43 protein-coding genes and 2 pseudogenes (1 of these 45 only partly in view) are annotated in these 57,671 nt (G+C 34.8%); 27 read left to right on the top strand and 18 right to left on the bottom strand.

What is annotated here, in order from left to right; all coding sequences use genetic code 11:
* Window positions 1-1,983, bottom strand: the 5' portion of a protein-coding gene (pflB, locus tag FNW17_RS07115) for a formate C-acetyltransferase (protein ID WP_143390946.1). 252 nt of this gene lie to the left of the window's left edge; only the first 1,983 of its 2,235 coding nucleotides appear in the window; it begins with the start codon at window positions 1,981-1,983; its stop codon lies beyond the left edge, outside the window.
* A 497-nt stretch (window positions 1,984-2,480) separates the two neighbouring features.
* Window positions 2,481-3,521, bottom strand: coding sequence for a GMP reductase (locus FNW17_RS07110; RefSeq protein ID WP_144071269.1), 1,041 nt, complete (start codon window positions 3,519-3,521; stop codon window positions 2,481-2,483).
* Window positions 3,522-3,818: 297 nt separating this feature from the next.
* Here FNW17_RS07110 and FNW17_RS07105 point away from each other — a divergent pair, with 297 nt between their 5' ends.
* The 5 genes from FNW17_RS07105 (at window position 3,819) to FNW17_RS07085 (ending at window position 8,270) form a co-directional block, all read left to right on the top strand.
* On the top strand, window positions 3,819-4,361 hold the full coding sequence (locus FNW17_RS07105) for a hypothetical protein (protein WP_144071268.1): 543 nt from the start codon (window positions 3,819-3,821) through the stop codon (window positions 4,359-4,361).
* Between the two features lie 118 nt (window positions 4,362-4,479).
* Window positions 4,480-5,265: a hypothetical protein gene (locus FNW17_RS07100; RefSeq protein ID WP_144071267.1), complete on the top strand. Its 786-nt coding sequence runs from the start codon at window positions 4,480-4,482 to the stop codon at window positions 5,263-5,265.
* A 15-nt stretch (window positions 5,266-5,280) separates the two neighbouring features.
* Entirely contained in the window at window positions 5,281-5,826 is a 546-nt protein-coding gene (locus FNW17_RS07095; protein ID WP_144071266.1) for a DUF6252 family protein, read from the top strand.
* A gap of 26 nt (window positions 5,827-5,852) precedes the next feature.
* On the top strand, window positions 5,853-6,287 hold the full coding sequence (locus tag FNW17_RS07090; RefSeq protein WP_144071265.1) for a hypothetical protein: 435 nt from the start codon (window positions 5,853-5,855) through the stop codon (window positions 6,285-6,287).
* Window positions 6,288-6,308: 21 nt separating this feature from the next.
* Window positions 6,309-8,270, top strand: a complete 1,962-nt coding sequence (locus FNW17_RS07085; protein ID WP_144071264.1) for a T9SS type A sorting domain-containing protein — start codon at window positions 6,309-6,311, stop codon at window positions 8,268-8,270.
* A gap of 150 nt (window positions 8,271-8,420) precedes the next feature.
* On the opposite strand, the gene glyA is transcribed toward FNW17_RS07085, so the two are convergent.
* A complete protein-coding gene (gene glyA / locus FNW17_RS07080; protein WP_144071263.1) occupies window positions 8,421-9,695 on the bottom strand; it encodes a serine hydroxymethyltransferase in 1,275 nt (424 codons plus the stop codon).
* A gap of 108 nt (window positions 9,696-9,803) precedes the next feature.
* Between glyA and fahA the strand changes: the two genes are divergently transcribed.
* From fahA to argH, 11 genes are all read left to right on the top strand, one after another.
* The gene (gene fahA, locus FNW17_RS07075) at window positions 9,804-11,087 is read left to right on the top strand and encodes a fumarylacetoacetase (protein WP_143390943.1); all 1,284 of its coding nucleotides are present in this window, start codon (window positions 9,804-9,806) and stop codon (window positions 11,085-11,087) included.
* A 463-nt stretch (window positions 11,088-11,550) separates the two neighbouring features.
* Window positions 11,551-12,180, top strand: coding sequence for a GNAT family N-acetyltransferase (locus FNW17_RS07070; RefSeq protein WP_143390942.1), 630 nt, complete (start codon window positions 11,551-11,553; stop codon window positions 12,178-12,180).
* Window positions 12,181-12,243: 63 nt separating this feature from the next.
* The gene (locus tag FNW17_RS07065) at window positions 12,244-13,443 is read left to right on the top strand and encodes an argininosuccinate synthase (protein ID WP_144071262.1); all 1,200 of its coding nucleotides are present in this window, start codon (window positions 12,244-12,246) and stop codon (window positions 13,441-13,443) included.
* A gap of 222 nt (window positions 13,444-13,665) precedes the next feature.
* Entirely contained in the window at window positions 13,666-14,643 is a 978-nt protein-coding gene (gene argC / locus FNW17_RS07060) for an N-acetyl-gamma-glutamyl-phosphate reductase (protein WP_144071261.1), read from the top strand.
* Window positions 14,644-14,766: 123 nt separating this feature from the next.
* Window positions 14,767-15,906 (top strand): aspartate aminotransferase family protein, encoded by a 1,140-nt coding sequence (locus FNW17_RS07055; RefSeq protein WP_144071260.1) that lies wholly within the window; start codon window positions 14,767-14,769, stop codon window positions 15,904-15,906.
* Window positions 15,907-16,047: 141 nt separating this feature from the next.
* Entirely contained in the window at window positions 16,048-17,244 is a 1,197-nt protein-coding gene (locus tag FNW17_RS07050) for a glutamate-5-semialdehyde dehydrogenase (RefSeq protein WP_144071259.1), read from the top strand.
* A 68-nt stretch (window positions 17,245-17,312) separates the two neighbouring features.
* A complete protein-coding gene (gene proB, locus FNW17_RS07045) occupies window positions 17,313-18,074 on the top strand; it encodes a glutamate 5-kinase (RefSeq protein ID WP_143390937.1) in 762 nt (253 codons plus the stop codon).
* A 68-nt stretch (window positions 18,075-18,142) separates the two neighbouring features.
* Window positions 18,143-19,093, top strand: coding sequence for an N-acetylornithine carbamoyltransferase (locus FNW17_RS07040; RefSeq protein WP_144071258.1), 951 nt, complete (start codon window positions 18,143-18,145; stop codon window positions 19,091-19,093).
* On the top strand, window positions 19,083-19,868 hold the full coding sequence (gene argB / locus FNW17_RS07035; RefSeq protein ID WP_144071257.1) for an acetylglutamate kinase: 786 nt from the start codon (window positions 19,083-19,085) through the stop codon (window positions 19,866-19,868). The genes FNW17_RS07040 and argB overlap by 11 nt, the downstream gene beginning before the upstream one ends.
* Window positions 19,865-20,935 carry a M20 family metallo-hydrolase gene (locus FNW17_RS07030; protein WP_144071256.1) on the top strand — a complete coding sequence of 357 codons (1,071 nt, stop codon included), beginning with the start codon at window positions 19,865-19,867 and terminating at the stop codon, window positions 20,933-20,935. The genes argB and FNW17_RS07030 overlap by 4 nt, the downstream gene beginning before the upstream one ends.
* A gap of 53 nt (window positions 20,936-20,988) precedes the next feature.
* On the top strand, window positions 20,989-22,269 hold the full coding sequence (gene argH / locus FNW17_RS07025; RefSeq protein WP_144071255.1) for an argininosuccinate lyase: 1,281 nt from the start codon (window positions 20,989-20,991) through the stop codon (window positions 22,267-22,269).
* Window positions 22,270-22,392: 123 nt separating this feature from the next.
* Here the strand turns inward: argH and ytxJ are convergent, their stop codons facing one another.
* Complete coding sequence (gene ytxJ / locus FNW17_RS07020; protein WP_144071254.1) at window positions 22,393-22,782, bottom strand: bacillithiol system redox-active protein YtxJ; 390 nt, start codon at window positions 22,780-22,782, stop codon at window positions 22,393-22,395.
* Between the two features lie 168 nt (window positions 22,783-22,950).
* Between ytxJ and clpB the strand changes: the two genes are divergently transcribed.
* Complete coding sequence (gene clpB / locus FNW17_RS07015; RefSeq protein WP_144071253.1) at window positions 22,951-25,557, top strand: ATP-dependent chaperone ClpB; 2,607 nt, start codon at window positions 22,951-22,953, stop codon at window positions 25,555-25,557.
* 114 nt (window positions 25,558-25,671) lie between these two features.
* On the opposite strand, the pseudogene FNW17_RS16495 reads toward clpB, so the two are convergent.
* Both FNW17_RS16495 and FNW17_RS07000 read right to left on the bottom strand, forming a co-directional pair.
* Window positions 25,672-26,016, bottom strand: a pseudogene (locus FNW17_RS16495) (HepT-like ribonuclease domain-containing protein).
* Entirely contained in the window at window positions 26,006-26,293 is a 288-nt protein-coding gene (locus tag FNW17_RS07000) for a nucleotidyltransferase family protein (RefSeq protein WP_143390929.1), read from the bottom strand. Before FNW17_RS07000 ends, FNW17_RS16495 begins: the two are co-directional and overlap by 11 nt.
* Before the next feature lie 463 nt (window positions 26,294-26,756).
* Between FNW17_RS07000 and rhuM the strand changes: the two are divergent.
* Together rhuM and FNW17_RS16290 are read left to right on the top strand one after the other, a co-directional pair.
* A pseudogene (gene rhuM / locus FNW17_RS06995) lies at window positions 26,757-27,758 on the top strand (RhuM family protein).
* 76 nt (window positions 27,759-27,834) lie between these two features.
* The gene (locus FNW17_RS16290; protein WP_185964825.1) at window positions 27,835-27,978 is read left to right on the top strand and encodes a hypothetical protein; all 144 of its coding nucleotides are present in this window, start codon (window positions 27,835-27,837) and stop codon (window positions 27,976-27,978) included.
* Window positions 27,979-28,450: 472 nt separating this feature from the next.
* On the opposite strand, the gene FNW17_RS06990 is transcribed toward FNW17_RS16290, so the two are convergent.
* On the bottom strand, window positions 28,451-30,136 hold the full coding sequence (locus tag FNW17_RS06990; protein WP_143390928.1) for an ELWxxDGT repeat protein: 1,686 nt from the start codon (window positions 30,134-30,136) through the stop codon (window positions 28,451-28,453).
* A 4-nt stretch (window positions 30,137-30,140) separates the two neighbouring features.
* Window positions 30,141-31,844 (bottom strand): ELWxxDGT repeat protein, encoded by a 1,704-nt coding sequence (locus FNW17_RS06985; RefSeq protein ID WP_144071250.1) that lies wholly within the window; start codon window positions 31,842-31,844, stop codon window positions 30,141-30,143.
* Between the two features lie 508 nt (window positions 31,845-32,352).
* Between FNW17_RS06985 and FNW17_RS06980 the strand changes: the two genes are divergently transcribed.
* The 8 genes from FNW17_RS06980 to FNW17_RS06945 all read left to right on the top strand — a co-directional run bounded on the left by FNW17_RS06980 (window position 32,353) and on the right by FNW17_RS06945 (window position 39,460).
* Window positions 32,353-33,390 (top strand): sensor histidine kinase, encoded by a 1,038-nt coding sequence (locus FNW17_RS06980; protein WP_185965274.1) that lies wholly within the window; start codon window positions 32,353-32,355, stop codon window positions 33,388-33,390.
* 1 nt (window position 33,391) lies between these two features.
* On the top strand, window positions 33,392-34,006 hold the full coding sequence (locus FNW17_RS06975) for a response regulator (RefSeq protein ID WP_143390925.1): 615 nt from the start codon (window positions 33,392-33,394) through the stop codon (window positions 34,004-34,006).
* A 636-nt stretch (window positions 34,007-34,642) separates the two neighbouring features.
* Window positions 34,643-35,584 carry an aldo/keto reductase gene (locus FNW17_RS06970; RefSeq protein ID WP_144071248.1) on the top strand — a complete coding sequence of 314 codons (942 nt, stop codon included), beginning with the start codon at window positions 34,643-34,645 and terminating at the stop codon, window positions 35,582-35,584.
* 458 nt (window positions 35,585-36,042) lie between these two features.
* The gene (locus FNW17_RS06965) at window positions 36,043-36,432 is read left to right on the top strand and encodes a group I truncated hemoglobin (RefSeq protein ID WP_143390923.1); all 390 of its coding nucleotides are present in this window, start codon (window positions 36,043-36,045) and stop codon (window positions 36,430-36,432) included.
* Window positions 36,433-36,802: 370 nt separating this feature from the next.
* Window positions 36,803-37,531 (top strand): hypothetical protein, encoded by a 729-nt coding sequence (locus tag FNW17_RS06960; RefSeq protein ID WP_143390922.1) that lies wholly within the window; start codon window positions 36,803-36,805, stop codon window positions 37,529-37,531.
* 418 nt (window positions 37,532-37,949) lie between these two features.
* The gene (locus tag FNW17_RS06955) at window positions 37,950-38,153 is read left to right on the top strand and encodes a hypothetical protein (RefSeq protein ID WP_143390921.1); all 204 of its coding nucleotides are present in this window, start codon (window positions 37,950-37,952) and stop codon (window positions 38,151-38,153) included.
* A gap of 65 nt (window positions 38,154-38,218) precedes the next feature.
* Window positions 38,219-38,656 (top strand): DoxX family protein, encoded by a 438-nt coding sequence (locus tag FNW17_RS06950; protein ID WP_143390920.1) that lies wholly within the window; start codon window positions 38,219-38,221, stop codon window positions 38,654-38,656.
* Between the two features lie 204 nt (window positions 38,657-38,860).
* Entirely contained in the window at window positions 38,861-39,460 is a 600-nt protein-coding gene (locus tag FNW17_RS06945) for a nitroreductase family protein (protein WP_143390919.1), read from the top strand.
* A gap of 155 nt (window positions 39,461-39,615) precedes the next feature.
* Here FNW17_RS06945 and FNW17_RS16285 read toward each other — a convergent pair whose 3' ends face one another.
* The 10 genes from FNW17_RS16285 to FNW17_RS06895 all read right to left on the bottom strand — a co-directional run bounded on the left by FNW17_RS16285 (window position 39,616) and on the right by FNW17_RS06895 (window position 57,452).
* Complete coding sequence (locus tag FNW17_RS16285) at window positions 39,616-41,319, bottom strand: family 16 glycosylhydrolase (RefSeq protein WP_185965273.1); 1,704 nt, start codon at window positions 41,317-41,319, stop codon at window positions 39,616-39,618.
* Between the two features lie 16 nt (window positions 41,320-41,335).
* The gene (locus tag FNW17_RS06935; RefSeq protein WP_144071247.1) at window positions 41,336-42,274 is read right to left on the bottom strand and encodes a glycoside hydrolase family 17 protein; all 939 of its coding nucleotides are present in this window, start codon (window positions 42,272-42,274) and stop codon (window positions 41,336-41,338) included.
* Between the two features lie 9 nt (window positions 42,275-42,283).
* Window positions 42,284-43,219: a glycoside hydrolase family 17 protein gene (locus FNW17_RS06930; protein ID WP_143390916.1), complete on the bottom strand. Its 936-nt coding sequence runs from the start codon at window positions 43,217-43,219 to the stop codon at window positions 42,284-42,286.
* A 4-nt stretch (window positions 43,220-43,223) separates the two neighbouring features.
* Entirely contained in the window at window positions 43,224-45,584 is a 2,361-nt protein-coding gene (locus FNW17_RS06925; RefSeq protein WP_218043778.1) for an MFS transporter, read from the bottom strand.
* A 29-nt stretch (window positions 45,585-45,613) separates the two neighbouring features.
* Complete coding sequence (locus FNW17_RS06920) at window positions 45,614-47,056, bottom strand: glycoside hydrolase family 30 protein (RefSeq protein ID WP_144071333.1); 1,443 nt, start codon at window positions 47,054-47,056, stop codon at window positions 45,614-45,616.
* 76 nt (window positions 47,057-47,132) lie between these two features.
* On the bottom strand, window positions 47,133-48,398 hold the full coding sequence (locus FNW17_RS06915) for a glycoside hydrolase family 17 protein (protein WP_394344365.1): 1,266 nt from the start codon (window positions 48,396-48,398) through the stop codon (window positions 47,133-47,135).
* Between the two features lie 4 nt (window positions 48,399-48,402).
* Window positions 48,403-51,864: a hypothetical protein gene (locus FNW17_RS06910; protein WP_144071246.1), complete on the bottom strand. Its 3,462-nt coding sequence runs from the start codon at window positions 51,862-51,864 to the stop codon at window positions 48,403-48,405.
* Between the two features lie 153 nt (window positions 51,865-52,017).
* Window positions 52,018-52,833 carry a glycoside hydrolase family 16 protein gene (locus FNW17_RS06905; RefSeq protein ID WP_143390914.1) on the bottom strand — a complete coding sequence of 272 codons (816 nt, stop codon included), beginning with the start codon at window positions 52,831-52,833 and terminating at the stop codon, window positions 52,018-52,020.
* A gap of 34 nt (window positions 52,834-52,867) precedes the next feature.
* Window positions 52,868-54,301, bottom strand: a complete 1,434-nt coding sequence (locus tag FNW17_RS06900; protein WP_235892983.1) for an Ig-like domain-containing protein — start codon at window positions 54,299-54,301, stop codon at window positions 52,868-52,870.
* 19 nt (window positions 54,302-54,320) lie between these two features.
* Window positions 54,321-57,452 (bottom strand): glycoside hydrolase 5 family protein, encoded by a 3,132-nt coding sequence (locus FNW17_RS06895; protein WP_143390913.1) that lies wholly within the window; start codon window positions 57,450-57,452, stop codon window positions 54,321-54,323.
* Window positions 57,453-57,671: the final 219 nt, after the last annotated feature.

The raw sequence follows: 57,671 nt of genomic DNA, 5'->3' as shown, positions 1-57,671 counted from the left end.
GGGAACCATAGTGAAAGTATAAGAAATTCCGTCTTGGGCATCGTTGTAATTCAATTTACTTACCGAGTTCAAAGAAGCAATCGCTCCATTTTCATCTCTACCGTGCATTGGATTGGCACCCGGAGCAAAAGCCTCGCCCGCTTTACGACCGTCAGGTGTTGCACCTGTATTGGAACCGTACATCACATTAGAAGTAATCGTTAACAAGGAAAGTGTTGGTGTCGAATTTTTATACGTTTTGTGTTTTCTCAACTCATCGATAAAGATTTTGGTCACTTCTTGAGCAATAACATCTACTCTATCGTCGTCATTACCAAATTTTGGAAAATCACCTTCAATTTTAAAATCTGAAGTCAAACCAAATTCGTTTCTAACTGGCGTTACTTTGGCATATTTAATAGCAGAAAGTGAATCGGCAATAATCGAAATTCCCGCAGCTCCATAAGCGATATCAATTTTTGGATTGCTATCAATCAATGACATCTGAGCTCTTTCATAATAATATTTATCGTGCATATAATGAATGATATACATTGATTTTGCGTAGACACGAGCTACTTCGGCCAATGTTTTCTTGAAAGATTTCATTACCGTATTATAGTCCAATACTTCGTCGTCCATTTCTGAAATACCACTCACAACTTGAGCCCCTTCTACTTCTTCTCTACCTCCATTCAATGATAATAAAAGCGCTTTTGGTAAATTGGCACGAGCCCCAAAGTGTTGAATCGTTTTTCCAATTTCTTGATACGAAACACAACAAGCAATTCCGTAATCGTCTGAACCACGATTGTCTCTCATCAAATCGTCATTTTCATATTGAAGTGATGAAGTGTCGATAGAAACTTGTGCACAAAAATCTTTGAAACCTTGTGGCAAACTTTCAGACCAAAGAATCGTTAAATTCGGTTCTGGTGAAGCACCTAAATTGTAAAGTGTTTGCAAGAAACGGAAAGAAGTTTTAGTCACTTTGGTTCTTCCATCGTGTAATTGACCTCCAATGGCTTCAGTAACCCAAGTTGGATCTCCACCAAAAATAGCATCGTAAGCTCCCGGACGAAGGTGACGCACTAATCGCAATTTCATTACAAATTGGTCAATATATTCTTGAGCTTGCTCTTCGTCAATAATTCCAGCTTCGATATCATTTTGAATGTAAACATCTAAAAACGAAGAAACATTTCCAAGAGACATTGCTGCTCCATCTTGTTCTTTTACAGCACTTAAATATCCTAAATAAGTAAACTGAACTGCTTCGTGAGCAGTAGTTGCTGGTTTCGAAATGTCAATTCCATAAGAAAGAGCCATGGTTTTCATGTCTTGCAAGGCTTTAATTTGCTCTGCAATTTCTTCACGCAAACGAACTTTAGCATCGCTCATTTCGCCAGAAACATTTATTTTATCTAATTTTTTTTCTGTAATCAATCGGTCAATACCATAAAGAGCTACTCTTCTGAAATCACCTATTATTCTTCCTCTTGCATAATTATCAGGTAAACCTGTCAATACGTGTTTGGATCTGAATGTTTTAATTTCACCATCATAAGCATCAAAAACAGCTTGATTGTGATTTTTGGCGTAGTTAAAAATATCTACTACTCTGTCTGAAACTTTCAATCCTTTTTCTGCTACAGCTGATTCAACTAATTTGATTCCACCATAAGGTTTCATCGCTCTTTTTAATAGTTCATCAGTTTGAAGTCCTACAATAGTTTCATTTTCTTTTTGAATGTATCCTGGTTCAAATGAGGTAATATTAGAAATAACCTCGGTATCAATGGCAAGACAACCACCATTTTCTCTTTCTTTCACAAGTGATTCTTTACAAACATCCCAAAGTTGAATTGTTCTGAATGATGGGCCAACCAAAAAACTCGCATCACCTTCGTACGATTTAAGGTTTTGCAATATAAAATCGTGTACATTAATACTGTCTTTCCAAACACCAACTTTAAACTCTAAACTTTTTACTAAATTTTTCATTTTTTATATCTCTAAAATTTATCTAAATTCTTTCCTTTATTTCTATGATTAAATTTACGAAATATGTAAATAGAATATGTATTTTACGATTTTTTTAGGAATAGCTTAAAGTTTTACCTCATTGAAAACTAATTCAATACATTATTAGTCTCATAAATTTATTATCTTAATTATTTCAAGGATTTTGAAGTAAAATTGTGAAAATTACGATAACGGTATAGCTTTTTTTAATTTTTATTTTTGTCTCAATTTCTTCTGAAAACGAACCTGTAGAGTGAATTTTTATTAAAAAAAATGGAATGAAATTGGTATAAACTGGAACATAATTCATAGAAGAATCGATCCAAAAACAAACTAATTCCGTTAGAAATAGTAAATAAAAATCCCCTTTCAAAGCAAAACTTCGAAAGGGGATTTGATGAAAATATATTTTAATACCATTTACACTTTCAATTCAAATAGAGTATCAAAAATGACTCCTTAATAAGGAGCAATACTTATTTGGTGTAAACCGTGTTTTCCTGCTCCGCTACTCTTATAAAAGTAGTTCGTTTGGTCAATTCTTTCAAACGGGAAGCACCAACATAGGTACAAGCACTTCGCAAACCGCCAAGAATATCTTTTAAAGTCACTTCAACATCGCCTCTAAAAGGCACTTCAACTGTTTTTCCCTCGCTTGCACGATATTCAGCTACGCCACCTAAATGTTTTTCCATTGCAGTGGTCGAACTCATCCCGTAAAATTGTTTGAACTTTTCGCCATCAATTTCTATCAATTCACCACCGCTTTCGGTATGACCAGCAAGCATTCCGCCAAGCATGACAAAATCGGCACCAGCTCCAAAAGCTTTGGCCACATCACCCGGAGTTTTGCAACCACCATCACTAATGATTTGTCCGCCAAGACCGTGAGCGGCATCGGCACATTCGATAATAGCTGAAAGTTGAGGATAACCCACACCCGTTTTTACTCTGGTAGTACAAACCGAACCGGGTCCAATTCCTACCTTTATCATATCGGCTCCAGCCAATAATAATTCTTCTACCATTTCGCCTGTCACCACATTTCCGGCAATAATCACTTTATCGGGATATTGCTTGCGAGTTTGTTGCACAAAATTTACAAAATGCTCCGAATAGCCATTGGCCACATCTATACAAATGAATTTCAATTGTGGATTGGCTTGGAAAATATCAGCTATTTTTTTGGAATCGTTTTTTCCTGTTCCGGTACTTATGGCGATGTAATTATACATTTCTGGCGCTAAATCACGCAAAAAATCATTCCATTCCTGAACGGAATAATGTTTGTGGATGGCGGTAAAAAGTTTGTCTTCGGCCAAAGCTTTTGCCATAGCAAATGTTCCTACAGTATCCATATTGGCAGCCATAATTGGAACTCCTGTCCAAGTTGCGGTACTGTGCAAAAATTTGAATTCTCTTTCTAAACTGACATGAGAACGGCTCTTTAATGTTGATCGTTTAGGTCTAATCATTACATCTTTGAACCCCAATTTCATTTCTGTTTCTATTCTCATTTGGTAGTGATTTTAATGGTATAAATATGTTTCAAATTTAAGAAAAATTATACTTTAATAGTATTTTTTTGTGCGTTACTTATTTTGCAGCTGCTCAAAACATCAATACCTCTTTAGCGGCAAACATCAATGCCAAGTTTGCATCTTTAGAAAAAAAAATAGAATTTCAAACTTTTTACCATCAAATTCTAAATTCAGATTACAAAAAAATTAACAATTAATTGTTAATTAACTTGTTAAACTGTTTTTTTTTTTTTTTGTAGATTTACAAAACATTCATTATCAATATCCTAAACTATGAGAAACCTATTATTATTAATCTTAACCGTGTTTACCTTAACCTCTTGTGATAAAGACGATGATAAACCTAAAACAGAGTTAGAAAAACTACCGCCTGCTACGCAAACTGGAGCAAAAACCTTTGGTTGCTTGCTCGATGGAGTGGCTTTTGTGCCAGGAAATCAAAATCTCGCTAAAAATTGTGTTTATCAGTATGTTAATGGATATTATTTTTCATTGCAAGGAAGCACTTATCCTAAAAATCAACTAATAGGATTAGGCCTAAGTACAGATAATTTAAAAATAGAAGAGGGTAAAATTTATATTCTTCAAGATAAAATCGATGGAAATGCTTCAGGATTGTATTACTTCGGAGATGATATAACTGGAATTTATGAATTGAAAAGGACATCTAACGTAGAAAAAGGGGAAATGAAAATATCCAAACTTGATTTTACCAAACACATTGTTTCAGGTACATTTTGGTACGACATTAAAGATGGCAAAGGTGTGATTCACAAAATACGAGAAGGTCGTTTCGATATGCAATATACGAATTAACAACAGAAAAGATATGTAATAAATAACTAAAAAAGAAAGACTAATCCGTTAGATGGAACAGTTTCTCATCGTAAAAAAATTAGCACCTCACGTTTATTAATTTTAACACTACCAAAATATGAAAAAAAATTGCTTTTTATTCAGTATTCTTCTTGCTTTTAATGTTGTTGTGGCACAGCAAGAAATAAACACGGCATTCACAACGCAAATGAACACCACTTTTGGCAATCTAGACAAAAACCGAGTGCCGCACGGCATCCTTCTAGATTATGGTATGGAATTTACAAATGTTCCTAGATACAATGGGACGCTTACAGATAGTACCTTTACTAATAAGACGGCAATGAGCCAAATTTATAAAACCTTATTAACGAGCCGGATTCGTGATGTTACCGCAGGTTTTGTTACACCAACAGAGTATGACACTCGTTGGAGAAACAACCGTAGCGGTAGTTATGTTGCTATTGGCGGTCTATTCTTTAGATACGTTCAAGTAGCAGATAATGCAGTAACTACGAATAAAATAACGGTTACCAATGCCAAGGCCTATGACAAATTTATTAGTGGTGTTTGGCAAAATCCGTATCAAGAATTTCAAACATTTGCAATGACACCTGACATACAAAAATATGAAGGTTTAACTATGCAAGTTCGCATCCCATCTACATTATTTTATAGCAATTATCAAAGTACAGTTCAGTCTATACAAATTGATTTTGGAAATGGAGCTGGTTATGTAACTGTTCCGTTTAATCAAAATGTTGCGGTAAATTATACTACAGAAGGGGTGAAAATTTGGAAGTATAAACTCAACTTGACAACTGGGACATCCTTGTACAACCAATCGAGAATTAAAGTGCTGCAAACAATGACGATCATTCCTTACAGCCAAAGAAACAATTAGTAAAAGTAAAAACTTATGAAAAAGCTATTAATACTATCTTTAGTTGCCTTTATTTTAAGCTCGTGCGACAAAGACAACGACAAACCCAAAACCGAACTAGAAAAACTACCAGCAGCCACACAAATAGGTGCTAATAAAGCAGGTTGCTTGGTCGATGGTATGGCATTCTTGCCCAAAGGATATTTCCCGGGAGGAAGTGCCTTATTCTTTTTCTATCAAGATGGTAGAAATCTTACTCTAGGAATATCTCAAAGGGACGATAATAAGATTCGTTCTGTAAATATTGCATCTTTAAATCAAAATTTACACGATAATGTAAATGTAATTTTTCCACTAAAGAGCTATGGTTCTAATTCAAAATATGCTGAGTTTAATATAAATTCTGTAGCTCGTCCTCATCCGAATTACTATTCAACCACAGAAACAATTACGGGCGAACTAAAAATTACTTATCACAATTTTGATAAAGCAATAATGAGCGGTACGTTTTGGTTTGATGCTGTAAATAGTGAGGGTGAGATTGTTAAAGTACGTGAGGGTAGATTTGACGTGAAATATTAAATTAACATAAAAAAAACAAATTAATTATGAAAAATATTTTTACAATAGCAATATTGGTAATTTTCTGTTTGCAAAATGTAGAAGCACAAACAGTTTATAGTCAAACGATAACAGGTATAAAGCAGCATCTAGGAGCAACAGCAACGGTAATGCTAACTATCGATTTAGCAGCAGGACATTCTGATATTATTAAACCATTGATCGTAGCCGAAGGTTTTGATTTAGGTGCTGTTTTTAGCCCCGAAAATACAAGGGGTATGAATACTTATGAAGAAACATTCAGAACGAGTTTGCAATTTTCAAACAGTACTGAGCTAAGAAATCTCATTTACGAAAACAACAAGCAATATGACATCATTTATGTCGATTGGAATAATGGCTCCGATTATTTGCAGCGCAACGCTTACGCTCTCGAAGAAGTAATCAAATGGGTAAATGCTATGAAAGTAGGCACTGAGTAAAATGTCATTTTAGGACAAAGTATGGGTGGTGTTATTGCTCGCTATGCGCTTGCAGATATGGAGCAAAATATGCAACAAACAGGAGTAGATCATCAAACTCGTTTGTTTATATCGCACGATGCACCACAACAAGGAGCAAATATTCCTGTTAGCCTTCAATATATGTATCGTCATTTAAATAATCAATATGTAAAATCTCCTGCATTGCTAGCTGGAGGCGAAATAATAGTTCCACTTTTTACAGATGTTCAGCCAGTTTCTACCTATCTTTCTATTCTTGATTTACCAGCGACAAAACAGCTATTGTCTAATTCATCAACTAGTAATTATACTATAAACAATTTTGAACATAATGCTTTTTATAATGAATTAAAAGCCAAAGGATTGCCAAATTGTGGCGGTTATCCAATAAATTGTAGAAATATTGCTATTAGTAATGGTGCCGAATGTGGTCTGGGTCAAGGTTTTAATCCTGGAGAAAATTTAGTAAATTATAATTGGAACAAAGGATTAACTTTTGGTGGCGATTTATTAAGTATGGTGTATCTTCCCTTAGGCGGTGTTATTGGCGGACGAATATTGGACAATGATTTTTATGGAGTAGCTCTAACTGGTTTAATACCTGGTAAATCTAAATTTGACGTTGAGTTTAATGCTAAAGCTATGCCGTACGGAACAAGTAATCAAATTTATAAAGGTAAAGTATCTTATACCAAAAAAATATTATGGATCGGTCCTAACATAACTGTTAATATTACAAATGTCCAAAAAAGCCAACCAGCTGGAATTTTACCATTAGATACCTATGGGGGAGGATTTTATGATACTTCAATAGTTGCTGGCTCGTTAACACTTCCTAATTTGTATGTTCGAGATAAATTTAATTTCATACCTACTACAAGTTCATTAGATATTGGTAAAAGAAATATTGTACTGCAAGATGCTGATTATAAAAGTGCTTATATCGGTGCGATGCCTCCAGTTGCACCAAATAATTCGCCATTTGTTAATTTTAGTTCCGATTTTGAAGTAAACAATCCAAATTCAAGTAACAAAAGTCATATTTCTTTCAATGCAAGAAATGGCGAATGGTTTGCAAGAGAATTAAATGCAAATGCAATTACAACAAATTGCTCGTTTCTTTGCTCAGGAACTTCTAGTTCTCAAATCTCTGGAAATGAAACTCTTTGTACATCCGCAAATTATTCAGCTCCAACAGGTGCAACTACTTATACTTGGTCAATTACACAAGGTAATAGTTTAGTAACTCTTTCTGGAAATGGCACAAACTCAATTGTATTAAATAAAACATCGCCCAATGCAAGTGGTTCAGTTACACTAAACTTAAATTTTGGAAGTCCTACTTGTGGATTTAGAACCATTACAAAAGTTATTTGGGTTGGTTCAAAAGTCTTTAACGACGTTGTACAAAATAGCAGTTGCTCATCCGTAACTATAGATTTTGTTGGAGCAGGAAATTCTTTGTCAAACATTAGCTTTTCGCAATTTATAACAAATGGCACTACCGTAAATCCAAATGTGACCTATTATGCAAATGGAACTAATAGTAATGGCGATCCTAGTTTTATAATTCTTTTACCCTCTAATCCTCAACCTTCTTTTTTATTATACAATATAACTTATACTGATAATTGCGGATCAACAATAACCCAGTATGCACATTATAGGCCAATTAATTGTAGGAGTAATTATAGATTAGCAACTGCTAATACAACATTCCAAATTTTTCCGAATCCATCGAATTCACTCATAAACATTACACTTTTTGATGAAAATTTAGCTCCAAAACCAACTGCAGTTATTAAGGGAACACTATACGACCTAAATAATATTGAAAAAACCAGTTTAAATATTATAGGCAATACTGCTCAAATAGATGTAAGCCATTTCAAAAAAGGCATTTATGTCTTAAAAATAAGTGTTGATGGAGATATAGAAAGTCATCAAGTTATTGTGGAATAAACCTTTCTTTTTAAATAATTAATCCGACATTTTACCAAAAATATCAGATTTTTTTTTATATCATTTTAGACCATAAAATAAAAATTTCACTAATTGACAACCAATAAATTGGTGAAAATTAGTGAAATCGTTATTTGAAATATATACTTCTTAGAAAACGAAAATAGCTCTTTCGCTCATCATTTCGTTTACATCATTGGCAACTTCTTCGATAATTTCTTCGTTGGTATGATCTGAAATTACTTTATCAATCAAGGCAACAATAGTTTCCATATCTTCTTCAACTAATCCACGAGTGGTAATAGCTGCAGTTCCAACACGAATTCCAGAAGTTACAAACGGTGATTTATCATCAAAGGGAACCATATTTTTATTTACGGTAATTTCCGCTTTTACTAAAGCATTTTCTGCATCTTTACCTGAAATTCCTTTGTTTCTCAAATCAATCAACATCATATGATTATCCGTTCCACCCGAAATAATATCATAGCCTCTTTTTACAAAAGCATCAGCCATAGCATTGGCATTTTTTTGCAATTGCAAAGCATATCTAAAGAATTCGTCTGTCAAAGCTTCACCAAAAGCAACCGCTTTGGCAGCAATAATATGCATCAAAGGACCACCTTGATTTCCGGGGAAAACGGCTAAATCCAATAAAGAAGACATCATCCTGATTTCGCCTTTTGGAGTGGTTAAACCCATTTTGTTTGGAAAATCTTTTCCCATCAAAATTAAACCACCTCGAGGACCACGCAACGTTTTGTGTGTTGTAGTAGTAACAATATGACAATGAGGCAAAGGATCATTCATCAAACCTTTGGCAATTAGACCCGCAGGATGCGAAATATCAGCTAATAAAATAGCACCAACAGAATCAGCAATAACTCTAAAACGCTCAAAATCCATATCACGAGAGTAAGCCGAAGCTCCTGCAATGATTAATTTTGGTTGCTCTTTGGTAGCAATTTCTTGAATTTTATCATAATCTAATCGTCCAGTTTCCTTATCAACTCCATAAAATGAAGGCGAGTATAAACGTCCAGAGAAATTCACTGGCGAACCGTGAGTTAAATGTCCACCATGCGATAAATCGAAACCTAAAATTTTATCTCCAGGTTTTAAACAAGCGTGATAAACCGCAGTATTGGCTTGAGAACCGGAGTGAGGCTGAACATTGGCATATTCGGCACCAAATAATTCTTTGGCTCTATCAATGGCGATTTGCTCGATTACATCAACCACTTCGCAACCTCCATAATATCTTTTGCCAGGATATCCCTCGGCATATTTATTGGTTAAAACAGAACCAGCTGCTTCCATTACTTCATCACTTACAAAATTCTCAGAAGCGATAAGTTCTAGTCCGTGAATTTGTCTGTCTTGTTCCTCTAAAATAAGGTCAAAAATTTGTTTGTCGCGTTGCATTTCTTTGATTTTAGTTAATTTGTGGCAAAAATACAAAAAATCGTTTGGTAAATAGTAAGATTATGATATATTTGATGAGTAATTCTTAACAATATAATTAACAATAGTATGCCAATATCAGCTAATAATACCAACAGAAAATCTTGGATAGAAGTCCCCGTTGATAGCGATTTCCCAATTCAAAACATTCCATTTGGCGTTTTTATTACTAAAGATGACGTAATTACCATTGGAACCAGAATAGGAGATTGTGCCATAGATATGGGAGCATTACAACAATTAAACTATTTTGAAGGAATCGAATTGACCGACGATATGTTTATGCAAGACACCTTGAATGATTTTATTTCAGACGGAAAAAAAACATGGCGTTTGGTTAGAAATCGCTTGGCAGAATTGTTTGACGTAACCAATCCAAAACTTAGAGACAATAAAGAACATAGAGAAATAGTAATTTTTAATGTAAAATATATCGAAATGCAATTGCCAGTATTAATTGGTGATTATACCGATTTCTTTTCCAATAAAGAACACGCACTCAACGTAGGGAAAATTTACCGCGACCCAGAACATTTGTTGTCGCCAAATTGGCTTCATATCCCAGTCGCGTATCACGGCCGAAGTTCTTCGATTATTCCTTCAGGAATTCCGGTGCATAGACCAATGGGACAAACTCTACCAAAAGGAGAGAAAACACCTGTTTTTGGCCCTTCGAGATTAGTAGATTTCGAATTAGAAATGGCTTTTATCACGACAGATGTCAACGTTATGGGCGAAAACATTCCAATAAACGAAGCCGAAGATTATATTTTTGGAATGGTTTTATTGAATGATTGGAGTGCGCGCGATATTCAAAAATGGGAATACGAACCACTAGGACCGTTTTTATCCAAAAACTTTGCTACCTCTATTTCGCCTTGGATTATCACGATGGATGCTTTGGAACCTTTTAGAACTAAAGGCCCAAAACAGGATCCCTCACCTCTTCCCTATTTGCAACAAAAAGGCAAAAACAATTTCGACATTAATTTAGAAGTAGCCATTCAGCCTGAAAATGAGGAACCAACAATTGTTTCAAAATCGAATGTAAAAAACATGTATTGGTCTATGAATCAACAATTAACACACCACACATCCAATGGTTGTCGTGTTAATTCTGGCGATATGATGGGATCAGGAACTATTTCAGGGCCAACACCAGATACTTTTGGCTCGCTATTAGAATTGACTTTTGGAGGAAAAATGCCAATACAACTCAACGATGGTTCCGAACGCAAGTTCTTAAATGACGACGATACTGTAATTATGAAAGGTTTTAGCAAGAACAACGGTGTTCGAATAGGTTTTGGGGAACTCTCAACTAAATTGCTTCCTCCGTATGTAAGGAAATAAATCATTTTTCACGCTCCATCTCATCCGACATTTTATAAAGTGTCGGATTTTTTATGTATTTTATCGACAAACTCTTTATTGGCGTAAAAAAACAATACTAATTCTTTTTGTTACAAATTTATAAAAATCCTATTGTTCTAATAAATTATTAGTAAATTTGCTCTAATGAAAAAATCAGGTTTACATATAACAACTTTATCACGGATAAACAGATCTACGACTTCTCCCGAAGTACGGATGCTATTAGTATAGTTTCCGAAAGAGTATCTCATCGTTTTTTATCCATTTTTCATTTTTCATATTTTGAAATTACATTCGTTATCTTTTGGATTTTTTAATCCACAAAACAGTATTATTTTTTGTACTACAACTTATACTTTTATTTATAGTATGATGTACATTTGTACTGCTTTTTTAGTACCTATAAATTTTTATTTTTTTAACCCAAACTTCAACTCTTGAAATGAGAATATCTGTAGTTATAGCCCAAGAAGAACATTTTAAATATGCGCAAGAAATATGCGACACTATAGAAAATTCGGCTTTATTGAGAGGTACTGGAATTGCAAAAAGAACCCCAGACTACATCAAAAAAAAGATAGCCAATGGCGATGCCGTTATTGCATTGGACAAAAATGGCGTTTTTGCCGGTTTCTGCTATATCGAAAGTTGGCAAGACAGTAACTATGTCGCACACTCTGGACTTATAGTACATCCTGACTACAGACAATTAGGATTAGCAAAAAAAATCAAGTCTTTTGTATTTGATTACTCTCTAAAAAAATACCCAAATGCTAAAGTATTTGGAATCACAACTGGTTTGGCCGTAATGAAAATCAATTCTGATTTAGGGTACAAACCCGTTACTTTTTCAGAATTGACTAGTGACCCCAAATTTTGGGCTGGTTGTCAAACGTGTACCAATTTTGAAATATTAAAAAGTAAAGATTATAAAATGTGCTTGTGTACAGGAATGCTTTACGATCCAAAAGAAAAACCAAAAGACCCACCCAAACATCCATTTAACGTTCGAATTTGGAACAGATTAAAAGCAATTAAAGAAGCGCTTTTCTTGGAGAATAAAGAAAAATAAACAACACACAGTTCAAATAAAAATGAAATCGGAGCTTTACAAACTCCCCAAAATAAATATAAAATGTCAAATAAAAAAGTAGTATTAGCCTATAGCGGAGGATTAGACACATCGTATTGTCTAAAATATTTAAAAAACGAACAAGGATACGAAGTTCATACCGTATTAATCAATACAGGAGGATTTGACGATGCCGAATTACAAGCCATCGAAGACAGAGCTTATGAATTAGGAAGTGCCAAACACGCTAGCCTTACCATTTTAGACAAATATTACGACAAAGCCATTAAATATTTGATCTACGGAAATGTATTGAAAAATAACACATACCCACTTTCTGTTAGTGCGGAACGAGTTTTCCAGGCAATTGAAGCTATAAAATATGCTAAATCGGTTGGTGCTACTGCTATTGCCCACGGAAGTACTGGTGCTGGAAACGACCAAATTCGTTTTGATTTGATTTTCCAAACCATCGCTCCCGAAATTGAAATCATCACTCCTATTCGTGACTTGAAATTATCAAGACAAGAAGAAGTAGATTATTTAGCTAAAAACGGCGTACACTATTCTTGGGAAAAAGCACAATATTCGATCAACAAAGGACTTTGGGGAACTAGTGTTGGAGGAAAAGAAACTTTAACATCAAGCAAACCATTACCAAGTGAAGCATATCCTTCTCAATTAACCAAAGAAGGCGAAGAGAAAGTAACTTTAGAATTTCTTAAAGGAGAATTGGTTGCTGTGAATGGCGTTGCCGACAAACCTTCAAATAATATTGTAATTCTTGAAAAACTGGCAAGCGCATACGCCATCGGAAGAGATATTCACGTTGGAGATACTATTATCGGAATTAAAGGAAGAGTTGGTTTTGAAGCCGCTGCTCCTATAATCATCATCAAAGCGCACCATTTATTAGAGAAACACACTCTTGGAAAATGGCAGCAATATTGGAAAGAACAACTAGGAAACTGGTACGGAATGTTATTTCACGAAGGTCAATTTTTGGATCCTGTAATGCGTAACATCGAAACTTTCCTTGAAGACACACAAAAAACCGTAAATGGAACCGTAACCGTTTCTTTGAAACCGTATCACTTTTCATTAGACGGAATCGAGTCTAAAAATGATTTAATGAATACTGGTTTTGGACAATACGGAGAAATGAACAATGCTTGGACATCAGACGATGCAAAAGGATTTATCAAGATTTTAGGAAATGCCCAAAACATATTTTCATCTGTAAATAACGAAACTTACGAATAAATAATTATGAAATTATTCAGTTACTAAACAATTTTGAATTGCCTCCAGCTTTAGCTGGAGGAAAAGGAATAAATAACAAATTGGCTTTAGCCAAAAAACATACTATTTTGGCTAAAGCCAATAATAATACCCAATTCTATTCCTCCAGCTAAAGCTGAAGGCAATTAATGTATTAAAAACAAAGTATGCTGAATAATTAAGCTATTTTAAAAAAATAAAATTATGATTTCAATAGGTATAATTGGAGGCTCAGGATACACTGCAGGAGAATTAATTAGAATTCTTATGTTTCACCCCAACGCAAAATTAGATTTTGTTTACAGCACAACCAATGCGGGAAAACCACTTTCTATTGCGCATCACGATTTGCTGGGCGATATTGAAATGAATTTTACCGATACCATCAATCCAAACGTAAATTTGGTGTTCTTGTGTTTAGGTCACGGAAAATCAATTTCGTTTTTAGAAGACAATCAGTTTTCGGATGCTACCAAAATCATCGATTTAGGCAATGATTTCAGATTAACAAAAGACAAAGACTTTAACGGAAAATCATTCGTTTACGGCTTGCCCGAATTGAATAAAACGGACATCAAAAGCGCACAATATATCGCCAATCCAGGTTGTTTTGCAACAGCTATTCAATTGGCATTATTGCCATTAGCGTCCCACGGATTATTAAATGACGATGTGCATATCAACGCCACCACAGGAAGTACTGGAGCTGGAGTTGGTTTGGCAGCCACTTCTCATTTCAGTTGGAGAAACAACAATATGTCACATTACAAAGCGTTCAATCACCAGCATTTGGGTGAAATCAACCAAAGCGTGAATCAGTTGCAAGCAGATTATAGAGACGAATTGATTTTTGTTCCCAACAGAGGCGATTTTACAAGAGGAATTTTTGCCACTTTATACACTAAAGTGGAAGAAAGTCTAGAAGATTTGGTTGCTAAATACGAAGCTTTTTATGCAGACCAACCATTCGTAACCATTACTACGACTGATATCAATATGAAACAAGTGGTACAAACGAACAAATGTATCATTAGTTTAATGAAAAAAGGGAACCGGATTTTGATTACTTCGGTAATCGACAATTTGGTAAAAGGAGCTTCAGGACAAGCCATTCAGAATATGAATTTGATGTTTGGACTCGAAGAAACCACAGGTTTACACCTGAAACCAAGCGGATTTTAATCCCCTCCCCAGCCCTCTCCGAAGGGGAGAGAGTTGAACAACTAATAAAATTATAAATATAAAAAGCAATTCCCCCCGTTGCTAGTTCCCCCTCCTTCGGAGGGGGTTAGGGGGAGGAAAAAAATGAACTTATTTGACGTTTACCCATTATATCCTATTACGCCTGTAAAAGCATTAGACTGCACCATTACAGACGATAAAGGAATCGAATATTTAGATTTATACTCTGGTCACGGAGTAATTTCTATCGGTCATACCCAACCGGATTATGTGGACAAAGTAAAAGCACAATTGGATAATTTGAGTTTTTACTCGAATGCGATTCTGAATCCCTTACAAGTAGAATTGGCAGAAAAATTAGGAAAAGCTTCTGGCTTAATTGATTTCAGCCTATTCCTTTGCAGTTCTGGGGCTGAAGCCAATGAAAACGCTTTAAAAGTAGCCTCTTTTCATACCAATAAATCAAGAGTAATTGCTTTTGACAATTCGTTTCACGGAAGAACATCGGCGGCTGTCGCGGTTACCGATAACAAAAAAATTGTAGCGCCATTGAACGCGCAACAAGTCGTTACTTTCCTGCCGTTGAACCATATTGACTTGGTAGAAGCTGAATTGAAAAAAGGCGATGTTTGTGCCGTAATCATCGAACCAATTCAAGGAGTTGGTGGTTTAGACCAAGGAACAACTGAATTCTTTCAAGCTTTGGAAAAATCCTGCAAAGCCAATGACGTGGTTTTAATCTTGGACGAAGTACAATCGGGTTACGGAAGAAGCGGAAAGTTTTTTGCACACCAACACCACGGAATCAATCCTGATATCGTAACGACTGCCAAAGGTATGGGGAACGGTTTCCCGATTGGAGGCGTTTTAATTTCTCCAAAATTCAAAGCGAGTTACGGATTATTAGGAACTACTTTTGGCGGAAGTCATTTGGCTTGCGCTGCTGGTATTGCCGTTTTGGACGTGATGGAAAAACAAAATTTAATCGAAAACACAAACAAAGTATCCGAATACTTTTTTGAAGCTATCAAAGTAATTCCTGAAATCATCAAAGTAAAAGGAAGAGGATTGATGTTGGGAGTCGAATTTGATTTTGACGTGAGCGCATTGAGAAAGAAAATGATTATCGAAAAACATATTTTTACGGGTGGAGCCAACAATAAAAACTTATTGAGAATTCTACCTCCTTTAACGATTACAACTGAAGCAATTGACACATTTATCGTGGCTTTACAAGAATCATTAGTTGAACTAAAATCATAAAAATGAACCCGCTCCGCAAAGTCTCTGACTTTGCGGAAGTGAGAATCGGTCTCAGACCGCATACAAAATGAAGGTTTAAAACCTTCAAACACATCCTCAAAGTCGGAGACTTTGCTGAGCAAGGAACTAAATATCATAACAATGAACACATTATTATCCATAGCAAAAAGAAATGCTGTTTTAAGCCGAATGGCAGAACTTCTAGAACAAGAAAGAGCCAACCTTAAAAGTATCAATCAACAGGATTTAAATAATTATTCTGGTGAAGATTTGGCTATGGAAAAACGCTTGCTCGTTGATGATGCCAAAATTGACGGAATGATTTTGTCGATGCAACAATTGGCGAGCCAAGAAGATCCTGTTGGCGTGGAAAGATTCCATTTTGTACACGACAACGGTCTTAAAATCACCAACAAAACAGCAGCTTTTGGTACGATAATGATTATTTACGAATCTCGTCCAGATGTAACGGTCGAAGCCGGTGGAATCGCCTTCAAATCAGGAAACAAGATTTTATTGAAAGGCGGAAAAGAATCTTTGTTATCGAATTTGAAAATTGTTTCTCTTTGGCACCAAGCCTTAACAGCAAATGACATTACTATAGATTGGGTGGAATATTTGAATTACAATCGTGCCGAAACCCAAGCTTTCTTGGAAAATCCAACACAAAAAGTGGACTTAATCGTTCCTCGTGGCGGCGAACAATTGATTGCTTTTACAAAAAAACACGCTACTTGTCCCGTAATCGTTAGCGGTCGCGGAAATAATTTTGTGTATGTAAACAAAGAAGCCGATTTGCAAAAAGCCCTTGACATTATCATCAACGGAAAAACAACAAATATCGGCGTTTGCAATGCGTTGGATAAAGTTTTGATTGATTCCAATTTAGAAAACTGGGAAGATTTTGCAAAACAATTGGTAACCGAATTACAGAAATACAAGGTGGAAGTTTTAGGCGATACTGCTTTCGCAAATGCGACTCAGGCTCCTGCCATTACGAATGAAGAAATTTGGTACGAAGAGTTTTTAAATTATAAAATTGTTATCGGAATCGTGAATTCGGATAAAGAAGCTATTGCCAAAATCAACAAATATTGTGGCGGACATTCGGCTTCGATAATCACGACCAATGATGCTATTGCACAGGAATTTATGGAGCAGGTAGATTGTGCGGCGGTTTATCAAAACGCTTCAACTCGTTTTACCGATGGCGGTCAATTTGGTTTGGGAGGAGAATTAGCGATAAGCACCGATAAATTACACCAACGCGGACCAATAGGATTGCAACATTTAGTGACCAATAAATGGTATATTTACGGCGAAGGACAAATCCGATAAAATGTACAGACGCGATTTATCGCGTCTCATAATACTGCATCAATAATGACGATTGATATTTATAAATAATGGCAAAAAAAAGAATATTATTAAAGCTCGGAAGCAACACGCTCACCAAAGAAACCAATCACATTTCGAGAGGAAAGATTGAGGATATTGGAATGCAAATTGCCGCTTTACAAGACGAATATGAGTTTATAATCGTGAGTTCTGGAGCGATTGCTGCAGCAAAACAGTTTGTAAAACTGGACAATCACGACAAAGATGTTTTTGTAAAACAAGCCTTGGCTTCTATTGGTCAGCCTCATTTGATGCGGATTTACCACGAAAATTTCAGCGATTTGGGTTTGCTAACTTCCCAATGTTTGCTTTCGTATTCTGATTTTGAGAAAAAACAAACAAAAGTCAATATCGTAAACACGATAAACGTCTTGGTCAAAAATAGTTATATTCCAATCATTAACGAAAATGATACCGTTGCCACGGACGAAATTCAGTTTGGTGATAATGATAAATTAGCGGCTTTAACGGCAGTTTTATTGAACGTTGACATTCTGATAATTGCCACGAATACCAACGGAATTTACACCAAAGCATCCATTAATAACGAAGTCCCTGAAACCATTGAGTTAGTGACTGACTTATCTGAATTGCAAAAAGAAATTGGAGACAAAAAATCATCTCACGGAACCGGCGGAATGCAATCCAAAATTGATTCGGCGGCAATTGCCAAAGCAGCGAATATAGAAACTTGGATTATCAACGGACTGGAAGATAATTTTATTTTGAAGGCTTTAAAAAACGAGATTAAATTTACCAAAATTGTATGAAATGTTGTTTTGCTTAATCGATAACTCGATTAAGCAATTAAACAAATAACCGATTAAACCATAAAAAAATGAACTTTATATCCATACAAAACATAGATTCACTCGACAAATGGGTGAAACAAGCGTTAAAAATCAAAAAGAATCCGCTTAAAAATAAAAAATTAGGTAAGAACAAAACACTAGTAATGTTGTTCTTTAATGCTAGTTTGAGAACGCGTTTGAGTACCCAAAAAGCAGCCTTAAATTTAGGGATGAACGTGATGGTGATGAACTTTGGCAGCGAAGGTTGGACATTGGAATACGAAGATGGAGCGATTATGAATCAAGGGGCTTCGGAACATATCAAGGAAGCCGCAGCTGTAGTTTCTCAATATGCAGACATCATTGCTATCCGAGCTTTTGCGGGATTAGTGGACAAAGAAAAAGACAATGCCGAAATGGTAATTTCAGGATTTTTGAAACACGCCACAGTGCCAATTGTCAATATGGAAAGTGCTACGGGACATCCGATGCAATCTCTTGCTGATGCGATTACAATGGCAGAACACAAAACCGAACACAGACCAAAAGTTGTTCTAACTTGGGCGCCACATCCTAGAGCCTTACCGCAAGCAGTTCCCAATTCTTTTGTGGAGATGATGCAAAAGCAAACTGAAATGGATTTTGTGATTACACATCCAAAAGGCTACGAACTGAATCCTGAAATTACGAAAGACTCCAAAATCGAATACGATCAAAATAAGGCTTTCGAAAATGCCGATTTTATCTATGCCAAAAACTGGAGCAATTACAAAGAATATGGTCAGATTACGAATTCCGATCCAAATTGGACAGTTACTGCCGATAAAATGAAACTGACCAATAATGCCAAATTTATGCACTGTTTGCCTGTTCGTAGAAATGTAATCGTTACGGATGAAGTGATTGACAGCGAAAATTCGATTGTGATCGAACAAGCCAATAACAGAACCTATTCGGCTCAATTAGTATTACAAACAATATTAGAAAATGTCAAATAAACCCTCTTTATCCATCATCAAAATTGGTGGAAACATCATTGATAATCCTGTGGAATTGTCGCAATTCTTGGCCGATTTTTCCAAGATTGAAGGCAACAAAATTCTCGTTCACGGTGGCGGAAAATCGGCTACCAAAATGGCGCAAAGTATTGGATTGACTCCTCAAATGATTGATGGACGCAGAATTACAGATCAACCAATGCTCGATGTAGTCGTGATGATTTATGCCGGTGAAATCAACAAAAATATAGTGGCTCAATTGCAAGCCAACAACACCAATGCAATGGGATTTTCGGGTGCCGATGGGAATTTGATTCAATCCACCAAAAGAAACCATCCCACCATCGATTACGGTTTTGTTGGCGATGTACAAAAAGTGAATACATCATTATTGGAAACCTTGATTAATATTGGAATTGTTCCTGTTTTTTGTGCCATCACACACGATAAAAAGGGTCAATTATTGAATACCAATGCGGATACCATCGCCAGTGAATTGGCCATTGCCGCCTCGGAAGTTTTTGAAGTAACCTTGAATTATTGCTTCGAAAAATCGGGAGTTCTAACGGATGTTGAAGATGAAAATTCGGTAATCGAACAAATCAATTCGGCTCTTTACGCAAAATTAAAAGCAGAAGGTGCGATTCATTCTGGGATGATTCCAAAATTGGACAACTGTTTCAATAGTTTATCCAAAGGTGTTCAGAAAATAAAAATTGGTCATCATCGAATGTTACAAAATAAGGCTGCATTGCATACTACAATTACTTTATGAAAAACATAGAAACCCTTACTCAAGAAGCCATTGCTTTATTAAAATCGTTGATTGAAACACCTTCATTTTCGAGTGAAGAAGAGCAAACAGCACTTTTAATTGAAAATTGGTTTACACAAAATAGCATTCCTTTCGAGAGAGAGAACAATAACATTTGGGCTTACAATCAACATTTTGACAAATCCAAACCAACGATTTTACTCAATTCGCACCACGATACGGTGAAACCCAACCAAGGTTACACAAAAAATCCGTTTGAAGCGATTGTCGAAGACGGCAAATTATTTGGTTTGGGAAGCAATGATGCTGGAGGTTGTTTGGTTTCACTAATCGCCACATTCACTCATTTTTATACCGTTGAAAATCTGCCTTACAATATTGTAGTAGTAGCTTCGGCAGAGGAAGAAAGCAGTGGAAAACTGGGTTTAAACAGCGTTTTGAAACATTTACCAGAACTGGAATGTGCTATTGTTGGCGAACCCACATTAATGCAATTGGCGGTAGCCGAAAAAGGATTATTGGTTTTGGATGTAGTTGTAAAAGGCACTGCAAGTCACGCTGCACACAACAATCCAGACAATCCAATTTACAATGCAATGCCCGTGATTGAATGGTTCAAAACCTTTCAATTCGAGAAAATATCGGAGGTTTTAGGTCCTGTAAAAATGACCGTAACCCAAGTGACCGCAGGAAAACAACACAATGTCGTTCCCGCCGAATGCCATTTGGTTGTCGATATTCGCGTGAATGATTGCTACAACAATACTGAAATTTTAGACGCCGTAAGAGCAAATATAGCTGCCGAAGTTGCACCACGTTCGATGCACTTAAATGCTTCGTCCATTCCTGTTTCGCACGGATTGGTACAAGCAGGAATCGCTTTGGGAAGAACAACTTATGGCTCTCCTACCCTTTCCGATCAATCGGTTTTGTATTGTAAATCTTTGAAATTAGGACCAGGCGAAAGTTTGCGTTCCCACTCGGCAGACGAATTTATATATGTAAACGAAATAGAAGAAGGCATTCAATTGTATATCAAAATACTTGGCGATTTCTTGAAACAATAATTATATCATACGGACAGCTCGCGAGCTGTCCCTACAAAATAAAAAATAAACCTATGAAACTTTGGGAAAAAGGAATACCTACAGATAAACAAATAGAACATTTCACCGTTGGAAACGACCGAGAACTAGACTTAGTTTTGGCAAAATACGATGCTTTGGGTTCTATTGCTCACGCCAAAATGCTGGGGCAAATTGGACTTTTAACCGAATCAGAAACTATTTCTTTGGTTTTGGCTTTGGAAGACATCATCTTCGAAGTTGAAAAAGGGGATTTTCAAATTGAAGACAGTTTCGAAGATGTACATTCCAAAATTGAATATCTGCTAACCATAAAACTAGGTGATGCAGGAAAGAAAATCCACACGGCACGTTCTCGAAATGACCAAGTTTTGGTCGACGTTAATTTGTACCTAAAAGATGTCGTAACCGAATTTAAATCGCAAGTACGAACTCTTTTCGACTTGTTGATGGAATCGGCAGAGAAACACCAAAACGTGCTCTTACCAGGTTATACGCACTTACAAATTGCGATGCCTTCCTCTTTCGGAATGTGGTTTTCTGCTTATGCTGAAACCTTGATTGACGACATCACAATGTTGAACGCTGCCCTGAAAATTGTGGACCAAAATCCATTAGGTTCCGCTGCAGGTTACGGAAGCTCCTTCCCTATCAACAGAACATTTACTACGGAAGAATTAGGTTTTGAAACCTTGAAATACAATTCTGTGGCTGCCCAAATGAGCCGTGGAAAATCCGAAAAAACAGTTGCTTTTGCGATGAGTAGCGTGGCTGCAACTTTGGCAAAATTTTCGATGGACATTTGTTTGTATATGAGTCAGAATTTTGATTTCATCACTTTGCCTGCTCATTTAACGACAGGCTCCAGCATTATGCCTCACAAGAAAAACCCAGATGTCTTTGAATTGATTCGTGGAAAATGCAACAAGATTCAAGCCCTACCTTATGAAATTACGCTCATCACCAACAATTTGCCAAGCGGATACCACAGGGATTTACAATTGTTGAAAGAAGGATTATTTCCGGCGATTCAAAACCTGAAAGCGTGTTTGGATATTGCTATTTTCTCTATCAAAGACATCAAGGTAAAAGACAATATCTTGGCTGATAAAAAATACGATTACCTGTTTACGGTGGATGCTTTAAACGAAATGGTGGTTGCCGGAATGCCTTTTAGAGATGCTTATAAAGCGGTTGCGGAACAACTGGAAAACGGTACTTTTCAATCACCAAAAGAAACTAAACATACTCACGAAGGAAGCATCAACAACCTTTGTTTAGGTGAAATCAAAGAGAAGATGAATCAAGCTTTTTAGTAAACTATTTACAATTTCAAAAGCCACGAATTCACGAATTAAAATAATATAATTCGTGAATTCGTGGCTTTTATACATTAAAGAAATCTGTTTGAATCTGTGCCAATCTGTGGCAAAAAACAGCTACAATTTCCCCTTCAACTCTCCAGCATCAATATCACTGTGGGAAACATCATAAACCGATTTTCCTTCCTTAATCAATAGCAATTGTGGCGATTGATGATAAACATTAAAACGAGCAGCAATTTCATTTGAAATAGCTCTGTGTTCTAATAAATCCAAAAAATAAGCATCTACTTCTTCTTCTAAATTAAACTCGTTTTCAAATTGTTTCAAAGCAGTTCGGCTAACGATACAACGGGTGCTGTGCTTGAAAATCACAACTGGTTTTTGACTTGAAAAAGTCACAATTTCATCCAATTGTCCCATAAAAGTCAAGGGAATCCAATTGATTTTTTTGTTGGAATCATTTTGTCCCTGAGAACTCCCAAAAATATAATTAAACACACTCATTTTGTCGTTTTTTAAGTCATTTTGTCGTTCGTAAACCCCTTATAAACAGTCAATATGTCGTACCTTTAAGGATGGAATAACATTTGACGATTATTTGCCGAAGATACAATAACTTTAAGTTTACACAAGCACATCAATTAACACATTCAACTTTAAATAAAAAGTAAAATGAACATCAATAAATTCACAATCAAATCGCAGGAAGCCATTCAGTTTTCACAGCAATTGGCACAACGTTTGGGACAACAACAAATAGAAAATGAACACATTTTTAAGGCCATTTTTGAAGTCGATGAAAATGTAGCACCTTTTATTTTAAAAAAACTGAATGTAAATGTTCCGTTGTTTCAACAAATATTAGACAGCACCATTCAGAGCTTTCCGAAGGTTTCTGGTGGCGAAATTCAATTTTCTAGAACTGCTGGAACCACGCTTAACGAAGCTGAAATTATAGCACAAAAAATGAACGATGAATTCGTTTCTATCGAACATTTAATCTTGGCAATTTTTGGTTCCAAAAGCAAGGTAGCACAAATCTTAAAAGACCAAGGCGTCACCGAAAAAGGTTTGAAAGCCGCAATCGAGGAACTCCGAAAAGGCGAAAGAGTAACTTCTGCTTCTGCCGAGGAAACCTATAATTCTTTGAATAAATACGCCCGAAACCTTAACGAATTGGCTCGAAACGGAAAATTAGATCCCGTTATAGGTCGTGACGAAGAAATCCGCAGGGTTTTGCAAATCTTGACGCGTAGAACCAAGAATAATCCAATGTTGGTGGGTGAACCTGGAGTTGGTAAAACCGCCATTGCCGAAGGATTGGCACACCGAATCGTGGACGGAGACGTTCCCGAAAACCTAAAAGATAAAATCGTGTTTTCTCTCGATATGGGTGCTTTGATTGCTGGAGCCAAATACAAAGGAGAATTCGAAGAACGTCTGAAATCGGTTGTGAAAGAAGTGACTGCTGCCGAAGGAGATATTGTCCTTTTTATTGACGAAATCCACACGCTAGTTGGTGCTGGAGGTGGTGAAGGTGCAATGGATGCTGCCAATATCCTGAAACCAGCTTTGGCTCGTGGTGAACTGCGTGCTATTGGTGCAACGACTTTGGACGAATACCAAAAATATTTCGAAAAAGACAAAGCACTCGAACGCCGTTTCCAAAAAATAATTATCGAAGAACCCGATACCGAAAGTGCCATTTCCATCCTTCGTGGAATCAAAGACAAATACGAAACACACCATAAAGTTCAGATAAAAGACGATGCCATTATTGCTGCTGTCGAATTATCGCAACGCTATATTACCAACCGATTTTTGCCGGACAAAGCCATCGATTTAATGGACGAAGCCGCTTCGAAAATCCGAATGGAAATCAACTCCAAACCCGAAGAACTCGATGTTTTGGATCGAAAAGTAATGCAATTGGAAATCGAAATTGCAGCCATCAAACGCGAAAAAGATGAAAGCAAACTCAAAGCTTTGGGAATGGATTTGGCCAACCTCAAAGAAGACCGAAACGAGATCTTCGCCAAATGGAAATCTGAGAAAGATGTAGTTGATAACATTCAAGCCGTGAAAACTGAAATCGAAGACTTCAAATACGAAGCCGAACGTGCCGAACGCGAAGGCGATTACGGAAAAGTGGCCGAAATTCGTTACGGAAAAATCAAGGAAGCCCAAGAACGATTGAATGGGTTCCAAAAACAATTGGCCGAAGATCAAAAAGGGGGAACTTCTTTAATAAAAGAAGAAGTCACTCGGGAAGATATCGCCGAAGTCGTGGCCAAATGGACCGGAATTCCCGTGATGAAAATGCTGCAAGGCGAAAGAGAAAAACTCTTGAAACTCGAAGACGAATTGCACAAACGCGTCGTGGGTCAGGAAGAAGCTATCGAAGCTGTGAGCGATGCCGTGCGTAGAAGTCGCGCCGGATTGCAGGATATGAAAAAACCCGTGGGAACTTTCCTTTTCTTAGGAACAACGGGTGTCGGAAAAACCGAATTGGCCAAAGCCTTGGCCGAATATTTATTTGACGATGAAAACGCGATGACCCGAATTGATATGAGCGAATACCAAGAACGCCACAGCGTGAGCCGATTGGTAGGAGCTCCTCCGGGATATGTAGGTTATGACGAAGGCGGGCAATTGACCGAAGCCGTACGTAGAAAACCCTATTCCGTGATTCTGTTGGACGAGATTGAAAAAGCGCATCCCGACACGTTCAACATCTTGTTGCAAGTCTTAGACGAAGGGCGTTTGACGGACAACAAAGGGCGTTTGGCCGATTTCAAAAACACGATTATCATTATGACTTCGAATATGGGAAGCCAGATTATACAAGAGAAATTTGAGAACTTAAAAGGTGGAATTGAAGCAGCTACCGAAGCTGCCAAAGTGGAAGTTTTGGGCTTGTTGAAGCAAACCGTTCGTCCCGAATTCATCAACCGTATTGACGAAATCGTGATGTTTACGCCTTTGACCAATGCGAATATCGCTCAAATCGTAGGTTTGCAACTGAAAAGTGTCAAAAAAATGTTGGCTTTGCAAGGTATTACTTTGGATGCCACACCAGAAGCGATTGACTATCTTTCGGAGAAAGGGTACGATCCGCAATTTGGTGCAAGACCTGTAAAACGTGTGATTCAAAGAGACGTTCTCAACCAATTGTCGAAAGAGATTCTCTCAGGAACCATCACTACCGACAGTATCGTTTTGATTGATGCCTTTGATGGGAAATTGGTGTTTAGGAATCAGAGTGAATTGGTTCATTAATTGGTCTACGTCAGTTCGAGTGTTTTATTAAAAAATGCGCCAGCTTTTTTTAATAAAATGTATCGAGAACAATTCTAATTTTATGAAAACACCAGTCGAGAGATTGGTGTGTTTTTATTCAAGTGAGTTTAATATGTCGTTTATTTGGATTTTAAATGTGGGAATCGTTTCAAAAATAGTTTCCCAAACAAAGCTGTTATCGACTGAAAAGTATTCGTGAACTATAAAATTGCGCATTGATTTAGCACCACGCCAATCTACATCAGGGAATTTTTTTTTCATTTCTTAATCAATTTGCGAAATGGCTTCGCCAATTACGATAAAGTTTTTAAGAACGGCATCTTGCTTGAGCCAATCGCCTAGAAATTCTTCCTTAGATGTTGTGTTTGCCACCAGCTCTAATTTTTCAATGGCTTCAAGGATATGTAAGAAGTAAATTTTATGTTTTTCAGTTTTCATAAAAATACCGAACTTCCTTTAGTACTTTTTCCTTGATGAATTTATTTAAGCCATTTTCCGAAATTAAATCTACTTTTTTATGTAGCTTTTCTTCTAACTCAAAATGAATTTTAGACAGCGTAAACAAACCAATTGGTTGATTCAAGGAAAAAAGAATGTCAATATCACTCTCGCTGTTTTCTTCGTTTCTAGCCACAGAACCAAATAACCCTATCCTTTTGGGATGATACGGTTTTAAAGTTTCGATGATGATATGTAACTGGCTTTTTGATAACATTATACAAATGTAATTAAAAATAAGTTAAAAATTAAGACTAGGGAGAATTACCGTTATGCAAGTATTTTTAGAAACCCAGATAGCGGATTTGCAATCCGTGCCCCTAAGCGAGAGCAAACAATAGATATGTTTACTTGCCAATTGGAAAGGGCACAGAATGGAATTCTTCGCTAACAAACACAAGGCTAAAATCCTCGTGCTGTGCGAAGTCTCCCGACTTCGTACCCACAACTATTTGTAACTACAACTTTAGAGTCTTATTTATAAGCTTGTGCTTGTCGCCAATTGGAATAGCTACGAAGTCGGGAGACTTCGCAGAGCAGTCAAAGAAAACTCGATTTTAAACCCGTCGAATTCGATGGGTTTAGAAAATAAGCTAACTTAAGTACAAAGCCTCTGTTACCCATATCCTCAACTCTAAACTTGGGGATTTTTTGTATTTTTACAATTAAATACTTTTTCTATGCAAGAAAACAAATCCAATATCCTCATATATCAAACTGAAGATGGCGTTACCAAAATGGAAACCCGACTTCTGGATGAAACGGTTTGGCTTACTCAAGCGCAAATGGCAACTCTTTTTGACAAAGGAAGAGTTACAATTACGGAACACATAAACAACATCTTTAAAGAAGGGGAATTGAATGAAAATTCAGTTAGTCGGAAATTCAGACATACTGCCGCTTATGGCAAAAACTATGAAACTACTTTCTACAATCTCGATGTTATTATTTCTGTGGGTTATCGCGTAAAATCGCATCGTGGTAGGCAATTTCGGATTTGGGCAACACAGCGATTGAAAGAATATAGGGTAAAAGGATTTGCGATGAACGATGATTTGCTAAAACAAGCTGGAGGAGGCAATTATTTTGACGAATTATTGGCTCGAATTCGGGATATACGCTCGTCTGAAAAAGTTTTTTGGAGAAAAATTTTAGATATTTATTCCACCAGTATCTATTATAATCCAAATACCGAAGTTTCTCAAAACTTCTTTAAAACCATCCAAAATAAAATACACTGAGCTGCCCACGAACACACTGCCGCCGAAGTTATTTATCAACGAATTGACTCGACAAAACCCAATCTTGGATTAACCAATTTCAAAGGAGAAAATCCAAGCTTACAAGAAACCTAAATAGCCAAAAATTATCTGGATGAAAAGGGACTTAACCTGCTCAATAGATTTGTAGTAGCCTATTTAGATATTGCCGAATTGCAAGCACTCAATCAAAACCCAATGTATATGAAAGATTGGGTGACTCGATTGGACGATTTCTTGAAAATGACCGGAAAAGAAATACTCAATCATTCAGGATCTATTAGTTATAATAAAGCTATTGAAAAAGCAAAAACAGAATATGACAAATACAAGGAAACCCTAAAAAATGAACTTTATAATGTGGAAAAAGATTTTATCAATCAACTAAAAACCACCGAGAAAAAGATAGCAAAAAAAGAATAAGAAAGCTAATAAACCAAAGTGTATAACTTTATAAAACTCCTAATGTCACTTGATAAAAAAGTAAAACCCTATACCAATGGAACTATCTAAAACAGATAAAAAAATTGCTCGAATCCCAATGGACAAAGGAATTGAAATCTGTAACGCTTCGGTAATAGAAATTTTAACAGACTGGAAAAACGGCAAAAAAAACATGAAAAACTTACGGCAAAGTCTTTGAAATCGTTAAAAAAATGACAAATACATTGCTTCAAATTACGATTGAATTTCAGGGATTCACTACTTTGATACTGTTTTAAACATATATTGCAAAGGTCTTGTTACAGAAGAAGACCTAAAACCATTTTCTGAAACTATAGAGCGGTTTACCGTGTATAAATAAAAACTCCTTTTTTGTTTTGGAAGTAGTAAGAGAGGTAATATTTGATGGTGAAATAATATCAGTATTTATAATAAAAAAAAATAGATTTGAGTCGAAAACGGTAACAACCTTTTGGAGATATGTTGCTTTTTACGGTCAATTTTCTTAAGAAAAGTTTTGATATTGAAATTGATTTCTTTGTGAGTTTTTTAAATTCTAAAGAAAATTTGACAATACATACTAAATGTTCTGAAAGAGCTTTTACTAGTTAATAACGAAAATAGGCTGACCTACAATAGGTTGTTAGTTTTCGTGATTCTACTCTTTTTTATTAGTTTTTAATAAATTTTGATATAGTATTTTTCCCATTTGAAATTACTTGCAACAAATACATTCCGTTTTGGAGGTTTTCTAAGTTTAATGTATTGGTACCATCATTTTGTTCTAACACTTTTTTACCTGTTATGTCGGTGATTGAAATTTTATCAATAGAGGTATTTTCAGGGTTTGTGATAGTCAAAATATTTTTAACTGGGTTTGGAAAGATTAAAAATTTGCTATCGTTAGTTATATTTTTTAATGTTGAGAGTGAATTCGTGTTTAAACGCCATAATTCTCTACCATTTTGTCCGCCATTGGTAGCATTGAAAAATAAATTATCAGCCACATTGATTAAACCTTCTGGCGAAGAGCTTTCACTCAAAAATCTAATATTATAGCCAATTGTTCCGCTTGCTGTACCATCAGTTTTAAATAGTTCTTGACCAATAATATTATCACCTGCAACGAAATATATTGTACCGTTTATGTTTGTAAATTGACCAGGTTCAGAGGAGCTAATACCAGCATTAATATCTTTTACGAGTGTAGTTCCTGCTTCTGTACCATCACTCTTCCACATTTCAATCCCATGAATACCATCATTTGCAGAAAAATATAAAATACCATTGACGTTCGTTAAATTAGTAGGATTAGAACCAAAATTAAAAGTACTTTCTCTAATTTCTTTAACTTTTATAGTTCCAGCCACTGTTCCATCACTTTTCCATAATTCTAAATTATTGTCAATATCAGTTGCAATAAAAAAAAGTATTCCATTTACATTGGCAAAACTACCAGCACCTGAACTATATGCTACACCGTTAGGCGTATATCCGGGATAAATATCTTTAACCATTGCTGTTCCTGCTGTGGAACCATCACTTTTCCATAATTCCGTTCCAAAAAAAATACTTTCTCCACTGAAAAATAAGATACCATTTGCAATTGTCAAATTTGGGTATGAACCAACAGTTGAAGCAGTTCCTGGCGTGTTGGAAACCATTACTGTTCCTGATGCAGTGCCATCACTTTTCCATAATTCGTTTCCATTAATTTCGTTATAAGCAGCAAAAAATAAAGCACCATTAACGTTGATGAAATTATTAGGATTTGATCTATTAGGTACATCAAATGTAAATCCAGGATTAATATCTATAACCATCACAGTTCCTGCGTCGGTTCCATCACTTTTCCATAGTTCTGTACCATTATCATTGGCATTGGCAGAAAAAAATAAAGTTCCGTTAAAATTTATTAATTCGTCTATAAAGCCAGTATTATCTGTAAGACTTGGGTTAAGATCTTTTATCATTACTGTTCCAGCTTCTGTACCATCACTTTTCCAAAGTTCACGACCGTTTATTCCGTTATTTGCCGTAAATAAGAGTGTGCCGTTTACATTGGTTAAATTTCTGGGTTCCGACCCATATGAAGTACCACTACTGCTTAAATTTATATCTTTAACCATTACAGTTCCAGCATTGGTGCCATCACTTTTCCATAATTCAAATCCGTTTACACCATCATTTGCGGCGAAAAATAAGGTTGAATTTATTTTGGTAAAACTTGGATTATATGAAAACGAAGTATTAGATCCAGAATAAATATCTTTCACCATAACAGGTTGTTGGCTGTAATTATTAGTACTTAACAATAAGAAAAATAAGCTGACCAAAAAAAGAGTTGTTGTTTTCATAATTTTAATTTTTAATGAATTTTGAAACTGTAGATTTTCCGTCTGAAATTATTTGCAGCAAATACATTCCATTTTGGAGTTTTTCTAAGTTTATGGTATTAGACCCACTATTTTGTTCTAAAACTTTTTTGCCTGTTAAATCTGAAATTATAACTTTCTCAAAAGACCTACTATCAGAATTTTGAATGGTTAAAATATCTTTAACAGGATTTGGAAAAATCGAGAATTTACTTTCCATGATTGTATTTTTTAAAGTGGCAAGTAAATTTGTATCTAAAACCCATAGTTCTGTACCATAAACGCCAATCCTTGCTGTAAAGAATAATTTACCATTTACATTGATTAAATTACTTGGAGGATCACCAATCAAATTCAATATATTGACACCAGTAGTTCCATTTGCAGTTCCATCGGTTTTGAATATTTGTCGACCAGTAATACCATCGTTTGCCACGAAATATATAGTTCCGTTTATATATGTAAATTCAAAAGGTTCTGAGCCAATAACACCAGCATAAAGGTCTTTTAAAAGTGTAGTGCCTGCTTCTGTACCATCACTTTTCCATACTTCTTTGCCGTTAATTCCATCATTGGCATCAAAATACAAAGTACCATTTGCGTTGGTTAAACCATTAAGAAACGAACTTACTGTTCCATTTCTAATTTCTTTAACTTTTACAGTTCCTGCCGCTGTTCCATCGGTTTTCCATAATTCAAAATTTTGTCTGTTGGAATCAATTTCACTATCACAAGCACTAAAGAACAAAGTACCATTTACATTGGTTAGATTATTGGGAGATGAGTTATAAAAATAATTATTTTGAGCATTATAACCAGGGAAAATATCTTTTACCATAACAGTCCCAGCGTTAGTTCCATCACTTTTCCAAAGCTCTATTCCATTAATTCCATCGTTGGCAGAAAAATATAAAGTGCCATTTACATTGGCCAAACCAATAGGATCTGAGCCGTTATTCCCAGCGACAATTTCTTTAACTTTTACTGTTCCTGCACTTGTGCCATCACTTTTCCACAGTTCAAAATTGGAAGTACTTTGGTCTCTTGCAGAAAAAAACAACGTACCATTCACATTGGTTAAACTATAAGGAGCAGAACTATTTGGTAGACCATTCAAAGAACTACCTATAAAAATGTCTTTTACCATTACGGTTCCAATTGCAGTTCCATCACTTTTCCATAATTCATATCCATTATCAATATTATTACATCTAAAATATAGTACTCCATTGATATTTGTTAACATTGCTGCATCTGAACTCCCATCTGAAAAATTACTGTAAATATTAATGTCTTTTACCATAACTGTTCCAGCTTCGGTGCCATCGCTTTTCCACAGTTCATTGCCATTAATGCCGTTATCCGCCGTAAAATATAATAATCCATTGACATCAGTTAAGTTTCTTGGTGTAGAACTATTAGGTACGCCAGCAAACATGTAGCCCGGATAAATATCTTTGACCATAACTGTTCCAGCATTTGTTCCATCGCTTTTCCATAACTCAGATCCATTTACGAGATCGTTCGCCATAAAAAAAAGAGTTGTATTATTTTTTGTTGGAGTGAAAAGCGACAAAGAAGAATTGGTGCCAGGATAAATATCTTTAACCATAAAAGGTTGTTGCGAATACGCACTCCAGTTACATAGTAGTAATAGTATTGTAATGAATAGGTAAAGTATTGTTTTCATCATTGTATATTTTAGTTTATTTTTTTCTAAATCTGCTATTCGTTTAGTGAAAAATTGCTGGTTCAAGTTTGTTTCTAGAATAAGAAAGAGGATTAATTTTGTCGATAATATCCAATCCGAGTGTTGTTTTTTAAATGTCCGATTTCCAACGTTTATCAGACGTTACTGATATTGTTATTAGACAACCGAAATAGGTTCAAAATTGATTGCTACCTTGCGTTTTATTGTTTCCCGCAAGATTTAGAACATAAGCTTTATCGTCAGTTCACGTGGTATTTCCCCCAAAAGCTATTCTAGCTCGTTGCGCATTGATTTTGTTGAAACCAATGCGTAATATTAGGATCAAGAGTCGTTGTTTGTTTTTCATAGTATTCAATATTAAGATGTTATCGTTTTAATATTGTAAAATTAGCTGGTTAAAAAAAAACAGTTCTACTGCATTGTAATGATTTATAATATCCTACTTTTATATGATATAAGAAAAAGCAACTTGTGCTTAACTTTGTATTTGAATAAAGGAATAGAAATGGCAATACGTGATAGTTTAACAAGTCAATTGTTGAATTTATATTACCTAAAAACAAATTTGAAATATGCTGAACGCAATTATTATGAAGCCGAAAAATATGGATTAAAATACGATTCAGTAAATAATATGATAAATGAAGGGGAAATGTCAAAATATTCACTCGATTTAGAACAGCGGTATAAAGTAGAAAAGAAAGACAAAGAAATTTTATTACTAGAAAAAAATCAAACTAGACAAAAAACATTTATTTATTCCTTAGCAGCCATTGCGATAAGTTTGTTGCTTTTTATTTATTTATTATACCGAAATTATACAGCAAGGAAAAGAATTGCCGAGCAAAAAATTATACAACTACATCAAGAAAAAAAGATCGATGCCACACAAAATATGATACAAGGCGAAGAACAAGAACGAACTCGATTGGCCCGTGACCTACACGACGGTTTGGGCGGAATACTAACAGGTGTAAAATATCAATTGAATAGTATGAAAGGAAACGTAATTTTATCAGAAGAAAACGCCTTCACATTTACCAAAAGTATCTCTCAAATAGATGAAGCCATTGCCGAAATGCGGCGTGTAGCTCACAATATGATGCCAGAAGAGTTGTTGAAATTTGGTTTAGACCAAACCCTAAAAAGCTATTGCGATTCGGTTTGTCTAAGTTCAGAACTTACAGTTTCTTATCAAAGTTTTGGAATGGATGATCGGTTGGAGCAAACCAATGAAATTGTATTGTACAGAATTGTTCAAGAGCTTTTAACTAATACTTTAAAACACGCCAATGCTACAAAATCGAATATTCAATTGTCGAAGAATGGTCATTTAATTTCGTTAACCGTGGAAGATAACGGAAAAGGTTTTGATGTAAATGCACAACAGATTGCTTCGAAACTCACAAGATATGGAATTGGTTTGTCAAACATAAACCATAGAGTGGAATATCTTAACGGAAGAATAGACATAAAATCCGATAATAGAGGAACATCAACCCACATTGAATTTGAAACAACATAAGATGAAACACAAAATTTTTATAGTCGATGATCACCCAATGGTAATCGAAGGATTCAAAGCATTGCTGAGCCAAAATGAGAATATAACTATTGTTGGTAGCGCCGAAAATGCTTTTCAAGCGATAGATTTCCTTAAAAAAAACGAAGTAGATATTGCTTTTCTTGACATCAATCTGCCAGATATAAGTGGTGTTGATTTGTGCAAAAAAATAAAAACCGAATTTCCCAGGATTAAATGCTTGGCCTTAAGCACTTTCAATGACAGGAATTTTGTTTGTAAAATGATAGAACACGGCGCAAGTGGCTATTTGTTGAAAAACTCATCCAAAGATGAAATAATGCACGCCATTGATGCAGTTATAAAGGGTAATATGTTTTTTAATGTGGATTATCAGAAACAAAATACTTCAAAATACGACCAAAAACCCTTTTTAACACGAAGAGAACTCGAGATCCTAAAGGAAATAGCCGAAGGTTTGACCAACCAGCAAATTGCCGATAAACTTTTTATAAGCATCACAACAGTAAGTACACATCGTCAAAACTTGATGCTCAAACTCGAAACTGGCAACACGGCTTTGCTGATAAAAACGGCTTTGAAATATGAGTTGATATAGATTTATGAGGTATTACTCGGATATAATTTTCAAAAATTGTTCGCCTAATTTTTTTTGAACTTTTTTATAAAGTCATAAAAAAAGCATTACTAACAGCGCCTTTTTAATAGCCTAATTTAAACAACAAATTACATTCCACTAGCTCTTGATAATATTCCACAAAAAGCGATATGCTGAACAAAGTCTCGACTTCCTATCCGCAACTATATATAAGTAATGAGAACAAAATAGTGTCGTTTTTTTTACCATATAAGGGCATATAAGAACATTTAATTTTTTGATTGAATCGCTTATGTGAACTTATATGCCTTATATGGTAAGATTAAATGTGTAACTGTTTAAATACGACAATAATTGATTCTTTCTATTTAACCACAACTTCAGCAACTTATTTTTCTTCTTGTTCTTATTAAATTTAATAAATAACTACAAAGTCTTGAAATTTTGCATAGCAAAGTTTTATAAGTAGTGAAACTTATATAAAGTCGTATTTTGATTTTCCTAAATCAAGAAGAAACATTATAAATAAAAGGATTTCTAAATCTATTTATACGACAATAAACGATTCCTTTTACTTATGTTTTTATGCAATCTGTTGATTTCCTATATTTACATTGAAAAATAATACTAAAAGTGATGAAATACAATAAATACATCAATGACTCAGCCTTAGTATCCGAAATTGGACTTGGTGCTTGGCAGTTGGGTAATAATTCGGGATGGCAAAGTATGTCCGAGTATAATGCCGTGGAACTAGTACAAAAAGCATTGGAATTAGGAATCAATTTTTTTGATATAGCACCAAATTATGGACGCGGTACAAGCGAAGAAAGACTGGGAAAAGCACTAAAAGGGGTTGATAGAAGCACTATAGTGCTCAATACAAAATTTGGTCATAGTGATGCTGGCAAAACGAATTATAATTCAAATTATATTAGAGAATCTTTGGAAGGCAGCCTCAAAAGATTAGGCGTTGATTATGTTGATTCGCTTATTATGCATAATCCACCGGTAGAATATCTGGATGGCAATAAAAATGACCATTATGAACTATTTGAACGTTTAATCGAGGAAGGTAAAATAAAAGGGTATGGTGCCTCTCTAGACACCTACGAAGATATGAAGTTGCTAATGGAAACAACCAATGCCAAAGTAATTGAAGCTTTTTTCAATATGCTGCATCAGGATACTTCACGAGCTTTTGACATGGCTATGTCAAAAAAGGTGGCTATAATTGCAAAAATTCCTCTCGACTCCGGTTGGTTATCAGGAAAATATACTGCTGAAAGTATCTTTGATGACATCAGAAAGCGTTGGTCTAAAGAAGACATTCAAGTCAGGGCACAACTTGTAAACAGAGTAAAGACAATTGTAGATGCACAAGAAGATCTAGTTCACAAAGCCATTTCGTTTTGTTTGTCTTACGAAGCTGTGGCTACTGTAATTCCTGGAAATGCAAATAGTACTCAATTAGTAAACAATATAGAAAGCATAAACCATCCCCTTTCAAAGGAAATAGTTCAAAATTTGGAAGAATTTTATGCGAATGAAGTTAAGCAGCTCCATCTCCCATGGTAAACAAAATAGTATGAATTTGAAAAGGAAACGTTTCAAATTCATACTACTAAACCCTAAAATTAGTATTCTATTTCCTGATTTTAAATCAATACCCAAAGCAGTACAAAATCTCCCGATATCCTACCCTCTCTTCGAAGTGTTTCATAAAAGTCGATCAGCAATACCTCATAGTTATCGGAATTGAAAGCGTTCTATACACCATCCGTCGAGATATTGGTGGTTTTTTTTAAACTTTAAAATAAAAAAAACATTTTAAACATTGTATATTAATAATGTTTTGTATTTTTATAAAACAATATTTATCAACACCTTATGTTCTGATATCTATTTCCAATCCCCAAATCCTACAAACAATATTCCCTACAAATGGCTTATTTTTAATTATTGAATCCATGATTCAATATAAAATTGCGTAACGTTTTTAATAAATAGTAACTCTAATTTAAAACTAAATCAAAATGGAAAAAAATGAAAATCAAAACAGTCTTTTTGAACGTCTTGGTGGCGAGGCAGGAATAACGACCATCGTAGACGACGTTGTGGAATCCCATATGACAAACCCAGCGGTTAAAGCAAGATTTCTTCCTTTAAAAGACGACACTGAACATTTCAAGGAAGTTAGACAGCATCTGATTAATTTTTTTATTATGGGAAGTGGAGGACCTAATCAATACACTGGTAAAGACATGCTCACAGCCCATAAAGGAATGAATATTAATCAAGGGGAATACATGTGTGTGATAGACGACATAATGTTTGCGCTCAACAATAACAATGTTGATGAGCAATCCAAAAAAGATGTACTTGCCATCCTTTATTCATTAAAGGATCAAATGATTGGTGTATAACCCCTTTTACTAAAAAACGGATCATTGCATTTGACCAATCCTACTATAATACTATTTCTGATACATCATAAATTCAAGATATGCAAGCACCAGTCGAGAGATTGGTGTTTTTTTTGGAGCAGAACGATGGATTTTCATAACAAATTTAAAATACTCTTTTACAAAATTTTCATCGATTTATCTGAAATAAAAAATATACAAAATTTATAAATTTGTAATGTTTTTTTTATATATTTGAAAAAGAATAATACTAAAACACAAACAAAAACATCCCTATTTAGAACAAAAAACAGTAATTTTCTACGCGTATAAAAAACGTTATGCCTCATACTAAAAAACCGACGGAGAAAAACACATTTATAAAAAATCAATGACCGATAAAATCGAACAACTTTTTAAATTCATTTCTAATAATAGAGAATATAACAAAGCTTTACAAGAAAGATATTATCGCTCAATTATTTTGCCATATAAGGATGAAAAAGAAAAAATAATTTCTTTATTATACCACATTGCGAACACTCAAAGTCAACCCAAAATTGACAAACTATCGGAATTTTATAAATCAATAATTACTGAAGAAAATTCTTTGAAGTCTTTTAAAGAATTCGTCCTAAACATTAATCCAAATGGGAAAAGTAATTTTGAAAGCGTTTATAAAGGAATGCTAAATCAAAAAGGATGGGGACCAAAAACGTCTGCATTAATTTCTAAAAGTATATTTCACTTACATAACGGACAATATTCTGAGGATTTAAAAATTTGGAATGATGTTCCTAAACTAATTGATGAAAACGATAGTTTTTATCTTCCCGTTGATGCAGTAATAATTGCAATTTTCACAAAGTTAGATAATTCGATAAAATGGGATTTTGACAAAATAAACAAGACATTAGAGACAAAATATAAAGGACAACAAATTGAAGTTTGGGATGACTTATGGTTTTGGGGTTTTATTACGCAAAATGGTTCGGGCGAAAATAGAGTATTTGAATGGAATGAAAACAAGTATTGGGTATTAAAAGAAAGCGACAAAGAGAAAATTAAAATAGAAGAAATTAAAAATAAATGCCAAGAATTTTTAAAAATCTTTAAATAGGAAAACATAAAAGTACGAGGCATAACAGCTAGTAAGCAATAGTCGGAAATAAGGCTGAAATGAAAATGGTTTTGTATTGGAATTAGTGAGATTATCCGATAAAATTGCTATATTTAGCCCGACCATCGCCTACTACCAGAACACTGAGCGACAGCTGCGGGAGAATCGTAGAAATAACAAATTTTGTCATAAAATGAAAAAACATATTACATTAATACTTTTACTTTTTATTCTGATTTCTTGTAATCAACAAGCTGATAAAACTAAAATTTCACAAACTCGAATTGATAGTTTAGAAAACGAACTTTCAGAAACATACAAACTTTGATTTGGAGAATTTATAGGTAATATTCAAATTCACCACGCAAAACTTTGGTTTGGATGTGAAAATCAAAATTGGAAATTATCTGATTTTGAAATGAATGAAATCAAAGAAAATTTTGAAGGAATACAAAAATATTGTTCCGACAGAACCAAAACCAAATCTATTGGAATGATTAATTTTGCAATGGATAATATAAGTAATTCTATTTTAAAAAAGAACAAAGAAATGTTTCAGAGAAATTATACAAATCTTACATATTCTTGTAATTATTATCATCAAGCTACAAATCACGAATAAAATGTAATCGTAATCGCTAAAAACCCACTATTTTCAAATCAGGATTTTCAAATAAAAAAATAATTATGTTGCAAAAATTAACACAAACAGATAATTCAAAAACAACTATTTTACTACGTTTAATGGTTGGAGCAGTATTTTTTTCAGAAGGAATACAAAAATTTTTATTTCCTGATATTTTAGGTGCAGGTAGATTTGCTAAAATTGGTTTACCATCTCCAGAATTTTTAGGCAGTTTTGTTGGTTTCTTCGAAATACTTTGTGGTGCATTAATCCTAATTGGGCTTTTTACACGTTTAGCAAGTTTTCCTATTATCATAATTATGCTTGTAGCAATTGCAACAACAAAAGCAGAAGTTCTTAAAAACGATGGATTTTGGGAAATGCTTCACGGCAGTAGAACAGATTGGGCAATGCTACTCGGTGGTATTTTCCTTGTGATTGAAGGTGCAGGAAAATGGTCGTTTGATAAGAAATTAAATAAAAATGGAGGAGAAAAATAATTTAAAAGACACGAAAAAGCAGGTTAGAAAGGACGGGGAAAAGTCCTATCAAAACACTAAATAGTATCTGGATACAGTATGGTTGTTGTACCCTAAATAATGCCAATAAATGGTGTAAATTTTAAATTGAGGCAAATTTAAAAGCTATTATTAACTTAACTTTACATCTATATTAGTCAATAATAAACATTTAAAAATACAACTATGAACATTCTACAATTAATTCAAAAAAGATATACAGCCAAGAAGTATAACGCTGATAAAGTAATTCCACAAGAAAAAATCGAAGAGTTGAAAGAGATTTTACGCCTCACTCCTTCTTCAATAAACATTCAACCTTGGAAATTTACCTTTGTACAAAATCCAGAAATCAAGGCAAAATTAGCTTCGGTTTCGATGCACAATGCAGAAAAAATCAATCAAGCGCAACTATTAATCGTTTTTAGTGTTGCCGATGATTTGGATGCGTTCCAGAAAGTCGTAGAAAATGAATTTTCGCAAGCCAGGATAGATTGGTACAACAAAATCAAGTCAAGTTCGCCAGAAGCCGATTTGAAAATATGGCTTGCCAAACAAGTGTATATAGCTTTGGGAGTAGGTTTGACGGCTAGTATTGCAATGGGGCTGGATTCGACAGCAATGGAAGGCATAGAAACAGATAAATACAAGGCTATTCTCAATATGTCGGCATACAAACCACTTTTTGCAATGGCCGTAGGTTATGGTGCAGATGAGGATTCCAACCGAATTGAAGTAACCCCAAAATCCAGAAGATTACTAGAGAATGTAATTGAAACTATTTAACCCAAAAAGATCACCGATAAAAACAAAAAACCCTGAAAATTAAATACTTTATAAAAAAGACATCAATCTCTCGACTGATGCCTTTTACCTTTTTTAGAGTAATCAAAATAAAACCTGTGATCTCCTACAATTCTGGAATACACGAGAATAAATCCTTATTCTTTAATAATTTTTATGTTTTGGATTCCAAAAGAGTTCTTTATTTTTAAAAAATACATTCCTGATTTAAAAGCACTCATATTAATTTTGTGAGAGGATGGCACTACCTTTTCTATTAACTTACGTCCCAAAATATCGGTCACGGTGATTTGGTTTTGATCGTCTAACAATTGCAACTGCAAGACATTTTCTACTGGATTGGGATAACAAAATTGATTTAATTCTGATACAGTTTCTACTCCCAATGAACAGCTACTACCTACCACATAAGAAATATATTTCGTGACAGACAAACCTCCAGCAAATGCGAATTTACAAGCGTAATTGATGGTTGAACCTGTTGTTTGTCCAGTAATAGTTTTTGTAAAAATATTTCCTGAAACTGGCGTCATTGGCGTTTCAGCGAAAGGGGATTGTTTCCACAAATAAGCTACTACATCTACTTTGTCTGTATCCAACAATTCAAAATTGATTTTCACATCTGTCCCAATAGTTTCAAAAGTATATTTGTACCCTAAAGAGAAAGATCCTTGTGTTCCTATTGTTTCTGTACCTGAACATTGTATAATGGTTTTTGTGGTAGCGTCGAGAACGATTGGATTATTGAGTGCAGCATTGCCAGAAGGATCAGTTGCCGTAACGGTAAAAGTATAATTTGTATTTTGAGCCAAATTATTGATTGTAAACGATTTTTGAACACCCGAAGTACCAAATGTATTAGTCGAGTTTGCACCGTAAGTAACATTATAAAATACATTCCCTGAGTTATCCGTAGCATTCAATAATAGTTCTACAGAGGAACCTGTTGTTGTACCCACACTGGCTGTGAAATTCGTTGGCGCTTGTGTATCTAATGTTGTGTTTTGATAGACCCTTACATAATCAACATCCATAGCGGTTTGCGTGAAATTTGTAGCTATCGGGCCAGCGACTCCACCCATTGCAATATTTAACAAAATATATTGCTCTTTGTCAAATGGCCAATTGTTGGCATCTTTCACTGCCGGATTGTAAGTGTAATAAACAACACCATCTAGCAGAAATGAAATTTCGTTTGGAGACCAATTCAAGGAATAGATGTGGTAATTCTCATCGATATTATTTCCTACCACCACACCACCAATATTAAACGTATTTCCGAAAGAGGAAGGCGTGTGCAAGGCGCTTTGAACATAATTATTGGGTTGAGATCGAGTAATTCCGTGCTCTAATATATCTATTTCGCCACAAGCAGGCCAAGGAGTATCGCCGTATTGAGCATCAAAATAACCTCCATCTTCGTTTACATTTTTTCCAAGCATCCATAAAGCAGGCCAAGTTCCGGCATCTTTAGGAATTCTTGCTCTAATATCTACTCGGCCGTATTTGAAAGCGAATTTAGAATTTAATCGTGCCGAAGTATATTGCTTGGTAACACCTTGATCGGTGTAGCTTTCTTTTTTTGCAACAATACTCAAAAGACCTGAATTCACATACGAATTAGTAATTTGATTGGTATAATGTTGAACCTCATTATTAAACCAGTTTCCTCCAGCCGGCAATTGTGTTTGATAAAACCAATTGTTAGCATCAACAGCTCCATTAGTGCTAAACTCATCTGACCAAACTAAATCATTATACACTACATCAACCTGGGCAACGCTAATTTGACAAATTAGAAAAAAAGAAAGTAGTATTTGAAGTAATTTTTTATTCTTCATATTTTAAGTTTCAAAGTTAAATGATAGTGTTGTTTTTTAATTTTTCGTTTTTATCCCAAATTCCCCAATAAGCTCCTACATTGCCCTCTGTTCCCACTTTCCATGATTCATCAAAGGATGAAAAATAAAATATTTCTACTTCTTTTTCTTTGGACCATTTTTGCGTATCAATAAAATATCTCAAAGCATTTTCTTTGGATGCGTGAGCTCCGCCATGAGAACCTCCTTCACTTGGCCACCCGGTCTCGGTAATAATTATTCTTTTGTCTCCCCCATAACTTTTAGCTGTTTCAAACATATTCTGCATATGATGCAAAGAATAATCTATTGAACAACCATCCCAATAAGGATAACAATTTGCTAAAATCACATCGCAAACATCTGTAATTCTAGATCGAAATGAAAACTCATAATAATTATCTACATAGCCCACAGGGATAGAACTGGGTATTGCTTTTTTCACTCTGTTGATAAATTCCAATAATTCGTCTTCGGTCATATCCTTTCGAAACATGACCTCGTTACCAACAGCAGCTATATCGACATAACCCTCGTTAGCCAATTTTATAAGTCCTTCTATTTCAGCTTCGTTGACTTGAGAATTATCTCCCAGCCAAGCGCCAACTAATGTTTTAATCCCAAATTCATGGGCAATTGCAGGGATAAATTCGTTTCCTTCGGTACACGAAAAAGATCGAACCCATTTTGTATATGGGGCAATTATTTTCATCCTTCGACGAACTTGCTCTTCTGTAATAATATCACCGGGTTTTTGCCCCTCTTCATATGCGCTGAAGGAAATTCCGTGTATTCCATTTTCTAAAGTTTCTCCCCATAATTGTGATAAATCTTGGGGTGAAATTTCAGGAATTTGAATTTCAGCAACATTTTTTTGAAGTGCAATTATCTTTTTATATGCTTCAATTGAAAAATAACGCTCTTCTTTATATGACATGATTATTTTTTATTTATCTCCAAATTTTACATTTTCATTTTTATCCCAAACTCCCCAATAGGCTCCAACTTCACCCTCTGGGCCTACTTTCCAAGATTCATCAAAAGAGGAAAAATAAAACATCTCTATCTCATTTTGTTTGGACCAATTTTGTGAATCGATAAAATATTTCATTGCATTTTCATTAGATGCATAAGCTCCTTTTAGAAAACCGCCTTGACTTGGCCAGCCAGTTTCGGTAATAATAATTCGTTTATTTTGACCTGCATATTTTGCCGATTCAAACATACTAATCATGTGATGAAAGGAATATTCTATTGGGCAACCCTCCCAATATGGATAACAATTCGTTAAAATCACATCGCAAACTGCGGTAATATTTGGTCGATGCGAAAATTCATAATAAGCATCTACATATCCAATAGGAATTGAATTAGGAATTGATTTTCTTACTCTATCAATGAAATCTAAAAGTTCATCTTCGGTTAGATCTTTGCGATACATCACCTCATTTCCTACAGCTGCAATGTCAACATAACCTTCGTTTGCGAGTTGTATTAAACCTTCAATTTCCCTTTCGTTGACTTCAGGATCATCGCCTAACCAAGCTCCAACTAATGTTTTAATTCCAAATTCTCGTGCAATTTTAGGGATGAACTCATTTCCCTCAGTACACGAAAACGAGCGGATCCAGTTTGTATAGGGAGCAATTGTTTTCATCCTTCGTCGCACTTGTTCTTCTGAAATGATATCTCCTGGTTTTTGTCCGTCTTCATATAAACTGAAACAAACACCATGCATTCCGTTTTCTAAAGTTTCTTTCCAAATTTTGGATAATTCTTTAGCAGAAACACCTGAAATTTGAATTTCTTGATAATTATTTTGACCGTCTTTTCTGTTTTTATTATCCTCTAATGAAAAATAATGACCTTCTCTATATGACATACCATTAATTATTAAATTTTAAATTTTCATTTTTGTCCCAAATGCCCCATCCGGCACCAACTTCTCCTTCTTGTTTTATTTTCCAAGATTCGTCAAAAGAAGAGAAATAGAAAAGTTCTATTTCCTTACTTTGAGCCCATTGCTGCACTGAAATAAAATATTTCATTGCATTCAAACTAGAAGGTACTGCTGCTTCAATATTTTCTCCTTTGCTTGGCCATCCTGTTTCTGTAATGATTACTTTTTTCCCTTTAGAAGACTGTTGTGTCAATTCCATCATTCTACTCAAATAGTTTAGCGCAAAATCATTGTCTGCTCCTTCCCAGAAAGGATAACAGTTGGCCAAAATAACATCACAAGCATCAACTAAAGCTGGTCTGTCCAGAAACTGATAATACGCATCTACATATCCTACAGGAATAGAATCTGGCAATGCAGCTCTAACTCTTTGGATGTATCCTATTAATTCTTGTTCCCCAATTTCTTCACGATGCAACACTTCATTTCCTACGGCAGCTATATCGACTAAACCTGCCTCAGCCAATTTTATTAGGGATTGAATTTCCTTTTCATTTCTTTCTTTATCATCACTAATCCAAGCTCCAACTAGGGATTTCAGTCCTTTTTTGTGTGCTATTTCGGGTATTAATTCATTGCCTTCTGTACAGGAAAAAGTTCTAATCCATTTAGTATGTGGAGTAATTATATCCAGTCTTCTTCGAATTTGCTTTTCAGATAAAATATCACCAGTTTCTTGTCCTTCTACATAAGGGCTAAAACACAAACCGTGTAAACCATTATTTAATATTTCTGAAAACTGTGTAGTAATTTCAGTTTCACTTTTTGAAGATAAATCAATTCCGATTTTAGAATTTAAAGAACTTCCAATTTTTTCTAAAGACATTAATTTTCCTGATAGATAAGCAGAAGATTGTTTTTTTACCGGTTTTTTTCTGTCATCTAATTCTTTTTTTATTTCTCTCGCTTTTTCCTCTGTTAGGTCATAATTTCTCATGACCCACATCGCAATTAATGTTCCTAGAATAGGGATTCCTGAGAAAAAAAGTCGCAAACCAGTAACTGCTCCCTCTGTTTGTGTTGCTGCCCCGGGATGGAAATCTACAAAAGACATTATTATACCCGTTAACAGTCCGGCAATAGCAAAACCAAATTTCACCATCCACCAATAAATAGCTCCAAAGATTCCTTCTCTTCGTTTACCCGAAATCAATTCATCCATATCGCAAACATCGGCTGTCATTGACATCATCAAGGTGAATAAACTTCCGATACCAAAAGAAAAGAATGGTAAAGCGAATATAAACATATATGGTTTTCCGGGAATGAAAAGAAACCAAAGCAAAATATATCCAAAAACTGATATTCCTTGACAGACTAAAAATGCTTTCTTTTTTTCCATTTTTTTAGACATCCAAGAAACTATCGGAATCACGACAAAAGTGGTAGACAATGCTCCTAAACATCCAAAAAGTGTTGGCCAAATACCCGCATCTGTTGAACTTCCATTAAATAAATAGTAAACAACTATAAAAAAAGTAAAACCAGCAACAGTATTGAAGGCATTAAAAATAAAGAAAGTAGCAATACAAAGTTTTCTGAAAGGGCCGTTTTTAAAAGCTTCAACAAAACTCGAAAAAATTTCTTTTAAACTGCCTCCCATTGTTTTAAACGTTAATGGAGAAAAGCTCACTTCGTCAATAGTCGATTTGCTTTTAATAAAAATAGCAGGAATCATTGCCAATATCATACAAGAAATTCCAACCCAAACAGCCAAAGTTCTTGTGGCAGTATCTGCATTAGGAAACCAAGAAGGGTCATACATAACTACCCAAAACCAAGGTGCGATTACCCAAGCCCATTGCCCAATCCATTGCGATATAGCCATAATACTTGTTCTTTCGTGAAAATCATCACTCATTTCATACCCCATTGCCACGAAAGGAACACTAAAAATGGATAATCCAAAATAGAATATAATTGACCATATAAGAAAATAGTAGAAATTATAATCTATCCCGCTTTCTCTATATAATTGCCACATGACAATAAACGAAATTCCCATAATAAGGGCTCCAATAAACACATATTGTCTTCTTCTTCCCCATTTAGAACGAGTATTGTCGGAAATGAAACCCATAATTGGGTCAATAAAAGCGTCTAATATTCTGGGTAGGAAAAAAGTAATACCCCACATCCAGGTAGGCATTCCTAAATTTTCGACCAAAACAACCATAAAAATACCCAAGGCTGCGGGAAACATTTGGTTGGCTAACATTCCTAATCCAAAAGCGATTTTTTGACTCATTGGAACAATTCCTGTTGATTTCGAATTATTATTTGACATAGTATTGGTGGTTTATAATTATATGGATATCAAGGTTTAATTAATATGGTTTGCAATGCCTTTGCACTAATAGAAATAGTTGCCTTTTTGTTATTTTGATTGATTTCTATAGCAAATTCTTGTTCTGTAGGATTGAAAATTACTACTGCAATCGTTCCATCCGGATTTTTTACAGCTGTGGACATTAAATCGGTATTGTTGATTTGGCAACCAATTTTTACAGCTCCTGGCCTCATAAATTTGCTAAAATGTGCCATAGTATAATACAAAGGTGTAAAATAGACTTCATCTTTTTCTGGATCGACAATAACTGGAGCAACACACCAGTTTTTGAACCAATTAGGTCCACCTTGAGTATCTAAAACCATATTCCAATCGACCCAACCATCGACCCAATTGTTTAAACATCCAATGATATCTGTGGCATAGCGATTTACTGGAGCGTATTTTGGGTGTAAATATTTGTCTTTTTCAGGTGCCCAATCCCAACCCCAATCGGTAGCTTCTTTTTTCCAATACCAAGCATCATCATTCCAGTGTGGAATTTCAGAATCTACACAAGCTTCGGTTTGAATTAAATATTTGTTTGGTGCTTTTTGGTGTGCATATTGCAAAGCGCCTGGCAAATAATCATAGGTGCTTTCATACCAATGTATGGCTGTTCCTGCATAATATTTAGATGATTTTTCATCCTTGAACATCTCGTCAACCCATTCTTTTAAGCCTCCTCGATTTTGGTCGTAACCTAATATTTTTACCTCTCCCCAACCGTCTTTTTCTAATTTTGGCCCAAGATGATTCTGAACAAAATCGGTCATTTCTTTTGGCGAAAACAGCAAACTTTCCCAGTTGTTTCCATTTCCGTGTGGTTCATTGATTACGGTAACTCCCCAAATGTTGATTCCTTCTTTTTTATATGCCTCTAAATATTTTGAAAAATATAAAGCAAACGAATCATTGTATTCAGGCAATAATTTTCCGCCAACATATTTTTTGTTGTCTTTCATCCAAGGCGGTGAGGTCCAAGGCGAGGCGATGATTTTGAAACCTTCTTTCGAAATGGCTTTTGCCTCTAAAATCATTGGAATTAAATCCGCTTTATCATCTTCAATAGTGAAATTTTCCAATGAGGTATCATTTTCAACTTTGGCATACGTATAATTACTCAACGAAAAATCACAGGAAGCAATATGTGTTCTGGTTAATGAATATTTGGCCCCATTTTCCCCAAAATAAGCTTCTAAGATTTTATTGCGATTTCCAGGACTTAATCGATTGAGCAATGAAGCAGAAGATTCGGTAAATGAACCGCCAAAACCGGTGATAGTTTGAAATTTTACTTCCGGATTTAAGGATATTATTACTGGAGTTTTACTTTCGATAAACTCCGTGATTTTTTTCAATGAATTCCCATTGGCAGAAGTTTCATAAACTTCAGTTTTTAATTCCTTTGTTACTTTACAGCTATTCATTGATAATGTGATACTAAAAATTAGTACTAAAACTTTGAAACGATTTAAAATGCATTGATTTTTTTTCATCACTAAATTAATTATTTTTCAACAAAGAAGGCGTTTTTACATCCAGCCATAGAGCCTTTTCGTTGCCATTATATGTTTTTGTAATGGGCTTTCCATCACGAGTCAAATTTTTAAAAACGCCTTTATCTACCATTTCCCATAGAGCATATTTGGCTTGTCCTTGCAAATTAATTAATCCAAAATGATTCTCGGAACCCTTAGGATTTCCGCTGTCTTTCCAATGCTCATCGAAAGCTTCAAAGTAAAAAAGAGATATTTTTTCTTTATCCGTCCACTCTCTCATGAGTTTATAAAACACTGCCGATTTGTATTCGTCTGTCGCTTTGGAACCTGGGTCACCATATAGCTCACTCGATAAAGAAGACCAGCCAGTTTCGCCAATGGCAATTGGTTTATCTACTCCCAACGATTTCATATAATTGTAAACCCCTTTGTATTGATTCATAGCATAATCTCTGGAGCGTAACATTGCGGCATCAATTTTTTGCTTTTCAGATAGTTGTTTTTCGCTTTCTAAAACTCCCCAAAATTTGGGATTATAATGCGTATCATGCATTGGATAGGTGTGTATTGAAATATAATCGACTGCTATTATGAGTTGGTTTAAGTCTTCTACTTTATATTCGTTGTCTCCACCGCCCCAAGAAGCAAAATTGTCTGAACTGGTTACCCAAAGAGTCGCAGGTAATTTTTGATCTTTTTTTAAATTTTGCAAATAGTTTACCCATTTCAAAATGATGGCAGGTTCGACATAATAACTGGCTGCCCATTTTACCATCGCTTCATTCCCAACAGCTATAATCTTGATAATATCTGGATATTCGTTTGATAATCTTACTGCTTCTGCAATTTCGATAGCATTTCGATCACTTTCTATATTATGAATAGGCTGAAGTGCGGTCCAAGAATTTTTACAATCAATCCAAGCACCTAGCATTAGATACATTTCAAAATTGGCGTCTTCTTTCTTTAATTCTCTTATGGCGATCAACAAATTTGAAACCTCTTTATTATGCACATTATAGGTTCTCAGCACTTTAATATTCATTGCCGAAAGTAGTTGCAAATCTTCCTTTAGTTGAGCAATAGTCGGTTCAATATCCCTTGTTTTCTCCCTAAATCCACCATAACAAATGGCTTGATAATTTGGGTTTCCTATAATATCTTTGGCGGTTTTTTCTGCTGATTGTTTTGAATTCATATGTTGGCTACTACACGAAAATAATAGTGTAATTGTTGAAAGAAGTAGTACAAATTTTGATATTTTGTTCATTTACTTAAATGTTAATACTTACTTTTAGTTGACTAATTTCTCCTGTACGATGAAATATTTTTTGACTCATTTCTAGGTTCAATGTCAATGATGAAAAAGTTTCTGTGTGGTTGTTATTGCATACCACTTCTATCTGATTCTGCTCACCAATTTTATAAATTATGGGCACTTGACAAACTGTAAATGCCAAACTTCCTTTTTCTAAATGTATAGAATACGATTTGTTTTCTAAATCATTAAAAATCACCGTTTCGCCTTGTAGTAGAAATTGATTTTTATTTAATAAAGTAGGTTCAAAAGTTAACTTGCCTTGATGTACATTGACCCCTAATTCTCCTTTTCTGGTTAGAATATCTTCTTTTACTTGACCTGTCATTCCCGGCTGTTGAGCACCGCGATGCGAAGGTGTGTGTGAGTAAGGGTCGGTAGGGAATGCGCCATAAACTTCTGGCGATTTATGAACACCAATGCCTTCTCCAATTGCAACATAATGCAAAGCCAAAGCGTCTATCACAGTTTTGTCTTCATTGTCCTGATACGCTTTTTCGATTACTTCTAATACTGCCAAATGTAATTTTGATACCATATGCCAATAAATAGAACCCAATCCTTCATAGCCAAAGAATGTTCCAGATCTACCAGTAAAAGCTTTATGATTGAATACCTCTTCAAAAATCTGAAGAATTGTATCCGACTCTTTTTCGACCAAAAGTTTAAATTCTTCTTGCCTTTTGAGTTGCACTAAAGCCACTTTTAAATCATTGGCATTGTGAAAATTTCCATTGAAATGATAATTGCCCTTACAATCCATATTTAAGATTGAATGGTTTGAAGTAGCCAATAATTTTTTCAATAAAGTAGAATTTTCGATACTCGATTTTGGAATATTATTTTTTTCTAAAAATTTAGGTAAATCTTTGTTTGGATACAAAATATAGCTGTTTTGATCGGGACGATACAAACTACTATTTCTTAACGCATCTAATATTTGTAAAGATTCATTGGCGCTTAAATATCCCGAACTTAGCACTGCTACTTGACCTTCGAGCATTTCGCTAAGGTTAGAAATAACAATTCCATCAGTAGTAATTGACATCAAATTATAGGCTTGATACAATTTATCAGGTCTTTGATTGGCACGAATGGAATGTTCAATAAATGCTAAAGATACTTTTGTGAATGCTTTTAGACCAGACATAGAATGGGTTCTTTTCTTGCCCCAAAATCCACTGTTATATACTTGAAAACGATATTCAGAAGCTGCTTTTCCCAGACGGTCTAATATTTTTCTACGTATTTTATCATCAATTGTACCTGAAAGTAATTGTTGATTTTCTACTAAACAATCTCGAACTTCATGATAAAATTCTACCATTTCATTAGAAATTTTTATGGTTTCTAAATCGGAGGACTCTATAATATTTTGAAAGGTTTTCAAAAATCGATGCAAATAATACAGGGTGACCATAGAAACTCCATTTCCTACCAAGGCATTGTTGGCATCATTCCATTCTGGACGTTGGGTATTCATCCAAATTCCGCCTTCGGGAATAAAGTTTGACATTTTAGCTAAAACAGTGGCTAGTATTTTTTCGATAAAATTGACATGATAAATTTCATCACTATTACTTCGAATTAACGCTCCATCAGCACCAATTTTATTGCGTTCTACAGTGATTTTTTTCTCCCAACTGTGACTGTATTCAATAGTGTTTTTTGGGTTTTTTAGAATATCTTGATACGATTTTATGGTATAAGGAACTGCAGCATAAACAAAACATTCTTTTTCAAAATAGGAGTTCAATTTTCCGGGATGGTACTTTTCTATGAACTCTAAAAATTTTAATAAATAAATGATTTGGTGATCGCCCCAATAGCCAATATAGGACCACGGATTATCGGGTTCTATGGCTTCCCAATCGAATCCGCTTTTGGTAACTCGGTAAGGATTATAACCATCAAATGTTGATGCGTTGAGGAATTTATGAATCATACCTTCAATAAAATCTGGATAGGCATACGCCAATGCTTCCCAGTTTTGAAAAATATCTCTCCAATTTCCTTCGTAATCTAGAATTTTTGAACCATCAACTTCACTACGGGTATTGATAGAAAATTTATTCCAAGGACGACTTGGATCTCCGTGTCGGCGACTAAATTTTAAGGGTAAATATTCAGTGCAAAGTCTCACTAAATCTTGATCTTGGTAGTTTTCTATCAAATCGAGCAACTCGACATACGAAAACTCATCCTTTAAATTTAGGAGAAAGTCTTGATTTCTTTCAAAGACTTCACTATTTGCATTTGTTAAATACTGCGTAAAATCTTTTTTGCCAATTTGATAATTATCATCAAAAATTCCGCCACGCATAATGTTGAAAAGTGTATTGGCAAAATGACGGGTATCAATAAATTTATCGGCAGTAAATTGCAAACCATCAGCCGAAGCAGTAAGCGCAATAAGATTTTGCTCTCCTAATTTGATATCGTTGTAAAGCTGTCTTTCCAGCGTTTTATCGTGAATTATAGACTCACTTAGCTGAATTACTTGTGATTGATTTTGATTGACATTGGTTATAATATTCCATTTTTCGGTTGAATTTTGAGGTAAATGCAATTCGTTTGAAATAAAATAGGCGCCTTTTTCACCTTTTATATCGGTTTCATCAGTCAGTTTTTGGAGTTTTCTAAATGCAGGAAGTTGTTTAGACGACAATAAATAAGTTGGGTTGTTCATACCCTGTGACCAAACTATATTTGCTTTAAGTGCTTCGCTTGGTTCTGCTTTATCAACAATAATGGCACTTAGGGCAAAAATACCTACGCCACTTTCTGAGTGCAGTTCGTTTCTTTTATAGGCATCAACAAGATTACTTGTACTAGATTGTAAATCACTATTGACACCATGTGGCATAATGTTTTGAATCCCGTCTAAAACTGTGATGTTGTAATCTATACCTGAATGGTTTGTGATTTCGGATTTTTTTACAAAACCAAAAAGATTACTAGAATTCCATTGGTATCTAAAAGTCAGTTGTAAATCATTATGAATTTCTTCGAAAATAACTTTGTTTCCGTAAAAGTTTTTATAAATATTTCTGGTGAGATTGTAGTTTTGATTGAATCGTTCCGAAAAAGGTTCCCAAACCATTACATTATCATCAAAACGAATTTGAAAAATAGATTTACTACCTGTAATATCGGCAAATTCGGTTATTTTATCATCTGTGTAATAAGGAAAGATAGCAAATTCAGCATTTTTTCTACCCGCAGTTAACCCACCATTACTGGAAATAAACATCCAATGATCGGAATCACTTACAATACTCATAAAAAAAGGACGCATCTTATCGCAATTGGATATTTTATAGAATTGCTCGTTTTCGATTGTGATTATATTAATTGCTACAGTGTTGTTTGTATTATCCATTTGGTGTTCATTTAATGAGGTTGAACTTTCTCTCATCGTTATTATTATTTAAAATTGTGTTACTTTGTTTGGTTTTATTACTTATAATTAAAACAATTATTTACAATAGAGATATTCTATCTATTGTAAATATTGTTTTTCGGAATCAAAACAGTTTTATCAATGCTTTTTAAATTTACATTTCTAATTTTATTCGTAAACTCGAACATAATCAACCAACATTGTTTGAGGAAAAACTGTTTCGCTGTTAGGAGAACCTGGTAAATTGCCTCCAACAGCAATGTTTAGTATGATATAAAAAGGTTGATTAAAAACCCATTCGCCACTGACATCTTTTGGAGTAATTTGGTTGTATAATACATCATCAACATAATAGTTGATGTAATTTTCTCCCCATTCGATTCCAAAAATGTGAAAATCGTTATCAAATCTATCATTAGGTAAGGTGTACGCTTTAGTGATTGCTTCACCACCTGAATAACCTGGCCCATGAACAGTACCGATTACTTGAGTTGGTTTACTACCCAGATATTCCATAATGTCAATTTCACCACATTGTGGCCATAAAACAGTATCGGAATTTGCACCTAACATCCAAAATGCTGGCCATAATCCTTTACCCAAAGGTAATTTTATACGAGCTTCAATTCGACCATATTTTTGTTCGAACTTCCCTTTAGTTAAAATTCTTGCAGAGGTATAAGCAGAACCTAAATATGCTTCTTTACGGGCTGTAATCTTAAGATTTCCGTTCTCAATAACAATATTTTCGGGTCTGTCGGTATAATATTGCAATTCATTGTTTCCCCAGCCATTTGCTCCTGAGCCTATGTTATAACTCCACATACTAGTATTAGGAGCACCGTTTATATTAAATTCTTCACTCATAACCAACTTTGTTTTGGTTATGACTGTTTGTTTCTCGTCTATAGAACATGCGACTATAAATATAGAGGCTGTTACAAAAAGAATACTATTTTTAATTAATTGAATTTTTTTATTCATTTGGAATTTTTTAAAAAGTTAAAAAGAAAACTTATTATTTGTAAAAATATATATTGTCTACATAGAGAACCGAATTGTCTCCGCCTTCTAATATAATTTGAGCCAAGTGTGCTCTGCTTAATAAAGTTGGCATACTTGCAAAAGGAATATCTATAGACACCCATTTGTTTGAAACCAAAGTTGGAGCAGTAAAAGTCGTAGAATATCTTGTGTCATCTCCACCGTTAAAAGCACCATCTGCACCAAAATCAACAACTATAACTCTAAGTTGTCTTCCTGAAGCAATACTAGTAGGAAAGAATGCATCTAAATGCACATGAGTCATAGCAGTTGCGTTTATTGTTGGGCTGCTAAATTCAATACCAACGAAATTAAACTTGGTATAATTTAAAACACCGTCGCCATTAACTGTAAAATCATTGGAAACTGTTGTTTGCCAGGGTGCCCAATAACCGTTATAATAATTTACAGGAACATTAGTATAAGGGTTTGAAAAAATAGAAATTACATTAGCCGCAGTTTTCGTAGGTGTTGGAGCATGAACAAAAGTTCCAACACAATTTATTGTCAAACTTCCATTTGCAACTGTATCTCCAAATTTTGCGGTTATTACAGCAGTTCCTGCACTCAATGAAGTCACTAAACCAGTCGAATCAACACTAGCCACACTTGGATTGGATGAAATAAATTCTAAAAAAGAGGTGCTTATTGATACGGCTTGATTAATACCCGTTGGCAAATTAAATATAGCAGCAACATTGTCAATTTTAGAATTAACCCCTACAAAAGTGGTTAGAGAAGTATTAGTTCTATTCATAATCGATGCTTGTCCTTGGGCAATTGTTCCTAATTTTTCAAATTTAAGTTCGTCAATCCAAAAAGTGTAACCCTTACCATTTGTATCATTTGTATTTGCAGCATATCGAAACATTCCTTTTTCTAGAACTAATTTTGACGCATCAGGAATAGGAATAATAAATTTTGTCCATGTTGTACCGATACTAACATTTCTCATAGTTGTAATATATTTGTTTGGAAAAAAATCTTCTCCAAAACCAAACTCTGCAACGGTAACTCCTTGTGAAGCTTTTGCCCAAAAAGTAAGTGCATCATAATTTGTTAAATCTCTACCCGCTCCATCTATTCTAAAAATACCTCCAGCATAATTTCCCTCTACATCATTAGAATTGGGTACATCAAAACGCATGGAAGCATTCCCTTTGTAACTTACTTTTGAGTCAACAGTCCAAGCATTAAGTTTTGATCCAATAGGATTATCCGGACCTGCTCCATAAGGGAAATAAAAATTAGTCCCCATACCTATAGGAGTATCAGTAAAAATTTCTGCTATACTAGATGCTTTCGCAGTTTGCAAATCAGCATCGTCATTCTGACATCCAAAAACAAGTAGTAAACTTATCAGGATAAAAGCTATTTTTTTTGATTTCAAAATTGAATATGTTTTCATATTTTTAAATTTTATTAGGTTAATTACCGATATTAATGTGTAGGTAAGTTCTAATTTCCCATTCTTGACCATTAGAAAATCCAACCGGACTTAAAATTGGCACAGGAGGAAAAGTATTTTCGGGTACGAAAGTTGGTGAATATCTATTAGAATATTGATCTAAGGAACGCCAAGTTCCTCGAATACCTAGGCTTGTATTAGGAAGGATATACCAATCCGGTTTTCCAATATTAAACGAGATATCCGCCATTAATTGTAAAGGGTAAGTCAAGTTGAAATCTCTATGATAATCGAATGGTCCCCAATCGTTTACTTTTATAAATGAAGTCAATTTTACTTTTTTGTAAATCATTCTTAAATCTAAACCATAACGATCGATAGTTCTTGCGTCACTACCGTTTGCTTGAGCAGGTCCGCCATAGATTGTACCAATAAATCCTAAATCTGGATTAATTTTTGAAACAATTCTAGCATTAGTTTCCCATAAATCCTTAGCTGGTGGTGCTCCTTCGAAAGCAAAAGTGGTTCTATTTGCTAAAAAACCAATTGCCGCATCTTGGGTAGTTGGCAAATGACGGAAAACAAATCCTGCACTCACTAAAAATTTTGAATCTTCAGAACGATCATTATCCCAATCATAAGCGAAAGTACCAGGAGTTGGGTCATACGTAAATAATATTTCGGTAGCTACTTGTTCTCTATTGGCTCTAACCACGAAAGGGTCATCAACAATATTTCTGGGTCTTCCCGGAATTGGAACATCTGTAGTTATTGGCCCTTCTAAAGGTTTTTGCCATAAAAAGTTAGGTGCTATTTGCAATTTCCCTATGGTGTAAGTCAATCCAGTTAAAAAGTTGTATTGATTTCCACTTCCAGTATCTTTAAGTCTCCAACCCGTAAATGTTTGAGTAAGATCGGCTCCTCCACCTGCAACTAATCCTTGAGCTGCTGCTTGCGCATACCAATTGATAGTTCCGCCAGTGTAGGTTACTTTCATTTTACCACCCAAGTTATCTTTGGATTCAATTTGATTGATATACACTTGTTGATTTGCTCCTTCACCTCTTACTACCTGATAATCTCTACCTTCAAGTGGTTGACCAGCCCAAATACCTCCTAAATCAACCGCAAATTTTCCAAATTTTCTATTCAAATGCAAGGTAATACGTCTTGTTTTGGGTTGCGGAATCGCATAAGAAGTTTGAGTATTTGTTCTTTGTGTTAGATCTTCATGGAAAATACCTGTAAAATCAAATTTTCCTATTGTTTTAGAATATTTAAGTAAAATAGCTGGATTCGCTCCCCACCATAATTCTGGTCCCATAGCCAATTTAAAACCCTTAAACATTTTCTTTCCTTCAATTTCTAGACCATACGGAGCTTTACCGCTGTATATATCTAAATTAGATCCATAATTAGCTTCGGGATACAAGCCAAAGAAATCACCTTCGTAACCCCAATGATAATGACCTGTACGATAAAATCCGTCTAATTTAAATAATTTATCATCCCATTTATAACTAGCTCTGTAAACTTGAAAACGATTATTATCTTCTAAAGTCACAGGGCCATTAGGGCCATCTACAGTTACTGGGCGTCCTCTATTTTCATAAAATATTTCATCAATTGGATTTAGTGCTACATTTCCCAACACATTAAATTCAACATTGGCGGTCATATTCGATGAAGGGTTACCCTCAACTCCCACAAAAAAGGATTGCATATTATCAAAACCCAATTGATTTGGATAAGTTGTATTGTTTGGTGCTGGATCTTCTGGAGTAGTAATTAAATCTCCACCAGTGCTGAAGGTACTGATTTCTGCAGATAATCTAGACAATCTAATTTTTGAACTTTTAGAGCTTTCTAAAGCTGCTTTATCTCCTCTAGCTCTTAGTGTTGCGTCTAAAATTTGAATTTTAGCAAAATGATTTTGAATGTCTGATACTGATTTTCCACTTGTAAATGGATTAAACTGATGTACATCTTTTAAAACGTAATATGCAGATCGAGGATATAATGTATAATTTCCATTCACATTTGTTGGCCCTTTGGCACAAATACCAAACCATTCTTCATTCATATTGTTTTCGCCTTGCACATAGTCAAAAACATAACCACCATTAGACCATGAAGCATTTGTATCGTGAACATCTAACAGTTTTGTTTGCCCATATTTCCACCAGCCATCACTAAATTGAAAAGTAAATCCACCCAAACTATTGCCACTTTTGCCATAGCCAGCTGCATTTTCATATATTTCTTTCCAATTTCCTCTAAGAATAGTGGCTTGTGCATTTTGATCTTCTTCGTTAGTAACTGCATTAAAAACATCTGAACCAAATTCTGTCAATAAAACTGGTTTCCCATATTCATTTTTAACCCGTTGGTATAAATCGCCAAAAGAGACTCCACGATATACATTGATACCTAAAATATCAACAGCCGGACATTCTTTTGCAATAATGTCAAGAAAAAGTAAATCTCCATTACAAATCGCAATAGGATGAGAATTGTCTATGGCTTTCATAGCTAAAGTCGCCTCATTAAATAACTGATACATCGCTTTGGCACGAGGAGTAGATTTTCTGTCTTCAATTGGGATATCCTCAGTTTCAGCTCCATCCCAAAACAGACCATAATTATTTTCGTTACCCAACAAAAATAAAAGCAACCCTTTGGTATCTTTATAATCAGTAACCATTTGTTTTGCTTCTTGCAAAAGAAGATTTCGTGTAGTTGGGTCAGAATATTCAGTGTTTACAACCCAAGTTCCGTTCAACGTCAATCCATATCGTCCGAAGGTATGATTCAACATAGTATAAATTCCATACTTTGTATAAATGTATTCAATCCACTTTTTTGGAATACCTGTATAAACCCTTATGGTATTTACACCCATATTTTTCAATAGACCCATTTCATCATCCAAAGCCTTAAGAATCACATCCTCTTTTTGTTTCCACAAACTATAATTGAAATTTGTTCCTATAGGAGAATAATCCCAATTCATACCGTTAACAATCATATCTTGACCATTTACTTTGAGCTTTAAGCCATCGTTGCTTTTGTCTACAAGCACTTTATCTGATTGTGCAAAAAATGAAAAAGAATAACTAAAAAGCGTGAATAAAAAAATAACTTTTTTCATATTATTTAATAAATTAAAGTGTTTAAAGAAATTGTAAAAATGAATTGCATAAAATCGAACATACTATATTTTTGTAAAATTATCTGAATTTACTAAAGTATCTTCAAAAAGAACCACAACAAAAAACATACAATGCAAAAAAAAAGTATATTTAATCTCGGATATTTAAAATAGACTATGCTTTTACTGACTAATTAAAAGTGAACTCAAATAAAAACC

It is taken from the genome of Flavobacterium franklandianum, from assembly GCF_007097365.1.
GTDB classification, from domain to species: domain Bacteria; phylum Bacteroidota; class Bacteroidia; order Flavobacteriales; family Flavobacteriaceae; genus Flavobacterium; species Flavobacterium franklandianum.
Note: the sequence above shows the minus strand (reverse complement) of the source record. Positions and strands in the feature narration are given on the sequence as shown.

Coding starts and splice junctions, on each gene's coding strand:
- FNW17_RS06985 (WP_144071250.1), bottom strand. CDS start 31,844: ATGAAAACAATACTTTACCTATTCATTACAATACTATTACTACTATGT.
- FNW17_RS06975 (WP_143390925.1), top strand. CDS start 33,392: ATGAAACACAAAATTTTTATAGTCGATGATCACCCAATGGTAATCGAA.
- FNW17_RS07070 (WP_143390942.1), top strand. CDS start 11,551: ATGAGAATATCTGTAGTTATAGCCCAAGAAGAACATTTTAAATATGCG.
- FNW17_RS06915 (WP_394344365.1), bottom strand. CDS start 48,398: ATGAACAAAATATCAAAATTTGTACTACTTCTTTCAACAATTACACTA.
- FNW17_RS16290 (WP_185964825.1), top strand. CDS start 27,835: ATGGAACTATCTAAAACAGATAAAAAAATTGCTCGAATCCCAATGGAC.
- FNW17_RS07000 (WP_143390929.1), bottom strand. CDS start 26,293: ATGTTATCAAAAAGCCAGTTACATATCATCATCGAAACTTTAAAACCG.
- FNW17_RS07085 (WP_144071264.1), top strand. CDS start 6,309: ATGGGTGGTGTTATTGCTCGCTATGCGCTTGCAGATATGGAGCAAAAT.
- FNW17_RS07065 (WP_144071262.1), top strand. CDS start 12,244: ATGTCAAATAAAAAAGTAGTATTAGCCTATAGCGGAGGATTAGACACA.
- FNW17_RS06990 (WP_143390928.1), bottom strand. CDS start 30,136: ATGAAAACAACAACTCTTTTTTTGGTCAGCTTATTTTTCTTATTGTTA.
- FNW17_RS06965 (WP_143390923.1), top strand. CDS start 36,043: ATGGAAAAAAATGAAAATCAAAACAGTCTTTTTGAACGTCTTGGTGGC.
- fahA (WP_143390943.1), top strand. CDS start 9,804: ATGCCAATATCAGCTAATAATACCAACAGAAAATCTTGGATAGAAGTC.
- FNW17_RS16285 (WP_185965273.1), bottom strand. CDS start 41,319: ATGAAGAATAAAAAATTACTTCAAATACTACTTTCTTTTTTTCTAATT.
- FNW17_RS06895 (WP_143390913.1), bottom strand. CDS start 57,452: ATGAAAAAAGTTATTTTTTTATTCACGCTTTTTAGTTATTCTTTTTCA.
- FNW17_RS06920 (WP_144071333.1), bottom strand. CDS start 47,056: ATGAATAGCTGTAAAGTAACAAAGGAATTAAAAACTGAAGTTTATGAA.
- FNW17_RS07095 (WP_144071266.1), top strand. CDS start 5,281: ATGAAAAAGCTATTAATACTATCTTTAGTTGCCTTTATTTTAAGCTCG.
- FNW17_RS07105 (WP_144071268.1), top strand. CDS start 3,819: ATGAGAAACCTATTATTATTAATCTTAACCGTGTTTACCTTAACCTCT.
- FNW17_RS06900 (WP_235892983.1), bottom strand. CDS start 54,301: ATGAAAACATATTCAATTTTGAAATCAAAAAAAATAGCTTTTATCCTG.
- argC (WP_144071261.1), top strand. CDS start 13,666: ATGATTTCAATAGGTATAATTGGAGGCTCAGGATACACTGCAGGAGAA.
- argB (WP_144071257.1), top strand. CDS start 19,083: ATGTCAAATAAACCCTCTTTATCCATCATCAAAATTGGTGGAAACATC.
- clpB (WP_144071253.1), top strand. CDS start 22,951: ATGAACATCAATAAATTCACAATCAAATCGCAGGAAGCCATTCAGTTT.
- FNW17_RS06905 (WP_143390914.1), bottom strand. CDS start 52,833: ATGAATAAAAAAATTCAATTAATTAAAAATAGTATTCTTTTTGTAACA.
- FNW17_RS06955 (WP_143390921.1), top strand. CDS start 37,950: ATGAATGAAATCAAAGAAAATTTTGAAGGAATACAAAAATATTGTTCC.
- glyA (WP_144071263.1), bottom strand. CDS start 9,695: ATGCAACGCGACAAACAAATTTTTGACCTTATTTTAGAGGAACAAGAC.
- FNW17_RS06925 (WP_218043778.1), bottom strand. CDS start 45,584: ATGTCAAATAATAATTCGAAATCAACAGGAATTGTTCCAATGAGTCAA.
- FNW17_RS06960 (WP_143390922.1), top strand. CDS start 36,803: ATGACCGATAAAATCGAACAACTTTTTAAATTCATTTCTAATAATAGA.
- FNW17_RS07055 (WP_144071260.1), top strand. CDS start 14,767: ATGAACTTATTTGACGTTTACCCATTATATCCTATTACGCCTGTAAAA.
- FNW17_RS06910 (WP_144071246.1), bottom strand. CDS start 51,864: ATGAGAGAAAGTTCAACCTCATTAAATGAACACCAAATGGATAATACA.
- FNW17_RS07090 (WP_144071265.1), top strand. CDS start 5,853: ATGAAAAATATTTTTACAATAGCAATATTGGTAATTTTCTGTTTGCAA.
- FNW17_RS06950 (WP_143390920.1), top strand. CDS start 38,219: ATGTTGCAAAAATTAACACAAACAGATAATTCAAAAACAACTATTTTA.
- FNW17_RS06970 (WP_144071248.1), top strand. CDS start 34,643: ATGAAATACAATAAATACATCAATGACTCAGCCTTAGTATCCGAAATT.
- FNW17_RS07100 (WP_144071267.1), top strand. CDS start 4,480: ATGAAAAAAAATTGCTTTTTATTCAGTATTCTTCTTGCTTTTAATGTT.
- FNW17_RS07030 (WP_144071256.1), top strand. CDS start 19,865: ATGAAAAACATAGAAACCCTTACTCAAGAAGCCATTGCTTTATTAAAA.
- FNW17_RS06945 (WP_143390919.1), top strand. CDS start 38,861: ATGAACATTCTACAATTAATTCAAAAAAGATATACAGCCAAGAAGTAT.
- FNW17_RS07040 (WP_144071258.1), top strand. CDS start 18,143: ATGAACTTTATATCCATACAAAACATAGATTCACTCGACAAATGGGTG.
- proB (WP_143390937.1), top strand. CDS start 17,313: ATGGCAAAAAAAAGAATATTATTAAAGCTCGGAAGCAACACGCTCACC.
- FNW17_RS07050 (WP_144071259.1), top strand. CDS start 16,048: ATGAACACATTATTATCCATAGCAAAAAGAAATGCTGTTTTAAGCCGA.
- ytxJ (WP_144071254.1), bottom strand. CDS start 22,782: ATGAGTGTGTTTAATTATATTTTTGGGAGTTCTCAGGGACAAAATGAT.
- FNW17_RS06930 (WP_143390916.1), bottom strand. CDS start 43,219: ATGTCATATAGAGAAGGTCATTATTTTTCATTAGAGGATAATAAAAAC.
- argH (WP_144071255.1), top strand. CDS start 20,989: ATGAAACTTTGGGAAAAAGGAATACCTACAGATAAACAAATAGAACAT.
- FNW17_RS07110 (WP_144071269.1), bottom strand. CDS start 3,521: ATGAGAATAGAAACAGAAATGAAATTGGGGTTCAAAGATGTAATGATT.
- FNW17_RS06935 (WP_144071247.1), bottom strand. CDS start 42,274: ATGTCATATAAAGAAGAGCGTTATTTTTCAATTGAAGCATATAAAAAG.